Below are 56,687 nucleotides of genomic sequence, written 5' to 3' on the forward strand. Positions count from 1 at the left end.
CCCTGGCCACCCACGCCAACCACGACCTGGTCCGGGCGACGGTCGCCGGCGGGCGCCGCGACGGCCGTCCCGTCACCGTGGTCGTCATGGCCGAGCACACCGGCGTGGTCGAGGCGTCGGGCGATGCGGCCGGCTGGACGCCGCCGACCATCGACCCGGGCTCGGTGGCCTACCTGCAGTACACCTCCGGCTCGACGCGGCTGCCCGCCGGCGTCCGCATCACGCATCGCAACGTCATGGTCAACAGCGCCCAAGGGATCGTCATGGCCGAGGCGGGACCGGGGTCGACGCTGGTGAGCTGGTTGCCGCTCTTCCACGACATGGGTCTGGTCGCGGTGACCGGGACGGCGCTGGTGGCCGGGATGCCGACAGTGCTCATGGATCCGGTCGCGTTCCTGATGCGTCCGCAGCGATGGCTCGAGGAGCTGGCCAAGGCCGACCGGGGTGTCAGCGCCGCACCCAACTTCGCCTACGACTTCTGCGCGAAGCGCATCCCGGCCGCCGAGCGCGACGCCCTCGACCTGTCCGGCGTCGGGGTGCTCTTCAACGGCGCCGAGCCGGTCTCGTCCGGCACGGTGCAGCGATTCGTCGATGCCTTCGCCGGTGCGGGGCTGCCCAGCGACTGCGTCTCGCCCTCCTACGGTCTGGCCGAGGCCACGGTCTTCGTCACCACCTCGGCTCTCGGTCCGCAGGGGCCGAGGGTCAGCGCCTGCGACGCCATGGCGCTGTCGTTCGGGCGGGTGGAGCAGCCGCGGCCGGACGCGCCGCGCGCCGAGCTCGTCTCCTGCGGCATCGGCCCCGGTGTCACCGTCGCGGTCGTCGATCCTGCGCGCGGCGAGCAGCTGCCCGACGGCGAGGTCGGCGAGGTCTGGGTCCGGGGCGGGAACGTCGCCGACGGGTACTGGGGGCGGCCCGAGGAGTCGGCGGCAGTCTTCGGTCAGACGCTGGCCAGCCACGCCGGACTGCCGGCCGACGGCTGGCTGCGCACCGGCGATCTCGGCGTGGTGGTGGCGGGCACCCTCGCCATCACCGGCCGCCGCAAGGATCTGATCATCGTCGACGGGCGCAACCACTACCCGCAGGACATCGAGCGGACGGCCGAGGACGCCCACGAGGTGGTGGGGCGTCACCGCGGCGCCGCCTTCGGTGTCGTCACCGACGCCGGGGAGCGGGCCGTCCTCGTCCTGGAGGTGTCGCGGCATCACGTCGACGGCGACTGGGACCAACGCGCGGTCGTCCGGGCCGTCACCCGCGCAGTCTCGCGCGAGAACGGGCTGTCGCTGCACGAGGTCGTCCTGGTCGCGCCGGACACCGTCCCCCGGACCACCAGCGGCAAGATCGCGCGGGCAGCCTGCAAGCAGGCCTACCTCACCGGTGCGCTGGTGCCGTTCGCGCGTTCGGTCGACTCGCACGCCGCCGGAGCGCCGCGATGACGGCGGACGAGCTCGAGGTCGAGCTGGGCCGACGTGTCGCCGCCCTCGTCGACATCGACCCGGACGAGCTCGATCCGGACGCCTACCTCGACGAGCTCGGGCTCTCCTCGCGGGATGCCGTGGTCCTCGCCGGACAGCTGGAGGAGCTGCTGGGACGCAGCGTCTCGGCGACCGTGGCCTGGGAGGCGCCGAGCATCCGCGCCCTCGCGGCGCTGCTGAGCGAGTCGGAGGTGGCCGAGGGGCGCAGCGAGCTCCGGCTTGCACCGGCGGTACCCGAGCAGACGTCCGACGCGAGCCCGGACGATGTCCCCGCCGGTGACGGAGAGTCTGTCGGTGACGGGGTGCCTGCCGGTGACGGGGTGCCTGCCGGTGAGGACGGGGACCGGATCGCCATCGTGGGACTCGGCTGCCGGCTGCCCGGTGGGGTGGACGATCCGGCGACGTTCTGGGAGCTGTTGCGCGCCGGCCGCGACGTCGTCGGCGAGGTCCCCGCCGAGCGTTGGGAGCGCGCCGGCCTCCACCTCGACGACGACGTCCCGCGGCACGGCGCCTTCCTCGACGACGTCAGCGGCTTCGACGCCGAGTACTTCGGCATCACCCCCAGGGAGGCCGCGCTGATGGATCCGCAGCAGCGGCTGCTGCTCGAGACCAGTGTCGACGCGCTGCGGCACGCCCGCCTGGATCCGACCTCGCTGCGGGGCAGCCGGACCGGCGTCTTCGTCGGCATCAGTGGCACCGAGTACGGCATGCTGACCGCGACCCGGGCCGATCTCGAGTTCTGGACGGCGACCGGCGGCGCGCTCTCCATCGCGGCCAACCGGATCTCATACGCGCTCGACCTGCGCGGCCCGAGCGTGGCCCTGGACAGCGCCTGCTCGTCGTCGCTGACGGCGGTCCACACGGCGGCGACGGCGCTGCGCGCCGGGGACTGCTCGCTGGCCCTCGTCGGTGGTGTGAACGTCCTGCTGACACCCCTGGTCACCGCGGCCTTCGCCCGCGGCGGGGTGCTCGCGCCGGACGGTCGCTGCAAGAGCTTCGGGACCGGCGCCGACGGCATCGGCCGGGGAGAGGGCTGCGGCGTGCTCGTGCTGGAGCGGCTGGCCGACGCCCGCCGTCACGGTCACCGCGTCCTCGCCGTCGTGGCCGGCTCGGCGGTGAACTCCGACGGACGGAGCAACGGTCTGGCCGCCCCGAACGGCGCCGCGCAGGAGGACGTGCTGCGCCGTGCCTACGAGGCGGCCGGCATCGCCGCCGACGGGGTCGACTACGTCGAGGCTCATGGGACGGGCACCGAGCTCGGTGATCCGATCGAGGCCGCCGCGCTCGGCCGGGTGCTCGGTGCCGGCCGGCCGGTGGAACGCCCGCTGCTGCTCGGGTCGGTGAAGTCCAACCTGGGTCATCTGGAAGCCGCCGCCGGCATCGTGTCGATCATTAAGGTGGTGCTCGCCCTCCGGCACGACCAGCTGCCGGCGACGCTGCACGCCGACGTGCCCGGCGCGCACCTGGACCTCGACGGGCAGCGGCTCGCGCTCGTCACCTCGCCGCGACCCTGGCCCCGCTACTCCGGACGGGCCCGGGCAGGCGTCTCGGGCTTCGGCTTCGGCGGTACCAACGCGCACGTCATCCTCGAGCAGGCGGAGCCGGCGCCGGAGTCCCGGTCGGCGGGGGAGGCGATCCGGTCGGGAGTCGCCGGACAGCACGTCTTCGCCGTCACCGGTCGGACGGCGCCACGGGTGCGGGCGACGGCGACGCGCCTGGCCGAGTGGCTCGCCGACTCCGCGTGCGCGACCGATCCCGCCGCCGTCGCCCGGTCGCTGGCCGGAGCCGTGCCCGAGGGCAGCTACCGGATGGCGGTCGCCGCCGCCGACACCACCGTCGCGGCAGCGCAGCTGCGACGGGCCGAGCCGGCCGCACCCGCGGCACGGGTCGACCGACCGGTCTTCGTCTTCTCCGGCTACGGGCAGCAGTGGGACGGGATGGCCGCGGGGCTGCTGGCGAGCGAGCCGGCCTTCGCTGCGGCGGTGGACGAGGCCTGTGACGCCCTCGCCGAGCACGGCTGCCCCGGCATCGCCGACCTGCTCCGCGCCGGTCGCCCGGCGGCGGACATGGTGGAGACGATGGCGGCGCTCTTCGCGATCCAGCTCGGGCTGGCCGCCTGGTGGCGCTCGCGGGGCGTCGAGCCCGCGGCGGTCGTCGGGCAGTCCCTCGGCGAGGTCGCCGCGGCGGTGGTGGCGGGCGCGCTGGATCTGCACGACGGGGCTCACGTCATGGTGGCCCGGGCCCGGCTGCTCGCGGAGGTCGACGCTCGCGACGCGGGGGCGATGGCGCTGCTCGACCTCCCGGCCGACGAGGTCCGCCGCCGGATCGCGACCGAGGCCGGCTGGCAGCAGCTCGAGGTCGCCGTCATCGCGGCGCCGGATCAGTGCACCGTGGGCGGGCCCGCGGCGCAGGTGCGGCAGGTCGTCGAGCAGGTGGAGGCCGAGGGCGGCGAGGCATGGTTGCTGAAGGTCGCGACGGCGGGGCACACCTGCGCGGTGGAGCCGGTGCTCGCTCCGCTGCGCACCGAGCTGAGTGGCTTGCGGGGGCGTGCGCCGGATCTGGAGTGGTACGGCACGGTGCTGGACGATCCGCGGTCCGTGCCTCCCTGCGACGCCGAGTACTGGGCCGACAACGTCCGCCGGCCGGTTCGCTTCGCCGACGCCGTGACCGCGGCGCTCGCCGACGGCCACGACACCTTCGTCGAGCTCTCGGCCCACGCCGTCGCGGCCGGCGCGCTGCGCCGGACGGTCGCGGTGGTGCGGAAGTCCGGGAAGCTGCCCGAGAGCACGCCGATCGTCATCGTCGCCTCCATGCGACGAGACGACGAGGCCGAGCTCGCACGCGCCGTCGCCGGACTCCATGCCGCGGGTCACGCCGAGGTACTGCAGCGAGTCGAGCCGGCCGGGCCCGATGTCGACGTCCCGTTGCCACCATGGCTGCGTCGCGACTTCTGGTTCACACCCCGGCAGGGTGCCGGCGTTGCGCATGCGGGCAGTGGAGGCGCCGCTGGTGCGATCCCGGCCGGGCTCACCTTGCCCGAGGGTGCGGTGCTCGCCGACGGTGCCGTCCGGGTCTGGACCTCCGATCTCACCGAGCTGCCGGGAACGCGCAGCGCGCTCGACGTCGTCGAGGCGGCCGCGCTCGCCCTCGCCGCGGCACGCACCGCGGGCGTCACCGGTGAGGTCCGCGCGGTGACGCTGGACGACGCCCCGCGGGACGGCGCCGCCCTGCTCTTCTCCTGCACGCGCACCGACGCCGGTGCCGAGATCGAGATGCTGCACCGCGGCGCGGGGACGAGCTGGGTGCGCAGCCTGCACGCGCGGGTTGCGTCGCGGGAGCAGTCGGCAGCGCCACGCCCGTCGTCGGGTGGGTCCCTGTCGTCGAAGCAGGCGTCTGAGCAGGCGTCGGAGCCGTCGTCGGAGCGTTCGTCGGAACCACCGTCGCTGGCTGCGCTGCCAGTCGGCGGTGCGGTCGGCGCCGTACCACCCGCCGCCGAGCCCGAGTCGGTGCTGCAGCGGCTGCGGCTCCTGCTCTCGCAGGTGATGGACGGCGGCGACCCCGGTGACCAGGGCGATCCGGCCGACTGGATCGCCGACGACATCGCGCTGGTCGACCTCGGGCTGGATTCGCTGATGGCGGCTCGAGCCCGGCACGGCATCGAGACCGAATGGGGCGTGACCGTCCCGGCTCGGTTGCTGGTGCAGGGCATGACGCTGCGGGGCCTGGCCGAGCACGTCAGCCGTGAGAGCGCGGTGAGCGAAGCAGGGCCGGCCGCCGCCGGCTCGACGGCTCCGGCGGTGTCGTCCGCCTCGTCCCCGGCGTCTGTGGTGGCGCCGCGCGATCCTTCCGAGCGATTTCTCGTCACGCTCTGGTCTGAGGAGCTCGGCCGCGATCTCGGCGTCACCACCGATCTGCGGCCACTCGTCGATGCCGCCCCCGTCGGCGCCGTGGAACGGGTCCGGGCCGCGATCCTGGAGCGAGCCGGAGCCTGCCCCGACGCCGCGACCCTGCTCGCCGCGACGACGGTCGAGGCCATGGCCGACCTCCTGCGCGCCGACATCGAGGAGCACGGCAGCGCCGGCGCCGCCGGGCGCCACGAGGTGGTCCGCACGCTGCGGGCGGGTGCACCGACACGTCGTCCGCTGCTGGTCTTCCATCCCGCCGGCGGCACCTGTGCGGTGTATCGACCGTTGCTGCAGCAGCTGGACCCGGAGCTGCCGGTCATCGGCTTCGATCGCCTCGGCGACACCCCCGGCCCCTCGCTCGGTTCCGGAGCGCAGCCGGGTCTGGGCGAGCGGGTTGGCGAGCGGGTTCGCGAGCGGGACAGCATCGAGCTGCGGGCCGAGCACTACGTCGAGCTGCTGCGCCGCCGGGTGCCGCACGGTCCCTACCGGCTGCTGGGGTGGTCCTTCGGTGGGCTGTTGGCCGGTGAGTGCGCCCATCGGTTGCGGGCTGCGGGGGAGGAGGTCGAGCTGCTGGCCTCCATCGACACGGCGTTGCCGGCGCCCGATCCGACGCGGAGCGAGGAGCAGCTGCTGACCGAGCGATTCCAGCGCTTCGCCGACCATCTGGAGCGCACCTACGGTGCCTCGGTCACCGTGCCGCCGGACATCGCCCGGGCTGACGACCGCACCCAGCTCCGGCTCATGCGGGAGGCCATGCTCGCCGGCGGGGTGCGGCTCCCGGCCGGGGTGCTGCGGCACCAGCTGATGTCCTATGCCGACGCCCGGCTCGCCGAGCGGTACGTCCCCCCGCCGTGGGACGGCGAGCTGGTGCTCTACCGCGCCCGGGAGGTCGAGGAACTGACCGGCACGCTCGACCCGCGCTACCGGCGCACCGATGCGACCCTCGGCTGGGACCTGATCGCCTCGGAGCTCACCGTCGTCCCGGTGCCGGGCGATCACATCACCATGATCGACCGGCCTCACGTGGACGTCCTCGCCCGCGACCTGAGGGCACGGCTCGCGCGGCTCGACGAGGGTCGGGTACCGGTCTCCGCTGCGGCGCTGCGACACACCGCCGCCCCCGTGAAGTTGCGTGTCGAGAAGGAGAGCTCGTGACCACTGTCCGACAGTCCACACCGAGACCCGCACCGGAATCGACGCCGAGACCGGCTGGGATCCGGGCGCGGAGAGCGACACCGAGGTCGGCGCTGATCTCGTCGATGGTCGCCGCCGTGTCCGTGCTGCTCGTCGGCGGTGCCCCGGCGGCCGTCGCGGCCACACCGGGCACGCCGGTGGCGCCGCTGCCGCAGGTCAATCAGAGCGTCAACGGCGGCGACAACCCGAGCCTCGGTCTCGTCCGCGCCACGACGGTGCTGGGGCGGCCGGATGCCGGTGTCGTCCCCGTGGTGGGACGCGCCGACGCTCGTGCCGACGACGGCGCGAGCGTGGCCTACGAGAGCCGGGTCGACTCCCGCACCGTCGACCTCATGATCAACTCGCCCGCGTTGGCCGGTGCGGCGCCGGTGCGCGTCCTGCTGCCAGCGGCCTGGTCGAGCGCGCCCACGCGCACCTTCCCGGTCCTCTACCTGCTGCCGGGGGCCTCGGAGCGGGCCGACTACCAGTCCTGGTCGCTGTACTCGCACGTCGTGCCGGCGACTGCCGGGTCGAATGCGCTGGTGGTCATGCCCAGCGTGGGATCGACCGGCTTCGGCGCTGACTGGACGAGAGCGGCCCGCGGGTACCGCTACGCGACCTTCCTCGGTGACGAGCTGCCGCAGCTGCTGCAGCGCGGTTACCGAGCCTCCGGCCGCAGCGCCGTCGCCGGGGTCTCTACCGGGGGCTGGACCGCGATGTCGCTGGCGACGAACCATCCCGGCCGCTACACAGCGGTTGCGTCCTTCAGTGGGCTGCTGGCCTCTGCCACCCCCGGCATCCGTGAGCTGATCTCGGCCATCCTGTTGCGCGAAGGGCTCGACCCGTTCTCGCTCTGGGGCGACCCGTATCTGAGCTATTTCACGTGGGTGGCCAACGATCCGACGACCAAGGTCGGCCGGCTCGCGGGAACCTCGGTGTACGTCTCGAGTGGCAATGGCGCGGTCGGACCCCTCGACCCACCGGGCTCGGCGCCCGGCCCCTACGAGGCCAGTACCCTGGCCGCCTCCACCGTCTTCGTGGCGGCTGCGCGCGTCGCGGGTGTGCCGGTGACTGCCGACTTCTACGGCGCCGGTACCCACAGCTGGCCCTACTGGGATCGGCAGTTCACGTCCTGGTGGCCCGGTGTCAGGGCGGCCCTCGGGGCCTGAGAGCGAGCCACCTAGGCTCGCAGGATGTCTGGCGGAGCCCGGGGTGGTGCCACGCTCGTCGCGGCAGGACTGGCGGCCGGGTTCGGCCAGCGGGTGCTCTTCGACGACCTCGACCTCGTCGTGGCGCCCGGCGACGTGGTCGGCCTCGTCGGGGTCAACGGTGCCGGCAAGTCGACGCTGCTGCAGATGCTCGCCGGGCTCCGCACGCCCGATGCAGGCTCCGTCGCGGTGTCGCCGTCGGGCGTGGCGGTCGGTTACCTGCCGCAGGACCGCACCGGCGAGCCGGCCGAGACGGTGGCCGGATACGTCGCGCGTCGCACCGGGGTCGCGGCTGCGCAACAGGCCATGGACGCGGCGGCAGCCGCGCTGGGCGAGGGGTTGCCCGGTGCCGACGAGGCCTATGGGACGGCGCTGGAGAGGTGGCTCGACCTCGGCGGTGCGGATCTGGACGACCGGGTCGCGGAGATCGCACGCGACATCGGCTTCGACCGTCCGCCGCAGACGCCGCTCGCCGAGCTCTCCGGCGGTCAGGCAGCGCGTGCCGGGCTGCTGTCGCTGCTCGCGTCCCGTTTTGACCTGGTGCTGCTCGACGAGCCCACCAACGATCTCGATCTTCGAGGGCTGGAGCGGCTCGAGCGCTTCGTCCACGAGCTGCGGGCCGGCTGCGTGCTCGTCAGCCATGATCGCGAGTTCCTTGCGCGGACGGTGACGCGCGTGGTGGAGCTCGATCTGGCGCAGCAGACCGTGCGGCAGGTGGACGGTGGGTACCGGGCCTATCTGGCCGAGCGGGAGATCGCCCGCCGACACGAGCGGGAGGCCTACGAGCAGTATGCCCAGCGTGTCGACGAGCTCGGCGAGCGAGCGCGGATGCAACGCGCTTGGATGGACAAGGGCGTGGCGAACGCCCGACGCAAGGCGAAGGACAACGACAAGGTCGGACGCAAGTTCCGCGCCGAGACCACCGAGAAGCAGGCGGCCAAGGCGCGCCAGACCGAGCGGTTGATCGAGCGCCTCGACGAGGTCGCGGAACCTCGCAAGGAGTGGCAGCTGCGGATGAGTATCGCCGCCGCGCCTCGCTCGGGTGAGGTGGTGGCGTACGCCCGCGACGCGGTGGTCCGCCGGGGCGACTTCACGCTGGGTCCGGTGACGCTGCAGGTCGACTGGGCCGACCGCATCGCGGTCACCGGACCGAACGGTGCGGGCAAGACCACGCTGCTGGGGCTGCTGCTGGGCACGATCACGCCGGACGAGGGAGCGGCGGGTCCCGGCTCCGGGGTGGTCGTCGGCGAGATCGACCAGGCGCGGGCCACTCTCGACACTGAGCAACCGCTCGCCGCCGCCGTCGGTGCGGCGCTGCCCGAGCTGGACGACGCCGCCGTGCGGACGTTGCTGGCCAAGTTCGGCCTGCGCGCAGAGCACGTCGGACGGCCGGCAGCGTCCCTGTCGCCCGGCGAACGGACCCGAGCCGGGCTGGCGCTGCTGCAGGGCAGGGGGGTGAACCTGCTCGTCCTCGACGAGCCGACCAACCACCTGGATCTGCCGGCCATCGAGCAGCTCGAGCAGGCATTGGAGAGCTTCGCCGGCACCGTTCTGCTCGTCAGCCACGACCGGCAGCTGCTGGAGACGGCACGTCTCACCCGTCGGTGGCAGGTCGAGGCCGGCACGGTGCGCGAGGACCGCTGACCGCTGACGGCCGTCGCGCCGGTCGATCAGGTGTCGGCGTCGCTCTCGACGAAGGGATGGTCGGCGATGAAGTCGCTGGTCTGCTGGTACATCCGGGTGATGTAGTCCTCCAGGCGGGAGCGTTCCACCCGCCACTGGCCACGGCCACCGATCTTGATCGCTTGCAGCTCGCCGTTGCGCACCAGGGCGTACACCTGGGACGACGAGATGTTGAGGATCTCGGCGACATCGGTCAGCGTCAGGAATCGGGGTTCGGCGGCCATCGTGGCGCACTGCCTCCGAGCGTGGTGAGGGCGACGGCCATCGCGCGGACGACCGTCGGACGGACACGACGAGTGTGTCAGTCGAGGCGGCCCGAGGTGGCGTTGTCCACAGTGTCGCCGTCGGCCGCGTGCGCAAATCGGGCAAATCCGCCACCATCTCTGCCGTGAGCACCTCTGACACCCCGCCCGCAGCGCCGGTCGCGCCGTCGCCGGCCGGACGCCGGCTTGCTTCCCCGAGCTGGCTCGACCTCCGGCTCGTCCTCGGCATCGCACTGGTTGCAGCATCGGTCCTGCTCGGCGCGGTCGTCGTGTCGAGCGCCGATCGGACGCGTCCGGTGCTGACCGCGCGCCGTGACCTGGCAGTAGGGACGGTGCTGCGGCCCGAAGACCTGCGCGTCAGCCGCGTCCGCCTCGACGGTGCTGTCCCGGCCCGATACCTCCGTGAGCTCTCCGCAGCGGTGGGACGGACCCTCGTCCGCCCCGTCTCGAGCGACGAGCTGGTGCCGGTGGCGGCCGTGGTGCGCAGCCCCGCCCGGACGACGCTGACCGTCGCCCTCGCCGAGGGCGCGGCCCCCGACCTGCACAGCGGGCAGCGGATCCAGCTCTGGCTCTCCAGCCCGGCGTGCGCCTTCGTGGTGGTCCTGGCCGAGGTCACCGTCCAGTCGGTGCGCCGTGGCGCCGGGGGCTCGTTCGGCGGGTCCGGGGACGGCCAGCGCGTCGTCATCACCGTGGCCCCCGAGCTGGCGCCTCGAGTCGTCGCGGCGCAGTCCGTCCAGGACGCCACGCTGCGCGCCGGCATCCTCACCGGCAGCGCCGATGCGGACCGCGGCGCTGCCGATCCGTCCAACGCGGCAGCCCCGTCCAACGCGGCAGCCCCGTCCAGCAGCGGGGTCGCGCCGAACTCCGGAGTCACGCCGGGGTCCCCGGGCGCGAGCGCCGCCGGACTCCCGGCCGACCTGGCCGCCTGCGCCGGATCCGGTGGCTCGCGGTGAGGCTGCCCATCCTCTCCGTTGCCGAGGGCGCCGGGTGGGAGGAGCGACTCGTCCGCGAGCTGGACGCCGCGTCGGGAGTCGAAATCGTCCGGCGCTGCGTGGACGTGGTGGATCTGCTCGCCGTCGCGGCGTCGGGACAGGGTCGGGTGGCCCTGCTCGAATCCACGCTGCACCGACTCGATGCCGACGCAGTGGACCGGTTGCTGGCCAGCGAGGTCGTACCGATCGCGGTCGTCGCGCGCGACGACACCGCTGCCGAGGAGCGCATGCGCGCGCTCGGTATCGAGCACATCGTCCCCGCCGATGCCGAGGCTTCGGTCGTGGCGAGTGTGATCACCGAATCGGTGCGCCGTCAGGCTGCCGGACCGGGCGGGGCCGACGGATCGAGCGGCAGCGCGGGCCAGCGGGCCGCGACCACCGCACGGGCCTTCGCCGATCCCTCGACCGCCATGGCCGCGATGCCGCCCGGTGAGGGCGAGCCACCACCGGCGGCGGCGACTGCGCACGGATTCGTCGTCGCGGTCTGGGGACCGACCGGGGCTCCCGGCCGCACCACCGTGGCCACCGGCCTGGCCGATGCGGTGGCCGGACTCGGGTCGTCGGCCCTGCTCGTGGATGCCGACGTCTACGGCGGGACGATCGCACCGACGCTCGGGCTGCTCGACGAATCGCCGGGGCTGGCAGCTGCCTGCCGGCAGGCGGCGTCCCGCCGGCTCGACGCTGGCACGCTCGCGACACTCTGCTGGCAGCTCGGTCCACGACTGCGCGTGCTGACGGGACTGCCGCTGGCCTCCCGGTGGCCCGAGCTGCGGCCTGCCGCCGTCAGCGCCGTCTTGGCTGCCGCGCGATCGCTGGCGGAGGTGACGGTCGTCGACTGCGGCTTCTGCCTCGAGACGGACGAGGAGCTCTCCTTCGACACGATCGCGCCTCGGCGCAACGGCGCGACGCTCGCCGTGCTCGACGACGCCGACATCGTGGTGGTGGTCGGTTCGGCCGATCCCGTGGGCATGCAGCGACTGATCCGGGGGCTGACCGAGTTGCGCGACGCCGAGGTGGCGGCGCCAGCGTGGGTCGTCCTCAACCGGGTCCGCCCCGACGCGGTGCCCGGCGACGAGGCCGTGGAGCTGCGAGCGGCCCTGGACCGGTTCGCCGGTCGCGCGCCGAACGCGCTGCTGCCCGCCGATCAGCGCGCGCTCGACAGCGCTCTCGCCGCCGGTCGCATGCTCTCCGAGGCCGCTCCGAACAGCCCCTTGTACGTCGAGCTCGTCGGGCTCGCTGCCCGCCTGATCGGCAGACCGGCACCCACGGGGGGAGCGGGCCGACGTCGCGCGTTCCGGCGCCGGGGTTTGCGCTTGGCGCGTGCCGGCGGTGTCGGCGCTGCCGCCCCGGGCGAGGGTGGCTCGGGGCAACGCGGCGCCGGGCCGAGTGGCTCCGCGGCGCGTAGCGCGGGACGGCGCGGCCGTCGCCGTCGGTGAGTGCGAAGGTCGTCTGGGACACTCTTCTTCGGGGTCGGTGTGGAGCGCGGGGGCTGAAGTCGGTGGCTGCCCCGGCGCAGGGGAGTCGAGGGCTTCTCGGCGTCGGAACGGGTGGACGAACGAATGAGCAGGGCAGGAGGGCGGCACGCGATGACGGAGCGGATGTCGGGCGCCGACGTCTCCTTCCTGCACCGCGAGACCCGTTCCTCGCCCCAGCACGTCGGCGGGGTGGCGATCTTCGAGCCACCTGCCGGTGGCTTCGACTACGACCGCCTGGTCCGCCTCATCGAAGAGCGCATCACGTTGGCGCCGCGGTATCGGCAGAAGGTCCGCGCCGTCCCCGGCCACATCGCCAACCCGGTCTGGGTAGATGACCCGACCTTCGACATCACGTATCACGTCCGGCGCTCGGCGTTGCCCCGTCCGGGCACCGAGCAGCAGCTGTTGGACTTCTGCGCGCGCATCCTGGCGCGTCGGCTCGACCGCTCCCGGCCGCTGTGGGAGATCTACCTGGTCGAGGGATTGGCCGGGGGACGCGTCGGCATCGTCACCAAGACCCACGAGGCGATGGTGGGAGAGGACGGCGGGATCGATCTGACGCAGGTCATCCTGGACGCCGCGCCCACTCCCCGGCGCACGGTGGAGGCCCTGTGGTTTCCGGGGCCCGAGCCCTCCTCGGTCGCCATCGTCCGCGAGGCCGTCACCGACATCGTGCGACGGCCGGTCGCGTTGGCCGACACCGCTCGGCTGGCGAGGCGGGACATCGCCGGCGTCGTGCGGCGCGTCTCCTCTGTCGCCGACGGAGCGCTGTCGATCGGGCGGGCATTGCTGCGACGTCGGCCGACGACCGCGCTCTCCGTGGAGCTCTGTGACCATCGGCGCCTTGCCGTCGCCCGCACCCGGCTGGCCGACTACCGGCTGGTGCGCGACACCTTCGGCGGCTCGGTGAACGACGTGGTGCTCGCGGTCGTCTCCGGCGCCCTGCGAGGCTGGCTGCTGGCTCGCGCCGAGCCGTTGCGCCCGGCCACCACCATCCGTGCCCTGGTCCCGATGAGCGTCACTGAGACCCCCCTCCAGACCGGCGCTGCCTCGCCGCACCGCGGTGTGCAGGGCTCGGTAGACGAGGCCGACAGCCTCCCCGCCGGGGAGCCGAGCGAGCTGTCCCGCGGCGAGGCGCGCCACCCGGCCGCTCTGCGGAGCGCCGGCAGCGGCCCGGCAGCGGCACGTGAAGCGACGCCACAGGTCAGTGTGGTGCGGCCGCTGCTCGTGGACCTGCCGGTCGGCGAACCTGACCCCGTGCTGCGGCTCGCCCAACTGCGCTACGCGATGGCGTCGCACAAGGCATCCGGCCGTGCGGTCGGCGCCGACCGCATCGCGACGCTCGGCGGTTATGCGCCGCCCACGCTGCACGCCCTCGGGGCCCGGGCCGCCACCGGGTTGACGCGTCGCATGTTCAGCCTCGTGGTGACGAACGTGCCGGGCCCGCAGCTGCCGCTCTACGCGGCGGGCGCGCAGATGGTCGAGACCTTCCCGGTGCAGCCGCTCTCGGAGGGGCAGGCGCTGTCGGTGGCGCTGTCGTCCTACGACCATGGCGTGTACTTCGGCATCAACGGCGACCGCGACGCCGTTCCCGACATCGCGCTCATCGCCACCCTCATCGAGGAGTCGCTCGCCGAGCTCGTGGCTGCGGCAGCCTCGGGCGCCGCCGCGACGGCCGCCGGCGGGTACGACGGTCGGGCGCAGACGACCGTGGCGGGTTCCCGACGCGCCGGCCGCAATCGGGCCACGACAAGCCGGGTGCGCCGCGATTCGGCACCGTCCCGCGCCGCGAGCAACCGCCGATCGTCGGCTCCCCGCGCCAAGCCCAGCGAACCCGGAGAGGCAGGAGACAACCGTTGAGGATCTACCTCCCGGCCACGGCGAAGCATCTGCGTGAGCTGGTCAGTGACGGAGTGCTCGCCGTCGCAAGCGAGGAAGCTCCCGCCGCCTTCGCCGTCACACCCGGGCTGCGCTCCGTCGTTGATGCCGATCTCCACTCGGACGACGAGGGTGACATCGAGGAATGGGAGTACGCCGCGATGCTGGCGGCCGGTCGAGAGTCGCTGCGGTTGCTCGCCGCGGACGCGGGAGTCGCCCGCCGCCGCGTCGTCGTCGCGGCGGACGTCGCCGACAGCGCAGTGGAGGTCCGCGACGATCTGTCCCCCGGCGCGGTTCGGGTCGCTGGTTCGGTGCCACTGGCAGCCGTGGCCTCGGTCCACGTGGACGACGCCGACGCCGTGGCAAGCGTTGCCGCTGCAGCCGAGGCGGTCGTCGCTGCCGATGGCGGGGACGCCGACGCGCTGGAGCGGGTCGACGATGCCGACGACTTCGAGCTCTCGTGGTACGCCAACCAGGAGATCGCCAGCCTGCTCGACGAGCTCTGACGCCCGCAGCCACGGCATGAGGCGCCCGTTCATGCGGCAGCCCCCGACTCGGTGGCGGCGATCTGTATCGGCAGCACGCCATCCCCGGTGGCCAGCGGGCACCAACGCGGATCGGCGATCAGCAGACCACGGCCGGGCGGGGCGGTGGGTGGCACGCCGGGGTGACGCAGCCCGAAGACGTCGGAGTCACGCGGCCCCGGCCTGAGCAACACCCCGAAGCGTTCGCGTCGTAACGCAGCCGGTAGTGGCAGGTATCCGCCGCCGATGTCGTCCGAGCGACCGGCGGCCACCACGGCGACCGGCGCGCTGCCCTCTCGCAGCCAACCCAGAACCTTGTCGGCCACGAGGTCGTCGCAGCGTTCGAGGTCGTCGATCACCACCAGAGTGGGCTGCCGGGGTGTAGGTGTGTCCCCGTCGAGTCGCCGGGCCTTCGGCGGGCTGTCGGCGTCGTGGTGCAGCGGTGAGCGGACGGGCGCCCAGACGACGATATCGCCGCCGACGCGGCGTGCCTCCGCCGCGAGGGTGAGGAGCACCGTGGAGCGTCCCGAGCGGGGCGGGCCTGCGACCAGGAATGGCACGCGCGCACGCAGCAGATCAACCGGACACGGCCGCGCCCGCTCGCCGGCGATGCCGAGGAGTAGGGCGGTGGATGACCCTGGCGTCGGTGCGACGCGGGTTCGGAGCTCGCCGAGGCTGATCGTCGCCGGCAGCGCGCGGAGCCGAAGCTTGCCGGTCGACGGCGTCCCGACCAGCTCGGCAATCTCGGCGAGCTCAGCGACAGCCTCGCGGACGGCTGCCGCCTCCGGGCGGGACCCCGGATGTGCCAACTGGACGACCGCACCGTCCGGAACCAGGACGCCGCGACCGGGTAGAGCCCGGGCAGTGAGCTCGGGGACGGCGGCGGCAGGGACGCCTGCGAGGGTGTAGTCGGCCGCGTCGTTGAGTGGGAGCAGCAGGCGCACCCCGAACTGCGACGCCACCCGCGGGGCCAGGAGGTCGCGCCCGCCGGTGACGACCACGCGCAACTCCGGCCCGCTCGACGCGACGACTGCGCTCATCAGGTTCGACCACCGGGCCGCAGTCGTCTCGTCGACGGTCGCGAGCATCTGGTCCCACGCGTCGATCAGCAGCAGGGTGGACTGCTGGCGTTCGCCCGTCGGCTCGGCGAGTCGGCGTAGCAGCGCAGCGACGAGCTCGTGATCGACGGAGCCTGCCGCGGTGGCGAGGTGGGGCAGCTGCGCGAGCAGGGCGATCAGCGTTCCTGACCCGTCGATGAGATGGATGTCGAGTGTCGAGGCATCGTGACCGGCGGCAGCGGCGAGGGCAATGGTGGCGAGTGCCGTCGTTCGACCCGACCGTGGCCGTCCCACCACCAGGACCGAGCTGTCGTCCGGTTCGAGAGCCAGGGTCGGCTGTGCCTGCATGTCAGGAAGATCGATCCTGCCGAGGGCCAGCGCCCCGGCGACCGGGGTCGGGGCCCTCACCTCGGCGAGCGGTATCGAGGCGGGTAGCGGCGGCAGCCACGCCGGGTGCGGACGGCCGTCATCCTGCCCGGCCGCCGTGGCGTTGAGCAGGTCGACGAGACGCTCGAGCTCCCTGGCTGCGGCGTCTTGCTCCGTCTGGTTCGTGAAGCGGGTAGGCGACTGTTGCCGCCAGGACTGCAGTGCCTCGACCACAGGACGGTCAGCTGAACCGGTGCCGGCGGCGACACGGGTGGCCTGAAAGGGGACGACGTGATCTCCGGTGCGGACGAATCCGCGGCCGGGCAGGCTCGAGCCGATGCGCGCGGCGTCGGGGACGCCGATCATGTCCAGGGATTCGGCCGGCTCCGTGACCCTCAGCGTGATGCGGAGCGAGGCGTTGGCGCGGATCTCCGGCGTCACAGCCGTTCCCGGCCGCTGCGTGGCGAGAATGAGATGAACACCCAGCGACCGTCCACGCCGGGCCACCCCCACCAAACCGGTGAGGAAGTCAGGCTGGTCGGCTGCCAGTTCGGCGAACTCGTCGACGACGATGACGAGGCGCGCGACGGGGTCGCCGACCGAAGCGGCGCGATAGGCCGTGAGGTCGGCCGCACCCGCCCCGGCAAAGATCCGTTCCCGCCGGCGAAGTTCAGCACCCAGCGATCGCAGCGCTCGGCGGGTCAGGGCCGGATCCAGATCGGTCAGCACGCCGGTGCAATGGCGCAGCCGGGTGAGATCGGTGAAGGTGGCCCCGCCCTTGTAGTCGATCAGCAAGAAGGAGGTGTCGGCCGGAGACGCCGCGACGGCCAGGCCCAGCACCAGGCTCCGCAGCAGCTCTGACTTGCCCGCTCCCGTGGTTCCCGTGATCAGCGCGTGCGGGCCGTCGACGTCGAGATCGATCCGCAGTGGCCCATCCCGGCTGACGCCTATCGGGGTGCTGATCGCGCCGGCGTTCGACCGCCAGTGGTCTCGAACCGCCTCCGGTGTTCCACCGGCGCCACCACCGGGACCGAGACGTGAGTCGAGACAGGGGAGCAGGTCGACGAGTTGACAGGCGCTCGGGAGCTCGTGACCGTCGCTCGGGTCGCGATAGGCCGCGAGACAGCGAGCGATGGAGTCGGCGAGCTGCAGTGGTAGGCCTTCCAGGGCTGCGTCCGTTCGGGTGATGCCTCCCGGAGCCGCCGCGCGATCCTCGCCGGACGTGGCCACGTCCGCCGGTTGCGACACCAGGAGGCGGCCTCCCGTGCTGACCACCTCGACCGTCGTGGCGCAGTCCGGTGGGAGCGCCGCCGCGGTATCGGCCAGACAGACTGCGGTGACCCGTCCGGCATCGGCTCGCAGCAGCTGGGCAAGCTCGTCTGCTGCCTCCGCCCCGAGCCGATCAGCGATCACCACGATGCGACGCGGGCCGCCGTCTCCGGGCGATGGCCACGTGTGATTCAGATGCTCGGCAAGCGTCGGTAGTCCCGGCAGCGAAGCATGATCGTCGGCCGGGCATGTGAGAAGCCGCAGGTGAGGTAGCCATCGCAGCCAGTGCCACCGGGCGTCCTCTTCAGGGTTGTGGAGGAGTGCGATGCAGAGGTCGGCCGGGCGATGCAGCACCGCCAGTTGCGCCACGAGCCAGCGCGCCACGGCATCGCCGACGCAGACAGCGCCGATGATTCCCACCGGCCCCGTCCGCAGATCCAGGAGCAACGGGACGGCGTGCAAGGTGCCGGCCGAGCCGGCTCCACTGTCATCGATGATCCGGGTCTCGGCGGCGGCGTCGCACGTGCCGACGCGGAGCAGCAGGGTGTCGTGACCGTCGCGCTCGCGGGACCACAGCGCCGTGCCGGGCAGCCTCGCGATCGCCGTCAGCGCGGCACTGTCGGGGACGGCACTGCGACGAAGCCGGGTCTCGTCCCGGAGCGCCTCGGAAACCCGATTGGAGAAGCCGGCCGCCTCACGTCGAGCTGCCGCAGCAGCTCGGCGCCGTTGCCGTCGCCAGTGCAGTCGGTCGCCGAGCGCGCTGGTCAGCAGCATGAACGGGGAGAGGAGCACCATCAGCAGGAACATCGGTGATGCCAGGGTCAACGCCAGTGCCCCACCCAGCGCACCCGTCATGACGGCGGCCAGCCAGTGCACTCGACCCGGACGGGTCACGGCAGCACCCTCCGGCCGACGGAGTGTCACCGGTGTCGGTCGCGCCGGCCTGGCCCCGAGGCTGCGCTCGACCCGTAAACCGCCGCCTCGACCGCTCACGACCGAAGCCGGGGACAGCTCGACTCCGCTGCGCACGGACAGCACCGCGTCACCGACGACTATCAGCTCGGCGCCGGTCACGAGCTTGGGATGGTCAGAGAGGGCCGCACCGTCGACACGGGTTCCGTTGGTGGACCCGAGATCGCGTACCCGCGGCCCGGATCGTGTGACCTCGAGGCGCGCGTGCCTGCGTGAGACCCGATCGTCCTCGATCACCAGATCGCACCCCTCGTCGCGCCCCATCGTCAGGCCGGCGCGGCTCAAGGGAATCGACGAACCGGCCGCTGCTCCGGCGATGACGTGCACAACATGGGTGGCCGGCTGCCGGAGGGATTCGAACTTTGGGGCGAAGACGAGCATCGCCCCGTTCCGCAGCCCGCAGTCGGAGAGAGCAAGGCCGATGGCCAGCGGCCTGCCGTCCAGCCAGGCCAGGTCCCCGGCCGCCGCTCCGGCCAGCCGCCCCAGCTCGGCGAGAAGAAAGCCGACGACCGTTGCCGCCGGGGCATCGACGGCGACATCGACGGCACCATCGACGGCAATGTCGGGGGACAGCAGCGTGGCGGCAGCAACGGGGACCGCGGTGGTGCCGTGATCGCGGCGGCAGACGGAGAACTCGATTCGCACCCGGCGAGTCTGCGAGCAACTCCCGACAACTCTGCTCGACATCGACGCCGCCTGTGGATAACTGCACGTTATCCACAGGCGGCCGCTCGACGGTCCCGTGCGAGGTCCCGCCGTCGTACGGTCGCCACTCCCACCAGCACCCCTCTCAGGAGAGCAGCGATGTCCACCCTCACCGTCACTCCGGCCCAACTCACGACGCTCGGCGGCGCGACGACCCGAACCGCGGCCGACGTCCGCAGCCGGCATCAGCAGCTGCGCGCGCAGCTCACCCCGCTCTTCGGCGCGGAGTGGGCAGGTGTCGCCGCAACCCAGTTCGCCGCGTTGTACGAGGATTTCGATCGGCACGCACGCGGATTGGTCGACGCGCTCGACGGCGTCGGCGCGCTGCTGCAACGCGCCGGGGCCAGCTACGCCGATGCCGAGGCCACCATCGCGTCGAGCTTCCGATGACGTGCCGCTGTGTCGCGAAGGTCCCGCCGTGACTAGCGTCGACAGGCGTGAGCCAGCCAGGACAGCCGGTGTTGACTGCGGTCGAAGCCGCCTTCAGCGACCACTTCGGACATCAGCCGCAGCGGGCCTCCGTCTCCTTCCTCGGAGTCGATCCGATCGAGGTCTTGCGTTACGAGCCGATCCCCGGCGAGCGCGCCTATCTCTCTCTCGGTATGTCACGGCACCCGATGACCGGCGGCAACGAAAGCGTGGTCTCACTCGACGGGCCCCGTGCCGAACTGATGCTGCATCTGCGGGATCCCGGCGACCGGTACACCGACGTGTGGCGGCGCCTGGCGCTGCTGTCGGCTGCTCCCGCGGTCGAGTCTGTCGTCTATGCCCCCGGAATGACCCTGGACCTGGGCGAAGCGCTCGTGCCTGGCTCGTCCTGCACGGGGGTCGTGGTCACCGAGTCACCGCTGTCCGCGGTGGCGACCACAGCCGGCGAGGTGACGGTCTTTCAGGTCGTGCCGGTGACCGCCAACGAGCTGGCGTGGGCCCGGGTCCACGGCGGCGACGACCTGTCGACCCGGCTCCGCGATCACGCCGTCGACGAGCTGGACATCGCCCGTGCTCAGGTCACGCTCGACTGAGCTGTTCGCCACCCCGACCCCGCCCCGGCTGGGAGACGGCTGCTCGACACGACAGACTGGCCCCGACATCGATTGGTTCAGCGCAGGAGGCGACGCATCGTGCAGTTCGGTCGGATCTACGAGGAGTTCGAGGTCGGAGCGGTATACAAGCACTGGCCCGGCAAGACGGTGACCGAGTACGACGACCACCTCTTCTGTCTGCTCACCATGAACCACCACCCGCTGCACCTGGACGTCAACTACGCCGAGAACACCACCGACTTCGGCAAGAACGTGGTCGTCGGCAACTACATCTACTCATTGCTGCTGGGCATGTCCGTCCCGGACGTCAGCGGCAAGGCCATCGCGAACCTCGAGATCGAGTCGCTGCGGCACGTCGCCCCGACCTTCCACGGCGACACCATCTACGGCGAGACGACCGTGCTGGACAAGCAGCCGTCGAAGTCGAAATCCGACCGGGGGATCGTTCACGTCGAGACGATCGGTTACAAGCAGGACGGCACCATCGTCTGCATCTTCCGACGCAAGGTCATGGTCCCGACGCAGGAATACATCGACGCCCGCGGTGGCGAGCAGCCCGGCCGCCCCACGCCGATCCCGCGCGAGAAGAAGTAGCGCGCCTCGGCGTCGGTTCAACCCGGCAGCATCGACCACGAGGTGAGCGCGTCGAGCACTCCCGGAGCGAGCTCCAGATCTGCGAGCTCGGCGCGACTCACCCACCGGGCGTCGGTGGCATCGTCGCCGGCGCGAACGATGCCACGAACGGGCCGGCAGAGGTAGTCGTCGATCACGTACACGCCTCCGGCCGGGGCGTCGCGCTCGACGCGGCCGATCCATCGGACGACCTCGACCGTCATGCCGGTCTCCTCAGCCACTTCGCGGACGCAGGCGGCGTCCGGTCGCTCGCCGGGACGACACCGTCCGCCGGGCAGCGACCACGAACCTTCGGCCGGTGGCTGACCGCGGCGGATGACGAGCAGGCGCCGTCGGTCGTCGAAGACGAGACCGCCCGCGCAGGGCCGGCGCGGGCCGGAACCCACCGGGTCGACCACGTCGGCCCCACTGATGACCTGCATCACCGAACTCTCCTCGCGGCGCGGCGTCACGATCGGGGGACTGACCTGCGGTAGGAACGAGCTGCACACTACTGCCGCGCGCCCGCGCGACCATCCGACGGAGGACGCATGATCAAGCTCGTCGTCGTCGGTGCTGTCGTGGCACTTGTCCTCTTCTACGTCATCACGTCGCCGGACAACGCCGCCGAGATCGCCAACGGCGCCTGGGATGCGATCGTCAACATCGCGCACGGCATCGGCAAGTTCGTCGACAAGCTGGCGTCGTAGTCACCGTGCCGGACTTCCTCGCATCCGAGAAGGCGGCACCGCGCTACCACGCGCATCAGCACCCGATCCAGCTGCTCCTGCGCAAGCCGGCGAAAGAGTGGGTGATCGTGCTCGGCGTCCTCTGCGTCGCCGGGTACGTCTGGCCGTGGCCGATGGGCCTCGTCCTGCTCGCGGTGGTGGTCATGCTCGGCTTTCTGCGCTGGCGCCTCTGGTCGTCCGAGCAGCTCTGGCTCACGAACAAGCGGATCATCCACGTCCAAGGCGTGCTGGAGACCTCGCGCACCGAGGCGTGGTTGCGGCTCGACCGGGTCTCGGGCATGCGCGTCACCGAGAGCCTGGTGGGTTCCTGGCTGAACTACGCGACGATCCACGTCGATGCCCCTGGCGATCATCCGGGCACGCACAAGCTGTTCCGGATCGGCAAGGCGCTGCCCTTCTACGACCGCTTCCGTCAGCTGGTCATCGACGGGTCGCAGCAAGGCAGCGACCCTGACTTCGGTAGCCGGGACTACGAGCAAGCCGACTACGTGACCGCGGATCTGCCCGAGCTGCCGGACGCCGGCCACCGCTACCGTCGCTACCGCTGAGCGGCGGCCGCGGCGGTGGCTGCAACGCCGCCGACTAGCGTGGAGGGCACATGCGCATCGACCTCCACACCCACAGCACTGCCTCCGACGGCACCGACAGTCCGGCCTCGCTCGTCCGAGCCGCGGCGGCCGCAGGGTTGGATGTCGTCGCGCTCACCGACCACGACACGACCGCGGGCTGGGACGAGGCGGTCGCCGCCAAGCCCGCCGGGCTCACGCTGCTGCGCGGTGTGGAGTTCTCCTGTGTCAGCCACGGTCGGGACGGCCGCCGCGTCAGCCTGCACCTGCTCGCCTATCTCGCCGACCCGACGGAACCCGCCCTGGCGACCGAGTGGGCCCGCCTCCGGGACGCACGCCTGCGCCGGGGCCGGACCATGGTGGAGCGCCTCGTCGCCGATGGTGTGCCGATCAGCTGGCCGCAGGTGGAGCGACTCGCCGCGGGGGGTTCGGTCGGGCGCCCCCACATCGGCCGCGCTCTGGTCGAGAGCGGGGTGGTCGCCGACGTCGACACCGCGTTCCGTGACGTGCTGAGCTCGCGGCAGCCCTACTACGTCCGCAAGGCCGACACCGATGTCTTCGATGCCATTGCCCTGGTCAGAGGCGCCGGAGGACTGCCGGTCTTCGCGCATCCGCTGGCGCGCCGCCGCGGTCCGGTGGTCAGTGACGAGGTCGTCGCCGAGATGGCGGCAGCGGGAATGGTGGGGCTGGAGGTCCATCACCCGGACCACGACGCCGCCGACACCGCACACGCGGCGGGTCTCGCCGCCGACCTCGGTCTGCTCGGTACCGGCTCGTCGGACTATCACGGCACGAACAAGCAGACGCCGATCGGGATGCGGCTGACCGACCCGACCGTCTACGAACAGCTGCTGGCGCTGCCCGCGGCTCTGGCCCCCGTCACATGAACGAGCCCGAGCAGCTCTCCTTCGACGCCATGCCGCGGCGCCTCTTCTCCTGCACGCCGTCACGGCTCGCCGCCTTCGGCTGCCCGCGCTATTACCGCTATACCTACGTCGACCGACAGCCCCGCGGCGCGCCTTGGGCGCGCAGCACGGTCGGGGCGGTCGCGCACGTGGCGCTGCATCGCTGGTGGCTGCTGCCCCGCTCGCAGCGGGTGCCGGAGCAGGGCATCGAGCTCGTCGAGCGCTCGTGGTCGACCTACGGCTTCCGGGACGAGCGGCAGTCGGCGCGTGCCTGCGAGATCGTCGCCGACTGGGTAGCGGCCTACCTTCGCACCCACGTCCGACCCGCCGACGAGCCGGTCGGGGTCGAACGGACCGTCGCGGCGCGGACCGAGCGGCTCAGCCTCTCCGGTCGCGTCGACCGGATCGACGAACGTGATGTCGACGGCGGGGCCGAGCTCGTCGTCGTCGACTACAAGACCGGACGGCGCCCGCCGACGCCGGCCGACGCCGCAGCGTCCGCTGCGCTGGCGCTCTACGTGGTCGGTGTCCGGCAGACGCTGCGCCGGCCGTGCCGCCGCGTCGAGCTGCATCACCTCCCGACCGGGACCGTCGCTGCGTTCGAACACTCCGAGGAGAGCCTGGCCGCTCACGTGGCGCGCGCCGAGAGGACCGCCGACGGGATCGAACGGGCGCTGGACCGCGCCGCTGCGGACCCGGAGGCGGCCTTCCCGCCGGTGCCGGGTCCGTCGTGCAGCTGGTGCGACTTCCGTCGCCTCTGCCCCGAAGGGCGCGCCGCCTCGGAACGCCTCGACTCGTGGGCCGGACTTCCGGAGGCCGCCGGCTGACCTCGGCCGGCTGATGCCGACCGCACGACGCCCGACCGCACGACGCCCGAACGTGCGACCTCGGCCGCCCGACCTCGGCCGCCCAACCCCGGCCGCCCTCAGCTACCCCAGAAGTCGAGCAGCACGGCGAGCAGCGCGGCCGGGTTCTCGACGGCGGCCGAGTGCACGGCGTCCGGGATGATCTCGTACCGCGCGCCGAGTCGGGTTGCCATCTCCCGTTGCTCCGCCGGGGGCCAGGCATCGTCGTCGGCGCCGTGGACGACGAGGGCCCGCACCCCGGTGGCGGCGAGGTCGGCGACGCGATCGGGCTCGGTGCGCAGTGCGAGCCCCATCCCGGCGAGCATGGCCGGCGAGCCGGCGAGGAAGCGCCGCTCCAGGAACTCCGTCAGGTCAGCACCGACGGCAGGATCCCGAGGCGTGATCGCCTGCAGTGCCGCGTACACGCCGGGTACGCCGCCCTCGGTGAGGATCGGCTCGGCGAGCTCGATCAGCTGGCGCCGCGTGCCGCCGAGCGCCGCCGGGCCGGAGGAGAGCAGCACGAGCGAGTCCACGGCGCTCGGGTCCGCGAGGACGGCGGCGCGGCTCACCAGGCCACCGAAGGAGTGGCCCAGCAGCCGCACGCCGGGACCGAGGGCACGGCACGCCGCCAGCACCACCTCGCCCAGCCAGGGCACCGTGTAAGCCGACGCCTCGCTCGGCCCCGCCGACTCGAACTGTCCCGGCAGGTCGACCGCCACCACGTGGAAGCCGGCGTCCGCCAGCGGGGTGATGAGGGGCGCGAAGTCCTCCTTGGTGCCGGTGTAGCCGGGCACGAGGAGCACGGGGGCGGCCTCCGGGTCGCCGCAGCTCAGCGTGGCCAACCGCGTTCCCGCGGCGTCCAGGCTGCCGACACGGGCCCGGCCACGATCGAGCGGACTGCCGGCGACGGCGCGGCGGGACTGCCCGTCCCGTTCGGGGTCGGCGGCGCTCATGCGTATGCCGCGAGAGCGTCCGACCCCGTCACGAGGAAGCCCTGTCCCAGCGGCAGTGCGACGGCGTCGGTGGGGGCGCCGGGCAGCGAGAAGCGGGCGGTGGGACGTCCGGTCGAGCCGTTGACGGCAGCGACCCCGTCGGCGGTGCGCAGGGTGATGCGTGCCGTACCCAGCGTCGGCGTCTCGGTGGGCGAGGCGGCGACGACCGTGGCGCGGCCGGTCAGCGACCAGAGCGGCTGCGGGTCGCCGGAGCGGATCGCGTAGGTACGGGAACCGATGGTGACGATCTCGGTACCGCTGGCGTCGGTGGCGCTCACCGCGGTGCCGCGGTCGGCCGGGCTCGCCAGCGTGGTCCGGGTCAGCGTCTTGCCCGAGTCGGAGTCCAGGTGGAGCAGCTCGCCGGCTGCGTCGATGGCCGACACCAGCCCGTCCGCGGAGACCGGAGCGGCGTCGAGGCCGAAACGGTTCCAGGTGATGTGGTCGGGATTGGTGTCCTTCATGCTGTCGTTGCGATCGAAGCCGTTGGGGAGCAGGAACAGCTGGGGTCCGGTCCGGCAGAACTTCAGGCTGCCGCAGACGACGCGGGAGCTGCAGGTCTGGCTGATCAGCGCGCTGGCCGACCCGACGACTGCGCCGGTGATGCGGCAGCCGTAGCGGGTGTAGGTCCAGCGGTTGTAGCCACTGGCGGGGTCCAGCGCGTAGACGACAGACGAGGTGCGGACGAGCAGCGTGGCGAACCCGCCCTGGACCGACGTGCTGAAAACCGGCGTCCCCGAGACCGGCATGCCGTCCATGTCGAGCGTGCGCGTCCAGCGTCTCGCCCCGGTCGAGGCGTCCAGGGCCGTCACCTCGTCGCAGTTGCCCCGCAGCCGGTAGATCGCGATCGCGATGCCGTTGAGCTGGGCCGTGGTGCAGAGCGTGCGATCCGAGCGGCTGTAGGACCACGTCTGGCTGCCCGTGCGGGCGTCCAGACCGCGCATCGTGTGACCCTGGCCGACCACGACGGTGCCGCGCCACTGTGGCTGCCCGAGCGCCGCCCGGCCCTGCGCGCGCCAGCTGGCGGTGGGAGCAGTCACCGGCGTCGCCAGGGCGAGGTCACCCGGCGCCCTCGCCACCGTGCGCAGCGTCGTGTTGTTGGTCTCGCCGGACGACCAGGCCGCGATCGTGACGACACCGAGCGCGATCACGATCGCGGTGACCACGGCGGCATAGACGATGCGGGGCCGGCGCTGCCGCTGCCGGTAGCGATCCATGGCCGCCCGGGTTTCGGGATCGGGCTGCCGGGCCTGCTCGCGGTCGACGGGTGTCGCCTCGCCGGGACCTGCCGCGGGATCGGTCATGGCCTCGGCTCAGTCGGAGGAGGCGGGAGCCGACTCGTTCGCCGCGCCGGAGCCACCTCGGCCGCGGCCACCGCGCCGGCGACGCCGGGTCCGCGGGGCGCCGTCGGCGGTTGCCGCTCCGGCGCCGGCCGGCGCCTCGGTGCTCGCCGCGGATCCTGCGCCGGAGGTCTCTCCGGTCCCCTCCGCGGTGCCGTCGACCGGCTTGCCGCCACGGGTGCGGGTGCGGTTGCGGTTCCGCGCCGGGCGTTCCGTCCGCTCGCTGCGCTCACGGGTGGGGGAGCGTCGCTCACCGGAGCGCTCACCGCGACCGGACTCCCGGCGCCGTGAGGAGTCCCGGCCGCCGAGGTCCTCGATCTCCTCGGCGTCGAGCCCCTCGCGCGTGCGCTCCGCGCGGGGCAGCGTGCCCTTGACCCCGTCGGGGATGTCGAGCTCGAGGTAGAGATGCGGCGAGGTCGAGTAGGTCTCGACCGGGTCGTGGAACGGTAGATCCAGGGTGTCGCAGGTGAGCTTCCACCGCGGGACGTCGTCCCAGTCGACGAAGGTGACCGACGTGCCCTTCCTGCCGGCGCGGGCGGTACGTCCGATGCGGTGTACGTAGGTCATCGCGTCCTCGGGCGCCTGGTAGTTCACCACGTGGGTGATTCCCTCGACGTCCAGGCCGCGGGCGGCGACGTCGGTGGCCACCAGGGTGTCGACCTTGCCGGAGCGGAACGCGCGCAGCGCCTGCTCGCGCGCGCCCTGACCGAGGTCACCGTGGATCGCCGCGGCCGCGAAGCCGCGGTCCTCGAGATCGTCGGCCACCTTCTGCGCCGTGCGCTTGGTTCGGGTGAAGATAAGAGCCAGGCCGCGATCACGAGCCTGCAGCACCCGGGCCAGCATCTCGGCCTTGTCCATCGCGTGCGCGCGGTAGACGAACTGGTCCACGTGCGACGTACTCGGGATGTTGGTGTCCTGCTCGGCCCGGATCTGGATGGGCTGGATGAGGAACTGCCGCGCCAGCGCCACGATCGGTCCCGGCATCGTCGCGGAGAAGAGCATCGTCTGCCGCCCCGCCGGGACCATGGCCAGCAGCTTCTCGATGTCGGGCAGGAAGCCGAGGTCGAGCATCTCGTCGGCCTCGTCCAGGACGAGGATGCGGGCGCTGCCGAGCTTGAGGTGACCCTGCTGGGCGAGGTCCAGCAGCCGGCCCGGCGTGCCGACGACGACGTCGACGCCCTTGGTCAGCGCCTCGATCTGCGGCTCGTAGGCGCGGCCGCCGTAGATGGTCAGCACGCGTGCGCCGATGTGCTTGCCGGCCTCGGCGAGGTCGGCCGAGACCTGGACGGCGAGCTCACGGGTCGGCGCGACGACCAGCGCCTGCGGCAGCGCGCCCTTGCCGCCGGGCAGCTGAAGCCGGTTCAGCAGCGGGACGCCGAAGCCGAGGGTCTTGCCCGAACCGGTGCGGGCCTGCCCGATGAGGTCGTTGCCAGCGAGCGCGATTGGAAGTGTGAGCTCCTGGATCGCGAAGGTGTGGGTGATCCCCACGTCGGCCAGCGCCCGCACGATCTCGGGGTTGATGTCGAAGCTGTCGAACGCCGGGCTCTCGGGCTTCACGGGCGCCTTGGCGGCGAGCGGTTCGGCCTCCGCCGGCTCGACGGCCTCGGCGGGGAGGTCGGTGCGGTGGTCCGCCTCCGCGGCGGACAACGCGGCGGACAGGTCGGTGGTGGTCTCTTCGTCGGTCACAGCGCAGCCTTCGTGTCGGTGCGTCGACCGTTCGGGTGGGTGCGGCGCCCTGCGTCCCCGGCGAAAGTCTCGCGGGGGCGGCGCTGCAGCGGGTGGTCCAAGCTGCGGTCAACGCGCAGATTCGGTGGTAATCCACCGCCAGTCTAGGCGCATGCGCCCGGTGACCGGCGGATAGCCTGATTCGGTGTCCGCCTCCGACGCCGTCGTCGACCTCCTCGGCGCGCTCGCGTACGGCGAGTTGTCCGCCTTCGACCACCTCGCCGACGACGCCCGACTCGCTCCGGATCTGCGCAGCCGCGCGAAGATGTCGGCGCTGGCTGCCGTCGAGTTCGGCCACTACCGCGCGCTGGCCGACCGGCTGACCGCCCTCGGCACCGAGCCGGACGTGGCGATGGCGCCGTTCACGGCGGCGCTGGAGACCTATCACTCGTTGACGGCCCCCTCGACCTGGCTCGAGGGCGTGGTGAAGGCGTACGTCGGCGACGGCATGGCCGCCGACTTCTACCGCGAGGCCGCCAACTTCGTCGACGACGACACCGCCGCGCTCATCCGGGACGTCATGAGCCAAGGCGGCCGCGCCGAGTTCGCGGTGCAGGAGGTGCAGGCCGCGATCGCCGACCAGCCGTCGGTGGCTGGTCGGCTTGCGCTGTGGGCGCGCCGCCTCGTGGGAGAGGCGATCAGCCAGACGCAGCACGTGCTGGCCGACCGCGACTCGCTGATGCTGCTGCTGGTCGAGGGCACCGGCGATCTCGCCGGGGTGTCGGAGCTCATCTCCCACATCACCGACCGGCACGAGGAGCGGATGGCGGCGCTGGGCCTCTCCAGCTGACCGCTCGGCCGGCTTGGCTCAGTCGGTGACGAAGCCGACTCGACGGGTGTCGGCCTGCGCGATGTCGACGTAGGCGACGAGGTTGGCCGGCACGATGACCTTGCGGCCCTTCTCCTCGGTCAGGACGAGCTGTCCGTCCACGCCCTTGAGCGCCTGGGCGACCGCCTCTTGGACCTCGTCCGGGGTCTGCGGGCTCTCCAGGACGATCTCGCGCGCGGTGTGCAGCACGCCGATCTTGACCTCCACGGACGTTCCTCCAAGCAGTCGTCGGGTGTTGCCCGCAACGCTAGTCGAGGGCGGGGGCGCCGTCCGCCTCGCCCGGTCAGCCGTGAGCGAACAGCGACGGCGACGCCGCTCAGGACTGCCGCGGGAAGTTCGAGATGCCCCGCCACAGCAGCGACTCCAGCAGCTGGACCGCGTCGTCCTGCGCGACCGGACGGTCGCTGGCCAGCCACCACTGCGCCACGACCTGGGCCGAGCCGGTCAGTGCGGTGGCCAGGAGCTCGGCGGCCGGCCGCCCCAGGCCGGTGTCGGCGGCGACGGTGTCGGCGACGGCGGCCATCGTCCGGCGGCTCACCGACTCGACGCGGGCACGGACCTCGGGATCGTTGACCAGGTCGGACTCGAAGATGAGCCGGAAGGCGCCGTCGTGGTCGTCGCGGTCGACGAAGTCGAAGTAGGCCGAGAGGACGGCGTGGATGCGGGCGCGGTTGTCGTCGGTCGTCGCCAGCGCCGCGACGACGGCGTCGGCGAGCGCGGCGGCCTGGGTGTCAAGCAGGGCCAGGTACAGCTCCCGCTTGCCCGGAAAGTGCTGGTAGAGGACGGGCTTGGAGACCCCCGCGCGCTCGGCGATGTCGTCCATGGCGGCGTTGTGGTAGCCGTTGGCGACGAAGACCGCCTGCGCCGCGGCGAGGAGCTGCTTGCGACGTGCCGAACGGGGCAGCCGCGCCCCGCGGCCGACGTCCGGTTCGGCCGTACTCGACATGGTTGGCAAGCCTACCTGGCGCTTCGTCAGCCTCCGGCGGCCTCGACCATGGCCGGGGTCAGCCGCACCCGGTTCGCGTCGTCGAGGACGGGGGCGTAGAGGTCGCCGTACTGCTCGACGCGGTCCAGGACCTCGCCGGCGGTGAAGGAGATCTGGCCGCCGGCAGCCACCTCGTCCCAGGTCAGCGGGGTCGAGACCGTCGGCGTCGGGCGCGCGCGCAGTGAGTAGGGGGCGACGGTCGTCTTCGCCGGGTTGTTCTGGCTCCAGTCGACGAGGATCTTGCTCGGTCGCAGCGACTTCAGCATCCGGGAGACGACGAGGTCAGGGCGCTCGCCCTCGAGGCGACGGGCGAGCGCGTGGGCATACGCCGACGTCGTCTCCGGGTCGGCGACCTCGACCGGTGCGCTCAGCTGCATGCCCTTGGAGCCGGAGGTCTTGGCGACGGCGGTGAGGCCGTCGGCCGCCAGCAGGTCCCGCAGCAGCAGTGCCACCTCGCAGCACTCGGCGATGGTCGCGGGCGGACCGGGGTCGAGGTCGAAGACGACGAGGTCGGTGCGGGGTTTGCGGGCTCGCCGGGGCACGCGCCACTGCGGGACGTGCAGCTCCAGTGCGGCGAGGTTGGCCAGGAAGACCAGCGTCGGCAGCTCCTCGACGACGACGTAGTCGATGGTCTCCCGGTCCTTGGTCGAGCCGGGGACGGGCAGCGTCACCGTCCGCACCCACGACGGCGTGGAGCGCGAGGCGTTCTTCTCGAAGAAGAACGTGCCGTCGACGCCGTTGGGGTAGCGCTTGACGGTCAGCGGCCGGTCGGCCAGGTGCGGCAGCAGCGTCGGTGCGATGCGGGAGTAGTAGTCGATCACCTCGCCCTTGGCGAAGCCGGCCGCCGGATAGAGCACCTTCGTCAGGTTCGACAGCGTCAGCCGGTGACCGTCCACCTCGACGGTGATCTTCTCGCTGCTAGGCATCGCCGTGGGCCTCCTCGGGGCGCTTGTCGGTTCGGATACCCCGGAAGACGGGTTGGCGCAGCACGCCGTCCGAGGTCCACATGCTGAAGCCGACGTCCACCACGACCGTGGGCTCGACCCAGTGCGCGATCCGGCCACGAGGCGTCGGCGGGACGGCGACGGCCGGTGCGTCCGCCGGGACGAAGGCCTTGCGCAGCGCGGTCACGATCCGTCCCGACAGCCCGCTGCCGACCCGGCCGGCGAAGCGGAACGAGCCGCCGTCGGTGGCGATGCCGAGGACGAGCGAGGACGGGGTACGAGGGTGCTCGGCGGCGGCGTCCCAGCCCAGCACGACGAACTCCCCGGCGCGCAGGAAGCGCAGCTTGCGCCAGTCGTCGTGGCGCTTGCCGGGGCGGTAGGGGGAGTCGGCGCGCTTGGCCACGACCCCCTCCAGGCCGTGCTGCCGGGCTACCTGCTCGGTGGCCGGGCCGTCGTCGAAGGACGGGCTCACGGTCCAGCCCGGGTGCTCGGCGACGAGGCGCTCCAGCGTCGCCCGGCGCTCGTCGTAGGGCCGGGGGGTGAGGTCCACGCCGTAGCGGCGCAGGACGTCGAACACGACAAAGGTGACCGGCACCTGCTCGGTGAGCCGCCGCAGCTCCGTCGTACCGCGCACATGCATGCGCTGCTGCAGTCGGCCGAAGGACGGTCGACCGTCGAGGAAGGCGACGATCTCGCCGTCGAGCAGGACGTCGCCGATCCCGGACGCCTGCGCCACCAGCTCCGGGTAACCCCCCGACACGTCGTTGCCGTTGCGACTGCGCAGCCGGACCCGCTCGCCGTCGGCAGCGTCGGTGACGTCCAGCAACGCGCGGACGCCGTCCCACTTGAACTCGTACGCCCAGCCCGGTCCGGTCGGCAGCACCGTCACGGTGCTGGCCAGCATCGGCTCCATCCGTCGACCGTAGTGCGAGGTTGGCCCCATCGCCGCGCGGTCGCCGGCAGCGATCCACCGCGCCCGCGTGGGGCCAACCGGGACGGGCGAGGGCCGGCGACCCGTCGACGGACGGCAGTGGCTCGACGAGAGGCCGCCGGGGTGGGACGCTGCAAACTCCTCGGGAGGGAGCGTCATGACCGAACACCCCGAACGCCCGGCACCACCGGCCGCTGGCGATGCCGTCTCGGACGCCGATCGGCAGGCCAGCGGCGCCGGCTTCTCCGACTCGGTGAAGGTGGTGGGCGTCGCCGCCGGGTATCACGCTCCGGTGCTGTCGTCGATCGCGGCGACGGCGCTGTTGCGCGACGAGACCGACCCGGTGAAGCGCAGCCAGCTGGAGCGGTTCCGTTCGGGCGCGCTGCTCTGGTGGGGCATCAGCGCTTTGATCGGACTTGTTGCGCTCCTGGTCGTCCTGGCGATCGCGAATCAGGCCGGTGTCGGTCCCGGATCGGCCGGTGCTTGCCGTGGCGGTGCCGACACAACGGATGTCATGAACATCAGCTACGAGAGCACGGACGGCGTCCACTGGACGGGGACGTTCCCCTGCGTCGACGGCGGCCAGACGACGATGCCCGTCCCTCGCGGGGAGGTGCCGGGCGGCGGGAGCTGACCGTCCAGCGCCACGACTTGCGCAGTGGCAGTGATCGTCGCGACGATCACTGCGGCTGTTGTACCCGTGCCAGGACTGCGTCGACGGTGGTGACGCGCAGGCCCCACTCCAGCTTCGCGCCGGAGCGTGTGTGCACCACCACGACGACCATGTCCGGGTCCAGTGACAGGCGCTCGGTAGGTAGCGGCCGGCGGGCTGCCCGGGCGTCCACGCGCTCGACCCACACAGAGTTCCGCCCGACCCAGAGATGGCCGGCGTCGACAGTCGTCACGAAGCCAGCCCAACGCGGACCGACGCCGGGCTGAGAGCCGGCAGCCACCCGGAAGACGCTGGTCAGCGTGCCGGAGCGAGAGAGGCTCTTGCCGTCCCACCGCCGCGGGAGCCGTGGCCGCCACGACGGATCGAATAGATCGCCGAACACGCGGTGAGCCTAGTGGCCGCCCGGTGGCACTGTTCCTGTTCTGGTCGACCGGATGACTCGGCTCCGCGAGCCCCCACCATCGGGCCACAGCTGCTGCTAATTTTCCGGCAACAGGAGGGGGCGTCGATGACGTCAGGGAATGGTCGGGCACGCAGCTTCGTGGCCGGCGCGGTCGTACTCATGCTGGCGGCGGGGGTGTCGGCCCCGGCGTCCGCGGCGCCGTCCCGGCCGGTGGCGGAACAGGCTGCGGCCCTGCCGAGCGGGACGCCGCGGGGGAGCTGGCACATCGACCGGCTCGACACCGGCCGTTGGCAGGTCAGCTGGACCTCGCCGACGCGGCTGCCGATCACCTCCGACCGACCGCAACTCGTCACCGGTGCCGGTGCGCCGGCAGGGGTCACCACGCTGGCCGGCGACGGGCGCACCGTGCGCACCGTCGTGGTCTCGGGGTCCCGGCCGACGCCCGCACGTCTCGGGGTCGTCCTCTCCGGCGAGCGCCTCGACCGCAGCCGAACCACCGCGGCACGCCCGGACCGCCGGCGCGGGAGCGCCGACCTCGGCCGCACGACCAGGACACCTGCCGCGTCGGGTCCCGTACTGGACGTGGACCCCGGCGTCCGGGGTCCATACGCGGTGACGACGAGCGACTACGTTCGGCCGTCCGTCCGCATCGCCGGGATGCCGCAGCCGATCGAGATGGTGGGTCACGTCGTCGAGCCGGTGGCGAGCGCCGCCACCGGACCCCGTCCGCTGGTGCTCTTCCTGCACGGTCGACACGAGTACTGCTACGTCGGCGCGAGAGGCACGCCGAACGACGCCTGGCCTTGTCGCGGAGTCATGCGCGAGGTGCCCGGCCAGCTCGGTTACGACTATCTCCAGCGGCTGCTCGCCTCGCAGGGCTTCACCACGGTCTCGATCCGCGCCAACGGGATCAACGCGCAGGACTACCTCCTCGCCGACGGCGGTGCCTCCGCCCGCGCCACTCTCGTGCAGCGACACCTCGACTACTGGACCACCATCGCCGCACAGCACCAGGTGGATCTGCGTCGCGTCGTCCTCGTCGGACACAGCCGCGGGGGCGAAGGGGTGGACCGCGCCTCGATCCGCATCCCCGTCGGTGCCCTGTACACGATCGTCGGCCAGGTGCTCATCGCCCCCACCGACTTCGGCGTCGAGACGGCACCGGGCATCCCGACGGTGACCCTGCTGCCGTACTGCGACGGTGACGTGAGCGACCTGGAGGGGCAGCGCTACACCGACGTCGCCCGTGACGTCACCGGTGGCGACACGGCGCTGAAGAGCTCGGTGTTGATCATGGGCGCCAACCACAACTTCTTCAACACGCAGTGGACCCCGGGCCTGTCCACCGCACCGTCGGCGGACGACTGGTCCGGCGAGCCCAAGCAGCTCTGCGGTGACGAGACTTCCGCCCGGCTCACCCCGGCCCGGCAGCGCGCCGTCGGGCAGGCCTACGTCGCCGGCGCCGCCGCCCTCTTCACCAGGTACGCGACCGGTGCGACCGCGGCGCCGTCACTGCTGCGCATGTTCGACGGCTCGCGGGTCCGGGTTGCCTCCGCCGGCTCGGCCGTGACGTACAGCCACTCGCTCGGCGGTGACCGGGACCTCCGGCGGCCGGGCCGCGACACCACGCTCACGCTCGCCGACGGCGCGGAGAGCAGTTTCTGCATCGGTGCCACCTCGTGGGACTACCGGCCTGGGCTCTGCGGCTCGGAGTCCGACGCCGTCACCCCGCACTGGCCGCAGCGCGAGGAGCACCCGATCCGGAGCCGGACCTTCTGGCAGCTGAGCTGGACGGCCCGGGGACAGTCCGGGGGACTTCGGCTGAACCGCCCGCTCGACCTCCGGTCGCGCCACCTCGACCTGCGCACCATCGTCGACTACGTCACCGGCCCGGCCGCGATCCGCGTGCGGCTGGGCGACACCTCGGGGCGGAGCGCCGTCGTCGCACCGGACGGCGGGGGTGCCCTCGTCCCGCTGCCCGCGTCGCCGCCGTCGGCCTACGAGCAGGCTGCCAAGCAGTGGGCGCAGGACGTCCGCGTCGATCCTGCCGGCGTCGCCGGCGAGGTGGATCTCTCGCGCATCGCCACCGTCGAACTGGTGGCGGCGAGCCCTCGCGGCCGACTCTGGCTCGCCGATCTCTCTGCCTCGGCGGGTGCGGTCGTCCCCGTCTCCGGGACGCGACCGCCGACGCTGTCGATCGGGACGGCGACGGTGACGGAGGGCAACGCCGCGGGCACCACCGTGGCGCGTGTCCCGTTCCGGCTCTCCCGGCCGATGGACCGGCCGGGCTCCTTCAGAGTCTTCACCGACGGCGAGCAGTCGGACTCCGCCCGACTCTTCACCGTCGACCTGGCGCCGGGACAGCGGTCGGGCACCATCCCGGTCGGCTACCGCGCCGATCGCGTGGACAGCTCCGGACGCATGGTCACCTCCGTCGTGGCCGGCGCGACCACGAACGTGATGACCGACCAGTACGTCGGCAGCCTCACGGTGCTGGACGACGACCCGGCGCCGAAGATCACCTTCAGCCGGGTGCATCGGACGGTGGGGGAGGGGGCGTCCGCGCAGTGGCGCGTCACGCTGAACCGTCCGGCCGGGTACGAGATCGCCGTCCTCGGCCGGGTGGTCCGAGGTCCCGGCCGCGACCTCACCGGTGCCGACGTCCCCGCCCGCTGGCTCGCCGAGCACGCGATGCGAACCTCGCCGAAGAAGACGCTCGCGGCCCTCGGCGTCTCGGTCTTCGCGGTGGTGGCCGCCGGGTCGCGCAGTGCGGTCGTGGCGATCCCGACCCGACGCGACGGCCGGCGCGAACCGGTCGAGGCCGTCACGCTGCGGCTCCGGTCGTTCGTCGCGGAGCAGCTCGCGAAGCAGACCGCGTCGGCCACGCTGACCGTACGAGTGGCCGCCTCCCGCTGAGCCTGCTGGCGCGGTCGGTGGTGCTGCCGCCAGACTGAGCCGATGAGGTCCATCTGGAAGGGCAGCGTCTCCTTCGGCCTGGTGAGCATTGGGGTCAAGCTGTACTCGGCGACCGAGGAGAAGTCGGTCAGCTTCAATCAGGTGCGCCGCGAGGACGGGTCGCGCATCCGCTACAAGCGCGTGGCCGAGGCCGACGGCGAGGAGGTGCCCTACGGCGACATCGCCAAGGGTTATCAACTGCCGAGCGGCGAGACGGTCGTCCTCACCGACGACGACTTCAAGGACCTGCCGCTGCCGAGCACGCGCGTGGTGGACGTGGTGCAGTTCGTCCCCGCCGAGCAGATCGACCCGATCTACTACAACAAGAGCTACTACCTCGAACCCGAGAACAGCGCGGTCAAGCCCTACGTCCTGCTCCGCGAGGCGCTGCGCGACAGCGAGATGGTGGCCATCGTCAAGGTGGCGATCCGCAATCGCGAGCAGCTCGCGACGCTGCGGGTGCGCGACGACGTGATCGTCCTCAACACCATGATCTGGCCGGACGAGGTCCGCGCTGCCGACTTCGGCTTCCTCGACGAGGACATCGAGCTGCGCCCGCAGGAGGAGCAGATGGCGCGCTCCCTGGTCGAGAGCATGGCCGGTGACTTCGACCCCGAGGAGTTCACCGACGACTACCGCGAGGCGCTCGAGGCGGTCATCGAGGCCAAGGCCGAGGGGCGTGAGGTGGTCGAACCGGAGGCGCAGCAGCCCACCGCCGACAACGTCGTGGACCTGATGTCGGCGTTGCGTGCGTCGGTGGACGCGGCGAAGAAGGGGCGGGGGGAGTCGACGGCCGCTCCGACCAAGGCCTCGACGGCGACGAAGGCGGCAGCGAAGAAGGCACCAACGAAGAAGGCGGCAGCCAAGAAGGCACCGGCGAAGAAGGCGGTGGCGAAGAAGGCACCGGCGAAGAAGGCGGTGGCGAAGAAGGCGGTGGCGAAGAAGGCCGTCGCGAAGAAGACGACCACGAAGGCTGCTGCCAAGAAGGCCGCCCGCAAGAGCGCCTGAGGTCAGCGGACGGGCGTGCGCTCGGTGCTGCCGCGCCCGCTGACCATGAGGTGGACCTGGGCGGGCAGCTTGTCGGAGTCGAGGGCGGTGCGAGCCGAGCGGACGGCGTCGCGGACCACTCGCTCGTGCACCTCGGCGAGGTTCGCCCCCGGCGTCGCGGCGACCCGCACCACGATCTCGGGCGCGGAGGCGGCGCCGATGACGATGACCCTGACGCGTGCCACGCCGGGCAGCTGCTCGATCTCTTCCTCCACGGCCTCGGCCAGGACATCGCCCGCCATCGAGGTGTAGCCGCGCTGATCCGAATCGTCGTCGAGGCGCAGCGTCCGCAGCCGATCGACGCGGGGCTGCACCAGCAGCCAGCCCAGGGCCAGCAGGCCGACGACCACGGCGCCCGCGACGACGGCGTACCAGACCCAGTGGTGGTCGTGGATCCAGCGAGCCTCCGGACGGCTGTAGATCCGTTCGGTCGACGGCAGTGAGGAAAACCAGCCGAAGTGCCGGCCGACGAGGAAGCCGCCGGCGCCCAGCAGGACGAGACCGAGCAGCGCGAAGACGATGCGGTTCAGACGGGTGGTGCGGCGGTGCATGTCAGCCTCCCGATGCCCGCAGGCGAGTCGTCACGGAGAGCGGCCGTTCCGGGCGCAGCGCGGCGAGCCGGTCAGCGACAGCGGCCTCCACGGCCTCGCGGACACCGGTGCCGTCGCGTAGTGCGCAGCGCGCCTCGATCCGAACTCGCGAGCGCTGGATGCGCACGCGAGCGGTGGCGACACCGTCCACGCCCTCGGCCACCGCTCCCAGCTCGCGGGCCAGCCCGGCGCGGGTGACACCGGCGATGGTGTGCGGCTCCGGGTCCACGAGGCGGACGAACGGGCGCCGCGCCGGGAAGACCCCGGCGAGTAGCAGGATCAGCCCCACTGCCGCCAGTGCGATGCCGGCGACGAGGACGCCGATGTCCCGCCAGGTCCTGGTGCGCAGCCGCTCGGCCACCCACGAGACCGAACCGAGCACCGTGCGGTCGTGACCCTGCGCGACCTGGACGGCGGCGATCGCCGCGAGGACGCAGCCGACCACCACGATCAGCGCGAGGAGGGAGGCGAGCCCACTGCGCCGCCGCCGCGGTAATTGCGCACGCCTGCTCATATGACCCGCCGCCCGTCCGGCGCAGCCGACCGGCGCAGCTTCGTCACCTCGACATCGACGTCGCGGACCTCCAGGTCGCACAACCGTCCGACGGTCTCGCTCACGTGTGTCCGCACCGCACGGGTCACGCTCACGATCGAGGTCGGGTACGCGACGCCGACGGCGACCCGGAACTGAACGAGCCGGCCGCTGATCAGCGCGTCGGCGCGGGCGTGTCGGCCGCCGCGGCCGGGGAGCCGGTCGCTGAGGCGGCGGCCGAGCTCGGCGGTGTGGGTCACCTCGGCGGCCGCCTGCGCGGCGATCTTCTCGATCACCCGGTCGGCCACGGTCGTCGCGCCGCGTTCGGCGACCGGACGGAGTGCGGGGCGCGCCTCCGCCTGGCCCGGGGTGGTCTCGGGCGTGCTCACAGGTCCCGGTCGCGGCGTCCGCCGCCGAGGTACTCGGTGAGGTCGAGTTGGCCGTCGGCGACCCGACCCACGACCACGCCGAGCGCACCGAAGATCGCGATGACGACGAAGCCGACGAAGCCGCCGAAGACGAGGCCGAAGCCGAGCGCCAAGCCCACGGCCAGGCCGATCAGAGTTCCCGAGTTGCGCATGATCTTCCTTCTCGATGCCGGTGGCCGCCCGATCGCGGCCGACCTCACTGCAGGTTGCGAGGGGGCTTACCCGTCAGCCGCCGGTGGAGCTCGCGGACCTTCTGCCGGACGATCCGGTCGGGCCGTCGGCTCCGGCGCACCCGCGGCCTGGTGTCGCGCTCGGCGCGGGCCGCGGAGCCGTCGAAACGCGCCAGCCCTGCCATGAAGGCGTCCGGGTCGCCGCCGACGTCCGGGTGACTGGCGCGGATGAACGCCCGGCGCTCGGCCCGGCGCTGGGCGTCGGTGTCACGTGCCGCCGGTCGGTCGTGCGCTGGCTCGGTCATCGGGTCCCCGGGTCTGTGGGTGGGTCTCCGAGTCTGCCGGATCGACCTCGACGGCGAGGACCGTCGCCGCGCGGGCGGCGGCCCCGCCGTCGTGACGCACGAGGCTCACTGGACGCGCGGGTCCTCGGGCTCCTCCTCGTCACCGGGGACGAAGACGTCGTTGATGTTGATGTTGACCTCGGTGACCTCGAGGGCGGTCATCCGCTCGACGCTGTTGATCACGTTGCGGCGGACGGCCTTGGTCACCTCGGCGAGCTCCACGCCGTACTCCACGACCAGCTCGAGGTCGACGGCCGCCTGCCGCTCGCCCACCTCCACCGACACGCCCTGGCCCAGTGAGGCGCGGCTGCCGGGGATGCGCTCGCGGACCGCGCCGAAGGCACGCGCGGCGCCCTTGCCCAGGGCGTGCACGCCGCGGACCTCGCGCGCGGCGAGGCCGGCGATCTTCTCGACCACGGTGTCGGCGATCGTGGTGCGGCCCTCGGAGGTGATGAGGGCGGTCTCGGCGGGGGCGGCCACCGCGGTGGAGGCCGGAGCGGTCTGGGTCTCGGCGGGGGTGCCGTTCTTGGCCGTGCTCGTCATCGTCGACGTCTCCTTCTGTCTCGGGTGCGATGCGACGGGTTCGTACCCGTCACCGATTGCGGACAACCGAACCGGTTAGTGTCGGTTCGGCTCGTTCGTAGGACGAGCCGCATGACAGCGATGTCATTTGCAAAGTTTGTGATGTGGGTCACGCGAGGGAGGATGGTCCGGGTGGCCGGCCGCGGCGATCTCGACGCGCAGCCCGACGACGTCCTCACCGACCGCGCGCGAGACGGCGACAGCCGGGCCTTCGAGGTGCTGCTGCGTCGCTACCAGCACTCGATGTTCGCACTCGCGGCCCGCATCACCGGCTCCGAGAGTGACGCCGAGGACGTCCTGCAGATCGCCTTCACCACCGCGTGGCGCAAGCTGCGTGACTTCCGCGGTGACGCCAAGTTCTCGACCTGGCTCTACCGCATCGTGACGAACCAGGCGCTGACCCTGCTACGTCGCCGACGCGCGAGCGCCGAGCTGCCGGCAGCCGACGAGGCGCAGCCGGCGGTGTCGCCGGAACGCGGTCCCGAGGCGACGGCCGAGCGGACCGCGATGGCGGACGCCCTCGCCGCCGCGCTGGCCCGGCTTCCCGACGAGCTGCGGGTGGTATGGCTGCTGCGGGAGGTCGACGGTTGCAGCTACGACGAGGTCGCGGCCATCGTGGGGATCGGGCTGAGCACCGTGCGGGGTCGGCTGGCACGAGCCCGCCGCGGCCTGGCAGAGGAGATGGCGGAGTGGAGATGACGCGATGAGCCACCCGGTGACGGGACGGCCCGACGGCGAGCCCGATGACGACCCCGATGACGACCCCGACGAGGCAGACCGGCCCGAACCACCCGTCCTCGCGGCGGCCCGCCGGGCCTACGCCGGCCGGGCCGTGCTGGCGCCCGGCGTGCTCCTCGACCGGACGATGGAGACCGTCGGGCGGGAGCTCCGGCCGGCGCGCCGCCTGCCGATCGCCCCGCTGCCGGGGAGCGCGACGCGCGGCATCGTCACCGATGTCGCCGCCGGGAACGCGATCCGCCAGGCCCTCGACGGCGATCCCGCGGTGATCGTCCGACGCTGCCGGATCGAGAGCCCGGGACGGCGCGATCCCGGCTGGCGGGTCTGGGTCAGCGTGGCGGTGAGTTATGCGCACTACGACCGGCACGGTGATCGCGAGCTCCGCCGCCGGGTGGTCGCGGCGGCGCAGCGGCTCTTCGGGGCCACCGTCACCGCCGTCGACATCGACATCGTCGACGTCACCCCGGGCGCCGTCTCGGGCGCTGTCTCGGACGCCGTACGGGGCGCCGTATCGGACGCTGTGTCGAACGCTGGCTCGGACGCCCACGGGGACGGGGGAGCGGCGTGACCGGGGTCGAGCGAGAGGTCGCCTCCCGCCGCGACGACGCCGAGCTGACGGAGCTGGTGGTCGCTGCCGTGCGGGACGTTCCCGGCGTGGTGCGCCTGCAGCGACGGCCGCTGACGGCACTGCGACGGGTGTCGGCCCCCGGCCGCTCCGGTGCGGACGGCGATGCGACGGCGGTGACGCTGCTCCGCGGCGCCGGCGGCGAGCTGACGATCGCCATCGAGCTCGTCAGCGCCAGCGAGCCGCCCCCGCGCGAGGTGGTGGCCGCCGTCGGACGGGCCGTCGACCGGGCGCTGGCCGCCGTCGAGGAGCACCGTGTGGATCTCGAGGTCGTCGTCACCGATGTGGAACCCTGAACCCGTGCCCACCCGCCGGAACCCGCTGCTGACCGTCGTCCTCGTGCTGGTGATCGCGTGGCTGGTGATCGCGCTCATCGGCGTGCTGCTGAAGGGGCTCTTCTACCTCTTCGTCATCGCGATCGTGGCCATCGTGGCGACGCTGGCCTGGGGTGCCTTCACAGCGGGGCGTCGCACCGGACGCAGGTGACACGCGGTGCGGTAGCGCCCAACCGTAAGCTGCGCGTGTGCCCCGTCAACCCTCTCGGACCGCGCCGCAGGCCACCCTCGCCGACGCCCCGCTCGGGGAGTTCGTCGAGCTGGACGGACCGTGGCCCGGTCGTCATGTCGACGTCTCGCTGCCGGCAGGCAGCGTGCACCTGCACGTGCGGACCACCCCGTCGCCGGACGGCGCCGAGCCGGCGCTCTTCGTCCACGGTCTCGGTGGCTCGGCGCTGAACTGGACGCAGCTGGCAGGCGCGCTGCGTGACGAGCTCGCGATCGAGGCGCTGGACCTCGCGGGGCACGGGCTGTCGGGTCCCTCGCCCAGCGGCAAGTACCCGCCACAGCTGCACGCCGACACCGTGATCGCCTACCTGGAGCAGTCCGGCCGCGGTCCGGTCCACCTCGTCGGCAACTCGATGGGCGGTGCGGTGAGCATCCTCGTCGCCGCGCAACGACCGGACCTGGTCCGGACGCTGACGCTCGTCTCGCCCGCCGTCCCGGACAACCGGGTGCGGAACTATCCGCTGCGGCACAACCCGCGCTTCGCGCTGGTCGTGGTCCCGGTGCTGGGGGAGTTCCTGACCAAGCAGTTCAACCGTCGCTACGCGCCGGAGGTCCGGGCCAAGGGCACCATCGCCCTCTGCTTCGCCGACCGGTCCCGCTTCCCGCAGCAGCGGATGGCCGACCTCGTGGCCGAGCTGCGCGAGCGCGAGTCGCTGCCCCACGGTGACAAGGCGGTCCTCGGCTCGCTGCGCGGCCTGGCGTCGTCGCAGCTGCTGCGCGGGCGTCGTGGGTGGCGCACGATGCGCGGCATCTCCGCGCCGACGCTGGTCGTCTGGGGAGACACGGACCGTCTCGTCGCCCCCGATCTCGCCCCCTATGTCGCCGCTGCGGTGCCGGACTCGCGGCTGCTCGTCCTCGACGGGGTCGGTCACACCGCGATGATGGAGGACCCCGAGACCACGGCCCGTGCCGTGCTGGGCCTGCTGGCCGACTCCCGGACCGACGCCGCGTCCTGACGCGGACAAGCTGAGAATGCGGAACGTCGTCCCGAGATCCGGCTGTCGCTGTGCCACCCTGGTGGCGTGTCGAGGCCGAGCCGGGACCGCGGGGAGTGGGGCGCGACGATGACCGTCGAACGCTCCCGCTCGACCGACCCGTCCCGCGACGTGGACCTCGTCCGGGAGCGGGCGGGCAACGCCCGGCCCACCTACGGTCCGCCCGGTCGCGACCGGCCACCGACGGCGGCCGATCGGCTGCGGACCTTCGTCCGACGCTACGGCTGGCGGGCCTACGCGCTGCCCATCCTCGCCGTCCTCACCGTCGCAGCGCTGATGACGACCACCACCACCGCCTCCGGGCCGAAGGCCGACGCCGCGGGCGACCAGGCCACCGGCGCAAGCGCCCCGCCCACCGCTGGCGGCCACATCCCGCTCAAGGGTGACAACGCCGGGGAGTTCTCGCAGACGGTGCTGAAGGCGGCGTCGCTGCCGCCGGGGCCGCAGTACACGAGGGTCGGCAAGGGCACGTTCCGCGTCCTGCCCGGTTCGACCAAGGTCGTCGGTAAGTCCGGTCGACTCTTCCGGTACTCCGTCGACGTCGAGAACGGCGTCACCGGCGTCGACCTCGCGCAGTACTCCTCGATGGTGGACAAGGTCATGGACGACCCGCGCAGCTGGGCCGGCCACGGTGTGCGGGTGCAGCGGGTGGACTCGGGCCCGATCGACTTCCACGTGACGCTGACCTCGACGATGACGGTGCGGAAGTTCTGCGGCTTCGACATCCCGGTCGAGACGTCCTGTTACGCAGCCTCGGGTTCGGTGCCCGGCCTCACCGCCAACCGGGTCTTCTACAACGTGGCGCGCTGGGTACGCGGCGCGCCGGCGTACCTCGGCGACATCGACGCCTACCGCACCTACATGATCAACCACGAGAACGGCCACGCGCTGGGCCACAACCACGCGCACCAGTGCCTGCCCGGCGGCCTCGCGCCGCTGATGATGCAGCAGACCTTCGGGCTGCGGGAGACCCGCGGCGGCAACCAGCTCTGCCAGGCCAATCCCTGGCCGTACCCGCCGGGCGTCAAGGGCGCGCCCGGCGCCGAGCAGCTCGACACGGCCCAGAACAACGAGTACGGCCGCGGCGACTGACCGTCCGCCCGAGCCCAGCGCCACGGAACAACGGCGACCGCCGTACGGTTGGAGACTGCGAACCTGCCCGAATACGTGAGGAACCGCCGTGTCCCTGCCGCCGCTGGTCGAACCCGCTGACGAACTGACGATCGACGAGGTCCGTCGCTACAGCCGTCACCTGATCATCCCCGACGTGGCGATGGTCGGGCAGAAGCGGTTGAAGAACGCCAAGGTGCTCTGCGTGGGCGCCGGCGGCCTCGGCTCGCCCGCTCTGCTGTACCTGGCCGCAGCGGGGGTCGGCACGCTCGGCATCGTCGAGTTCGACACCGTGGACGAGTCGAACCTGCAGCGGCAGATCATCCACGGCCAGAGCGACATCGGCCGTCCCAAGGCGGAGTCCGCCGCCGAATCGGTGCGGGAGATCAACCCCTTCGTCAACGTCATCGTCCACAACGAGCGCCTGGACAACGACAACGTCCTGGAGATCTTCGGCGGCTACGACCTCATCGTCGACGGCACCGACAACTTCGCGACGCGCTACATGGTCAACGACGCCTGCGTGCTGCTCGGCAAGCCCTACGTCTGGGGCTCGATCTACCGCTTCGACGGTCAGGTCAGCGTCTTCTGGGACGAGCACGGCCCCAACTACCGCGACCTCTACCCGGACCCGCCGCCGCCCGGCATGGTCCCGTCCTGCGCCGAGGGCGGCGTGCTCGGTGTCATCTGCGCCTCCATCGGCTCGGCCATGGTCAACGAGGCGATCAAGCTCATCACCGGCATCGGCGAGCCGCTGCTCGGCCGGCTGCTGGTCTTCGACGCCCTCGAGATGACCTGGCGCGAGCTGAAGATCCGCAAGGACCCGAACGGCTTCAAGATCACCGAGCTCATCGACTACGACGCCTTCTGCGGCGTGGTGTCGGAGGAGGCCCAGCAGGCCGCCGCGGGCTCGACCATCACCGCCCACGAGCTCAAGGAGCTCCTGGACTCGGACAAGCCGACCTACCTCGTCGACGTCCGCGAGCCGGCCGAGTGGGAGATCGTGAAGATCCCCGGCGCCACGCTCATCCCCAAGGACGAGATCCTGCGCGGCGACGCGCTCTCCTCGTTGCCGCACGACAAGCAGATCGTCATGTATTGCAAGACCGGCATCCGGTCCGCCGAGACGCTCGCCGCCGTGAAGAACGCCGGCTTCAAGGACGCCGTGCACGTCCAGGGCGGCGTGACGGCGTGGGTGAACCAGGTCGACAAGTCACTGCCGGTCTACTGACCGGCGCCGCGGCGCGCATGACGACGGAACGGCCCGCCGAGCCCGGTGATCTCACCGAGTTCGGTGAGGCCGTTCTGCGCGTGGTGGACCAGATCCCGCCGGGACGGGTGATGACCTACGGCGCGATCGCCGAGGTGGTCGGCCGCGGCGGTCCGCGCGGGGTCGGTGCGGTGATGGCGCGGGACGGCATGGGCGTGACCTGGTGGCGGGTGGTCCGGGCCAACGGGACGCTGCCGTCCCACCTCATGCCCGAGGCCCAGGAGCACTGGTTCGCCGAGGGGACGGCGCTGCGGCGCGGCATCGTCGACATCGGGCAGGCGCACTGGTTCCCCGACGCATGAGCCCGTCGCCGGAATTGTCACACCTGCGTGCTCTGATGTCCGCGTGACCGAGACCGCCTACCGCCTGGTGCGCCCGGCCGCGGCTGTTCCGGCCCCGCCGCCGGTGCTGGACGCCGCGCAGCGGGCGGTGCTCGAGCACGGTGGCGGTCCGCTGCTGGTGCTGGCGGGGCCCGGTACCGGCAAGACCACGACGCTCGTCGAGACCGTCGCGGCGCGGGTGGCTGCCGGCGTCCGGCTCGAGAACATCCTCATGCTCACCTTCAGCCGCCGCGCTGCCAACGAGATGCGCGACCGGGTCGCTGCCCGGCTCGGCCGCACCGTCCGCGAGCCGATCGCCCGCACGCTGCACTCCTACGCCTTCGGCCTGCTCCGGATCGCCAACCGCCGCAGCCAGGGCGGGGACGATCCGCTGCCGCCGCCGCGGCTGCTCACCGGAGCCGAGCAGGACGTCATCGTCCGTGACCTGCTCGCCGGCCGGGGCGAGTCGGCCTGGCCGGATCAGCTGCGACCGGCCTTCCACACCAGCGCCTTCGCCGGCGAGCTGCGTGACCTCGTGCTGCGGGCAGTCGAGCGCGGCCTGCTCGGTGACGATCTCGTCGCCCTCGGGCGGCGCCACCGGCGCGACGACTGGCAGGCAGCGGGCCGCTTCCTCACCGAGTACGAGGACGTGACGTCGCTGGCCAAGCCCGGCGCCTACGACCCGGCCGAGCTCATCCGCTCCGCCGTCAACGCGCTGCGGGCTGATCCCGACCTGCTCGCGGCCGAGCGTGCCCGCCGGCGGCATGTCTTCGTCGACGAGTACCAGGACACCGACCCCGCGCAGGCCGAGCTCCTGGCGCTGCTGACCCCCACCGCGGACGAGCTGGTCCTCGTCGGCGACCCGGATCAGTCCATCTACGCCTTCCGCGGTGCCGACGAGTCCGCACTGCGCGATGTCGACACGCGCTTCGGCCGCGGCGCGCCCGTCCCGGTGGTGGCGCTCGTGACGTCGCGGCGCAGCGGTCCCGCCCTGGTGGCGGCTGCGCGGCGGGTGGCGGTCCGGTTGCCCGGACGCGGTGATCATCGGCGGTTGCAGGCCGCCGGTGCCGACCCGGTCGACGGGCCGGCGGTCGAGGTCGCGCTCTTCGCCTCCGCCAGTGCCGAGGCCAACCACGTCGCCGGGGTATTGCGACGCGCGCATCTGGACGGCATGCCCTGGTCGCGGATGGCGGTGCTGGTCCGATCGACGGCGGCTGTGCTGGGGACGCTGCGCCGCGCCCTGTCGACGGCCGGGGTCCCGGTCCGGGTCCGGGGCGACGACCTGCCGTTGGCCGAGCAACCCGCGGTGGCGATGTTGCTGGAGCTGCTGCGCTGCTGTCTGCAGCCGTCCCTCGTGGACGAGGAGGTGGCCGAGCGGTTGCTCCTCGGGCCGGTGGGACGGGCCGACGTCGTGTCGCTGCAGCGACTACGGCGGGCGGTGAGCAGGCTCGTGGGCCCCGACGAACCGGTGCGGGTGGCGCCGACGCTGTTGGAGGAGAAGGAGGCGCGGATCCTGCCCGAGTCGGTGCGGTGGCCGGTGACGCGCGTCGCGACGACGCTCGCGGCCGGTCGAGCGGCAGCCGCGGCGGGGGGCAGTGCCGAGGAGGTGCTGTGGGCGCTGTGGGACACGACCGGCCTGGCACGACGCTGGTCGGCGCAGTCTGCAGCCGGTGGCGCCGGCGCTGCGGCGGCAGACCGGGATCTCGACGCCGTCCTCGCCCTCTTCGACGCCGCGGCGCGCTTCACCGACCGGCTGCCCCGCGCCGGTGTGGCCCAGTTCGTCGATCACGTCGCCGCGCAGCAGGTGCCGGGCGACGGGTACGGCGGCGAGGGCGCCGACGGTGGCCCCGGCGCGGTCACGATCCTCACCGCGCATGCCGCCAAGGGACTGGAATGGGAGCTGGTCTGCGTCGCCGGCGTGCAGGAGGGGCGCTGGCCGGATCTGCGAGTGCGGGGCTCACTGCTGGGAACCGAACAGCTGGTGGACGTGGTCGCCGGCCTCGACCCGGCAGCCGGCTCAGCCGGCGGCGCGGCGACCCGTATCGCCGAGGAGCGACGACTCTTCTACGTGGCGGTGACGCGGGCACGATCCCGGTTGCTGGTGACCGCGGTCCGTGGCGAGGACGAGCAGCCCTCGCGCTTCCTCGACGAACTCGACCCGGTCGAGGAGGAGCGCCCCGTCGCCCGCCCGCAGCGCCCGGCGCACCTTGCCGGACTGGTGGCATTCCTGCGCGCCGTCGTCTGCGACGATGCCGCGCCGGCGGCCGAACGCAATGCGGCCGCAGGCGAGCTGGCTCGGCTCGCCGCGGCCGGTGTGCCGGGGGCCGACCCCGACGAGTGGTGGGGCCTGGCGCCGCTCTCGGACACCGGCCCCGTCGCCGACCCGGATCGTCCCGTGCCGGTGAGCCCGTCGCGCATCGACTCCTTCCTGCACTGCGAGCTCCGTACGCTGCTGCAGGACCTCGGCGCCAAGGACGGTCAGGAGCTCTCCGCCTCGCTCGGCACGCTGGTGCACGAGGTGGCGGCCACCGCGGCGCCCGACGCCTCGGTGGAGACCCTGCAGCAGATGGTGGACGACCGCTGGCGATCACTGGACTTCGGCGCGACCTGGTTCGGCGTGAACGAGCGGGTCCGGGCAGGGGCCATTCTCACCCGGCTGGTCAGTTGGCTTCGCGCCAGTCGTGACTCGCTGCAGCTCGTGGCCATCGAGGAGCCGTTTCGCGTCGAGATCGGTGACGCCGTGCTCACCGGCCGCGTCGACCGCGTCGAACGCGACGTCGACGGCCGCCTGGTCGTCGTCGACCTCAAGACGGGCAAGTCCAAGGTGCGCGGCGACGACCTGCCGCAGCATCCGCAGCTCGGTGCCTACCAGCTCGCCGTCGACGAGGGTGGCTTCGGCGATGGCGAGCAGCCGGGTGGTGCGGTGTTGGTGCAGCTCGCCGCCCCCGGCAAGGACCCCGAGCAGTGGCAGCCGCCGCTGGCCGAGCGCGAATGGATCGAGCAGTCCGTCGCCCACGTCGCCTCCCGGCTCCGGGGGTCGCAGTTCACGGCACAGATCAACAGCTACTGCGGCAACTGCGACCTCGTCACCGTCTGTCCGCTGCAGAACGGCCGGCAGGTGACCTCGTGACCGCGGTGGTCGACGCCGTCCCCGCCGTCGTGCGACCACGTCAGCCGCGGCTGGGAGCCGTCGAGCTGAGTCGGCTGCTGGGTCTGGCGCATCCGCCGACCCCCGAGCAGGCCGCCGTCATCGAGGCCGGTCCGGGACCCTCGGTGGTCATCGCCGGTGCCGGGTCGGGCAAGACCGAGACGATGGCCGCCCGCGTCGTCTGGCTCATCGCCAACCGGCTCGTCGCCCCGGACGCCGTCCTCGGCCTCACCTTCACCCGCAAGGCGGCCGGCGAGCTCTCCAAGCGGGTGCGGCAGCGGCTCGCGCAGTGGCGTCGCGTGGTCGAGGGCGAGGTGTCGCGCGGACCCGCCGACGCCGACCCGGAGCTGCGCCAGCACCTGGCGCAGCTGCTCGCCGGCGAGCCGACGGTCCTCACCTACGCCGCCTACGCCGGCCGGCTCGTGGCCGACCATGCGCCGCGCGTCGGCGCCGAACCCGGCGCCCGGCTGCTGTCGCCGGCAGTGGCGTGGCAGCTCGCGGAGACCGTCTCGCGACGCCACCCCGAACTGCCGGCTGACATCGGGGCGGCCAGCAGCGTGCCGCGGTACGTGCTGCAGCTCAGCGGCCAGCTCGCCGATCACCTCGTCGCGGCGGACGACGTCCGACGCTTCTGCGACGAGACCCTGGCGTGGTTCGAGACGCTGCCCCCCGGCGACCGGATCAAGGCCGCATACCCTGGCTCGACGGCGGCGTTCGTCAAGGCGTTGGAGCATCGGCGAGCCCTGGTCCCCATGCTCGAGGCCTTCGCGGCTGCCAAGCGGGCGCTGCCGGCCGTGGACTTTGCCGACCAGATGACGGTGGCGGCACAGGTGGCCCGCCTCGACGAGGTTCGCGCGGTGGAGCGCAGTCGGTACGCGGCGGTCCTGCTCGACGAGTACCAGGACACCGGCCACGCCCAGGTCGAGACGCTGGTCCAGCTCTTCGGCGACGGCCACTCGGTGACCGCCGTCGGCGACCCGTTCCAGTCCATCTATGGCTGGCGTGGGGCGAGCTCGGGCACGATGCGCGCCTTCGCCGGACGGTTCCGGGATGAGTCGGGCGCACCCGCCTCGCTCTTCCACCTGGCCACCAGCTTCCGCAACGACGCGGTCGTCCTCGACGCCGCCAACACGATCGCCGATCCGCTGGGCGAACCCGACACGGTGCACCTGCGTCCGTCGCCGCGGGCGAGCACCGGCGCGATCGGGATGGTGCGGACCGAGACCGTCGCGGGTGAGGCTGCCTGGGTGGCGAACCGGCTGGCCGGGGCCTGGCGTGAGCTGCCCGGTGGGGAGCGGACGGCGGCCGTGCTGGTGCGACGGCGGTCCCAGATCCCCCTGCTGGCCGACGCGCTGCTCGCCGAAGGGCTTCCCGTCGAGGTCGTCGGCCTCGGCGGGCTGCTCACCACCCCGGAGATCGTGGACGTGGTGGCGACGCTGCGAGTGCTGGTGCAGCCGGATGCCGGCACCGCCCTGGTGCGGCTGCTCACCGGGGCACGCTGGCGGATCGGTCCGAGTGACCTGGCGGCACTGCATCGGCGGGCCCGCGAGCTCGGTCGGTTCGAGCCGGTGACAGGGGTCCAGACGGCGCTCTTCGCGCCGATCGGCGAGGGCGGTGCGCCGGGTGCGGAGAGTGCCGGGGCGGGCGTCGACACCGACGTGGCGGCGGTTGACGACTCACCGCCGGTGCCGAGTGTGGCGCCGGTCGGGCTCGTCGAGGCCCTCGACGACCTCGGCGCGCCCGAGCAGTACTCCGAGACCGGTTACGCCCGGTTGCACGCGCTCGCCGGCGAGCTCCGCCGGCTGCGCCGTCGCATCGCCGGTCCGCTGCCCGAGCTGGTGGCCGATGTCGAGCGGACCATCGGCGTCGACGTCGAGGTGGCGGCCCGGCCTGACCGGCGCCGGGTGCTCCGCGCCCACCTCGACCGGTTCCTCGACGAGGCGGCCACCTTCGCCAACGAGGCCGACGACGCCACGCTCACCGCCTTCCTCGCGTACCTCGCCGCCGCCGAGGACGAGGAGAATGGCCTGGAGGCCGGCGAGGTCGTGGTCGAGGCCGAGCGGGTGCAGATCCTGACGGTGCACGGTGCCAAGGGCCTGGAGTGGGATCTGGTCGCCGTCCCCGGCCTCTGCGAATCGATCTTCCCCGCCGACCCCAAGCAGATCGACTGGACCAAGACCCGACAGGAGCTGCCCATCCCGCTGCGCGGCGACCGCCACGACCTGCCGAGTCTGGATCTCGCCGGTGCCGGCAGCCGCAAGGACGTGCGCGATCTGGTCGACGAGCACAACCGGGGCCTGAAGGAGCGGCACGGGCTCGAGGAGCGACGACTCGCCTACGTCGCGGTGACGCGGGCCAGACACCTGCTGCTGATGTCGACCTACGCGTGGGATCAGACCCAGTCCGAACGGGTCCCGTCCCGCTTCCTCGCCGAGGTCAGGGACGGCCTCGCCGACACCGCCGGCGTCGAGATCGACGGCTGGTTCGAGGTGGAGCCCGGCGCCTCCAATCCACTGGTGGCCGATCCTCGGCGCGGCGAGTGGCCGGTCGACCCCTTCGGTCCGTTCCCGGGCGACCGGGGGGAGGGGCGTCGCGGGCAGGTCGAGGCGGGGGCGGCGCTGGTCCGGGCGGCCCGCGCCGGCGAGTTGCCGGCTGCTGCCGAGCCGGTCGGGGCCGCCGCCGAGTGGCGTCGCGACGTCGATCTTCTGCTGCGCGAGCGGGCGTCGGCCCGCCCCGGCGCGACGATCGACGTGCCGCTGCCGGCGCGGCTGTCGGTCTCGCAGCTGGTTGAGCTCCGCACCGATGAGCAAGGGCTGGCCCGATCGCTGCGCCGACCGCTGCCGCGTCGGCCGGCACCCGCGACCCGGCGCGGCACCACGTTCCACACCTGGTTGGAGCAGCGGTGGTCCGGTGAGGCGCTGCTCGACATCGACGAGCTGCCCGGCGCGGCCGACGCCGAGCGCGGCGAGGACGACTTCGACCGGCTGCGCACCGCCTTCGAGGCGAGTGCCTGGGCGATGCGGACGCCCAGCGAGGTCGAGGTCCCGTTCGAGATGCGGATCGGCTCCCGGGTGATTCGCGGCCGGATGGACGCCGTCTTCCGCGACCCCGACCGTCCCGACGGCTGGATGGTGGTGGACTGGAAGACGGGCTCGCCCCCGGCCGGCGCGGCCGCCGACGCGGCGGCGGTGCAGCTGGCTGCCTACCGATTGGCGTGGGCGCGGCTCTCCGGGATCGGTGACGCCGAGGTGAGCCTGGTCAGGGCCGCGTTCCACTACGTGCGCGACGACGTCACCGTCGAGCCTGCCGCCCTGCTCGACGCTGATGGACTGCGCCGCCTGGTGGAGGGCGATTGAGGGTGGTTGCTTGGGCCGCTGCGGGCGGCGGCCGGGCGGTCGAGCGAGTGCCTCAGATCGGCTTGAGCTCGCTGATCCGCCAGCCGTTGTCGATGAGCTGTGCGGTGATCTCCACCTGTGCGGCTGCGACAGAACTCTGTCCGTCGCTGGCGCGGGTGCTCTGCTGATCGAGGAAGACCAGCAGCCGCGCGGTGTCGCCGCGCAGGAAGGTGACGCCAGCGGTGGAGACCTTGGCGACCAGCGTGAGCTTCTGGCCGGGTGCCAGCTTCTGCAGCTGCGCGAACAGCTCGCGGTACTGCGCCGGGGCGTCACCGGTGAGCCACCGCTTGGCTGCGGCTTGCGCCACCTGCGGCTTGCGGTAGTCGTAGCTCAGCACCTGGTTCAGGCCGGTGCTGACCTGGGCGATCACCTGGGAGGTGGTGCGACTGTCGACGAGCGCCCGGTTGCGCCCGGCGCTGCTGTCACCGAGCTGGTCGGCCCGCACGAGCAGGACGATGCCGGTGGCCACCAAGGCGGCTGCCAGCACGAGGAGGGCGATGGGGAGCAGGACGCGCCGGGGAGGCGAGGCGGTGCCCGCCGTCGGGACGGCAGCGCTGGTGTCGGCGCCGGTCTCGGTGTTGGCGCCGGTCTCGGTCGAAGCCTCGGCGTCGGCCTTGCTCTCGGTGGGAGCGTCGGCGTCGGCCTTGCTCTCGGTGGGAGCGTCGGCGTCGGACTGGGCGGTCGGGTCGGTCACGGTCTCCTCGGAGCGCTCGGATGTCGCGGTCACGTCAGGGCCACCGGGACGAGCGTGAGATCGGCCAGCTTCCAGTCGCCGCCGACCTTGCTGAGGGTCGCACGGAACCGGTTGCGGGTCGTGGTGGCCGCGCCGGTCACCGGCTGTCGCTTCACGTTGACGGAAGCGATCACGGTGGCGCTGCCCTTGGCGGTGTCGAGACGAGTGACGGCGGCATCCAGGACCACGGCGGAGGTGACGACCTTGGCCTGCTTGAGCAGCGTTGTCGCCGACGACCGGGAATCGCTGAACTCCGACTTGAGCGTCCCGGTCGAGACCTCCAACCAGTTGGCGAGGGCCGCCGCTGGCTTGCGGTAGTCCGACGTGTTGACGGTGGCGATGGCCAGCCGTGCGTCGACAGCGACCTCGTCCCGCGCGACTGCGGTGGTGCGGCCGTCGTCGTGTCCGGCCCGCCACCACACGACGCCGCTCACGACTCCGAAGACCAGCGCGGCCACGGCGACCGCGGCGCTGACGAGGGTGAGACGCCCGACCCGGCGGCGGGGCCGATCTGCAGCGGCGGCGGCGGTCACGACGGCCCCCGGTCGCCCGGCGCGGCGCGGCCGGCTGACCGGGACCGACGGTGGTTCGTGGTCCGTCGCGCGCTCGTCGGTGTCGTCGGTGTCGTCGGTGTCGTCAGCGGCGGGGGCCGGGGCGGGGGCGCTCGCCACGGACTGAGGCAGGCCTGCTGTTGCGGTGGCCGCGGCTGAGGGTGACCCGGCCGTGGCGGCCCCGCCGGTGGGCGCGGTGGTCTCGGCGCCGGTTGCCTCCGCGGTCTGGGTTGCGTCCGCGGTGTGGGTTGCGTCCGGGGTGTGGGTTGCGTCCGGGGTGTGGGTTGCGTCCGGGGTGTGGGTTGCGTCCGGGGTGTGGGTGGCGTCTGTGGCGGTCTCGGTCGCGTCTGCGGTGGTGTCGGTCGTGTCCGTGACGGTGAGGGTGTCGGTCGTGTCTGTCGTGTCTGCGGGGTCGGTCACGTCCACGGCGTCGGCAGTCGCGGCCTCCGCGGCAGAGCTGGTGGTCTGCGTCGCGGCCGTCCTATTGCCGGCCGGCGCGACGTCGCCCGGCTGTGCCGGCTCCTTACCGTGACCCGTCTCAGCGGCCGGAACACCCTCCGCGGTGCGGGGACCAGGCTCGGCGAGCGCGGCCCGGAGGGCGCGCAGGCTGCTGGCGGCCATGCCCGGCGCCGCCGACGCCGCTGCCGGTGGCGCTGCCGACGGGGTGGTGTCGTCCGGCTCGGCGGCTTCAGTCGTCTGGTCGGTCATCGCGATCCCGGCGCGTTCTGGCTGCCCCGCACGTCGATGCCCGACGAGAGCGGCGCACTGCACGACGCAGCCGTGTTGAGGGCGGGGTTGCCGCCGGTGGCGAGCCCGCTACGCACCTTGGTGCCGCCGTACCCAGCGGTGCAGGGGAGCGGATCGAAGAAGGTCGGCACCAGACCCACGTTGATGCCACGCGGCGTCACGACGGCGCCGCCCGCGGTGACCGCGACGGGGAGCTTGACCAGGATCTCGCGCAGCCCGTCCTTACCGGCGAGGAAGACCCGGCTGGTGGTGAGCAGATTGGTGAGCAGTCCGTTCGCCGAGCCCTTGATCCCGTCGATGAGTCGGTTGGCCTCGCTGAGGGCCGGCGTCGCGGTGTTCAGGACACGGCGGATGTCACCGTCGGAGCTGCGCAGCTGCTCGCCGATGCGAGCGAGGTTGGCGCTGAAGTCCCGGATCGCCCCCGAGGTCTGCTGCTGGGTGCGCAGCACTGTCTGCGAGGTGTCGATGAGGTCCAGCGTCTGCGGCAGCGACGTCTCAGCCGCGCTGAAGAACGACTTGGTGGTGGTGAGCAGCGACTGCAGATCCTGCCCGGCACCTCGGGTCGCGTCGTAGAGCTCGTCGACCACCGTCCGCAGCGAACCCAGCGGAACCGAGCGCGCGAACCGGTCGGTACTGAGCAGCACGTCCTGGACCGGCAGCGGCAGCTCGGTGTTCCGCGAGCGGATCACGCTGCCGTCGTGCAGGTACGGACCGCGGTCGGTACGCGGCCGCAGGTCGACGTACTGCTCGCCGATCACCGACCGGTTGGCGACGACCGCCTCGAGATCGGAGGGGATCTTCCGGTCCGACGTGATGTCGAGCTGCACCCGGATGCCGGTGCGGGTGAGGTCCATGTCGCCGACCCGGCCGACCGAGACGCCGCGATAGGTGACCTCGGCGTTGGTGAAGATCCCACCGCTCTGCGGCAGATCGACCCTGACCGAGTAGCCCGAGGCGCCGACCCATCGGGCGACGCCGACGTAGCGGACGGCCAGGTAGGTGACACCCACGATCGCCACGATGACGAAGGCGAGCACCTGCAGACGCGTGGTGCGAGTCAGCATCAGCGATCCCCTTCGGCGGTGGCGGAGGCGGCCGACGCCGAGCCCGAGGCGGACCCCGAACCAGACCCCGGTGCCGAGCCTGATCCCGACGCCGATCCCGACCCGGACGCCGAACCCGACCCGGACGCCGAGCCCGACCCGGATGCCGAGCCCGACGACGACCCCGAGCCCGACGACGACCCCGAGCCCGACGACGACCCCGAGCCCGACTGCGACGCCGATCCCGACCCGGACGCCGAACCCGAATCCGACCGGGCGGCCGACGAGCCGGGGACAGTCGGCGAGAGCGTCAGCGTGCTCGGCAACCCGGTTGCCGCGGAGCTGGTGGGCGGCAGCAGGCCGGCGGGGGTGGCGACGACCGGCGGGCCCGAGGCCGGCAAGCGGGAGGAGGCAGGCACGCGCGCGGAGGCCACGGGATAGAGCGCGCCGGTCTTGGTCCGGAGCACGAGGGTGGCGAAGCCGTTGAGATAGTCGCCCTTGATCCCGGCCATGGCGCCGTCGCTGAACGGATAGGTGAGCAGCACCTGCAGTGACTTCGGCAGCGCGGCTCCGGCGGCGGCGAGCTGCCGGAGGATCGGTGCCAGCGACTTGAGGTCGGCGACGATGTCGTCCTTGCTCGCGTCGAGGGTGCGGGTGGTGACGCCGGCGAGGCGATTGAGGGCATTGAGCGCGCCCGTCAGCTCGGTGCGCTGGCCCGCCAGCACGTCGAGACCGGGGGCGAGAGAGCTGAGGACGGTCTTGATGCGGCCGTTCTCGTTCTGCAGCGAGGCCGACAGCGTGTCCAACGCGTCCAGGGCACGGGTAATCGAACCGCGACGCTTGTTGAGGTCGGTGACGACGGTGTCGACGCTGCCGAAGAAAGTACGGATCTGCTGCTCGTTGCCGGTGGCGAACTTGTTCAGCTCGCGATTGATGTCGTTGAGCTGACCGACGCCGCCGCCGTTGAGGAGCAGCGACAGGGCGCCGAAGACCTGTTCGACCTCGACGCCGTTGGTCGTGCGGGACAGCGGGATCACGTCTCCGGTCCGCAGTCGGCCGACGGCGGCGCTGCCGAGTGGCGCCGACAGCGAGACGTACTTCTCGCCCAGCAGCGAGGTTTGCTGGATCGAGGCGACCGCATTCGCCGGCAGCTTCACCGAGCCGTTCACCTCGACCGTCACCTCGGCGACGCGGCCGCTGCGGTCCAGATCGATGGAGTCGACCTGACCGACCGGGACGTCGTTGACGCGGACCCCGGCCTGCGGCACCAGGTCGCGCGCGTCCCGGAACTGAGCGGTGATCTTGTAGGGATGGCCGCCGAGGTCGGCGCCGCCGGGCAGCGGAGCGTTGTAGAGGCCGTCGCCCAGGCCGCAGCCGGAGAGCAGGGTCGCAGCGGCCGTCGTCAGCACCGCGACGCGCACGGTACGGCGCCGCCGCAGTCCGGTTGGCGCGTTCATCGGGCTCCGCTCGCGGCGTTGTCGGTCACCGGCAGCAGCAGCGGCGGCGAACTCGTGCCGTCACCTGCCGTGTCACCTGCCGTGTCGCCGGCGGTGCCACCGGCGGGTGTCGAGTCCGCGCTGGAGACCGACGCCGAGTCGGTCGTCGCACTGCGCGCCCACACCGTGAGCTCGTTGAGGTTGGCGCGACCACGCAGGAGGTTGGTCTTGGGGTCGTAGGCGTTGAGGAAGTTCTGCAGCAGCAGCGGCGCCGTGCGCAACGTCTGGGCCAGCGACCCGCGCTGCTTGGCCAGCGTCGCGGCCACGGTCTCCAACTTGTCGACGTTGCGGGTGAGCGCGCCGCGATTGGTGCGGACGAAGTCCTGCACCAGCCCGAGGGCGGTGCCGAGCTCGCGCAGCGCCTCACCGAAGGTCTCACGGTCGTTGGAGAGCGTCTGGCTTACCGCAGCCAGGTTGCGGTTAACGCTGCTCAGCGCGGTGTCGTGCTGCTGCAGCGTCCGGGTGAAGGTGGAGAGCTGGTCGATGGTGCCGAAGATGTCGTCCTTTGAGGCGTCCAGGGTGCGGCCCGAGGAGCTGAGGCGGGAGATGGTGTCCCTGATCTTTTTGCCGTTGCCGTCGAGGTTCGCCGCGCCCACCTTGAGCAGCCGGGACAGCGCGCCTGTGGCGTTGGCGCCGTTGGGGCCGAGGGCGTCGGTGAGCGAGGTCAGGTTGCGGGTCAGCTCGTCGAGCTCCACCGGGGTGCGGGTGCGAGCGGTGCCGATGACGGCGCCGTCACGCAGCTTGGGACCACCGTCGTAGGCGCCGGTGAGCTGCACGTAGCGGTCGCTGACCAGGTTGGGCGAGATGATGACGGCGTAGGTGT

The 56,687-nt window shown here is 72.5% G+C and carries 51 protein-coding genes (2 of these 51 cut by a window edge); 29 read left to right on the top strand and 22 right to left on the bottom strand.

From position 1 onward, the window contains the following. The 4 genes from AC0NZQ_RS08075 to AC0NZQ_RS08090 all read left to right on the top strand — a co-directional run. Positions 1-1,433 carry the 3' portion of a fatty acyl-AMP ligase gene (locus tag AC0NZQ_RS08075; protein ID WP_474529188.1) on the top strand. It extends 394 nt beyond the left edge of the window, so the window shows 1,433 of its 1,827 coding nt (coding positions 395-1,827); its start codon lies off the left edge, out of view; the stop codon is at positions 1,431-1,433. Then, positions 1,430-6,532 (top strand): beta-ketoacyl synthase N-terminal-like domain-containing protein, encoded by a 5,103-nt coding sequence (locus AC0NZQ_RS08080; protein WP_474529189.1) that lies wholly within the window; start codon positions 1,430-1,432, stop codon positions 6,530-6,532. Before AC0NZQ_RS08075 ends, AC0NZQ_RS08080 begins: the two co-directional genes overlap by 4 nt. 116 nt (positions 6,533-6,648) lie before the next feature. After that, positions 6,649-7,719 carry an alpha/beta hydrolase gene (locus tag AC0NZQ_RS08085; protein ID WP_474529190.1) on the top strand — a complete coding sequence of 357 codons (1,071 nt, stop codon included), beginning with the start codon at positions 6,649-6,651 and terminating at the stop codon, positions 7,717-7,719. 24 nt (positions 7,720-7,743) lie between these two features. After that, complete coding sequence (locus AC0NZQ_RS08090) at positions 7,744-9,402, top strand: ABC-F family ATP-binding cassette domain-containing protein (protein ID WP_474529192.1); 1,659 nt, start codon at positions 7,744-7,746, stop codon at positions 9,400-9,402. Positions 9,403-9,428: 26 nt separating this feature from the next. Here AC0NZQ_RS08090 and AC0NZQ_RS08095 read toward each other — a convergent pair whose 3' ends face one another. Continuing rightward, positions 9,429-9,665: a helix-turn-helix domain-containing protein gene (locus AC0NZQ_RS08095; RefSeq protein WP_474529193.1), complete on the bottom strand. Its 237-nt coding sequence runs from the start codon at positions 9,663-9,665 to the stop codon at positions 9,429-9,431. A 164-nt stretch (positions 9,666-9,829) separates the two neighbouring features. Here AC0NZQ_RS08095 and AC0NZQ_RS08100 point away from each other — a divergent pair, with 164 nt between their 5' ends. The 4 genes from AC0NZQ_RS08100 (at position 9,830) to AC0NZQ_RS08115 (ending at position 14,555) form a co-directional block, all read left to right on the top strand. Continuing rightward, a complete protein-coding gene (locus AC0NZQ_RS08100) occupies positions 9,830-10,657 on the top strand; it encodes an SAF domain-containing protein (protein ID WP_474529194.1) in 828 nt (275 codons plus the stop codon). Next, on the top strand, positions 10,654-12,132 hold the full coding sequence (locus tag AC0NZQ_RS08105; RefSeq protein ID WP_474529195.1) for a CpaE/TadZ family protein: 1,479 nt from the start codon (positions 10,654-10,656) through the stop codon (positions 12,130-12,132). Before AC0NZQ_RS08100 ends, AC0NZQ_RS08105 begins: the two co-directional genes overlap by 4 nt. A 123-nt stretch (positions 12,133-12,255) precedes the next feature. Then, a complete protein-coding gene (locus AC0NZQ_RS08110; RefSeq protein ID WP_474529196.1) occupies positions 12,256-14,031 on the top strand; it encodes a WS/DGAT/MGAT family O-acyltransferase in 1,776 nt (591 codons plus the stop codon). Further along, the gene (locus AC0NZQ_RS08115) at positions 14,028-14,555 is read left to right on the top strand and encodes a DUF6912 family protein (protein ID WP_474529197.1); all 528 of its coding nucleotides are present in this window, start codon (positions 14,028-14,030) and stop codon (positions 14,553-14,555) included. The genes AC0NZQ_RS08110 and AC0NZQ_RS08115 overlap by 4 nt, the downstream gene beginning before the upstream one ends. 29 nt (positions 14,556-14,584) lie before the next feature. Here the strand turns inward: AC0NZQ_RS08115 and AC0NZQ_RS08120 are convergent, their stop codons facing one another. Beyond that, entirely contained in the window at positions 14,585-18,883 is a 4,299-nt protein-coding gene (locus AC0NZQ_RS08120; protein WP_474529198.1) for an FtsK/SpoIIIE domain-containing protein, read from the bottom strand. A 159-nt stretch (positions 18,884-19,042) separates the two neighbouring features. On the opposite strand from AC0NZQ_RS08120, the gene AC0NZQ_RS08125 reads away from it, so the two are divergent. From AC0NZQ_RS08125 to AC0NZQ_RS08135, 3 genes are all read left to right on the top strand, one after another. Then, positions 19,043-19,333 (top strand): WXG100 family type VII secretion target, encoded by a 291-nt coding sequence (locus AC0NZQ_RS08125; RefSeq protein WP_474529199.1) that lies wholly within the window; start codon positions 19,043-19,045, stop codon positions 19,331-19,333. A gap of 47 nt (positions 19,334-19,380) precedes the next feature. Beyond that, a complete protein-coding gene (locus AC0NZQ_RS08130) occupies positions 19,381-19,965 on the top strand; it encodes a suppressor of fused domain protein (RefSeq protein ID WP_474529200.1) in 585 nt (194 codons plus the stop codon). Between the two features lie 99 nt (positions 19,966-20,064). Continuing rightward, on the top strand, positions 20,065-20,580 hold the full coding sequence (locus AC0NZQ_RS08135) for a MaoC family dehydratase (RefSeq protein ID WP_474529201.1): 516 nt from the start codon (positions 20,065-20,067) through the stop codon (positions 20,578-20,580). A gap of 17 nt (positions 20,581-20,597) precedes the next feature. On the opposite strand, the gene AC0NZQ_RS08140 is transcribed toward AC0NZQ_RS08135, so the two are convergent. Beyond that, positions 20,598-21,041 carry an NUDIX hydrolase gene (locus AC0NZQ_RS08140; protein WP_474529202.1) on the bottom strand — a complete coding sequence of 148 codons (444 nt, stop codon included), beginning with the start codon at positions 21,039-21,041 and terminating at the stop codon, positions 20,598-20,600. 108 nt (positions 21,042-21,149) lie between these two features. On the opposite strand from AC0NZQ_RS08140, the gene AC0NZQ_RS08145 reads away from it, so the two are divergent. From AC0NZQ_RS08145 to AC0NZQ_RS08160, 4 genes are read left to right on the top strand one after another with little or no spacing between them, the layout of a single operon-like run. Next, positions 21,150-21,308, top strand: coding sequence for a hypothetical protein (locus AC0NZQ_RS08145; RefSeq protein WP_474529203.1), 159 nt, complete (start codon positions 21,150-21,152; stop codon positions 21,306-21,308). Positions 21,309-21,313: 5 nt separating this feature from the next. Beyond that, on the top strand, positions 21,314-21,895 hold the full coding sequence (locus tag AC0NZQ_RS08150; RefSeq protein ID WP_474529204.1) for a PH domain-containing protein: 582 nt from the start codon (positions 21,314-21,316) through the stop codon (positions 21,893-21,895). Positions 21,896-21,945: 50 nt separating this feature from the next. Continuing rightward, positions 21,946-22,800 (top strand): PHP domain-containing protein, encoded by an 855-nt coding sequence (locus AC0NZQ_RS08155; RefSeq protein ID WP_474529205.1) that lies wholly within the window; start codon positions 21,946-21,948, stop codon positions 22,798-22,800. Continuing rightward, a complete protein-coding gene (locus tag AC0NZQ_RS08160) occupies positions 22,797-23,645 on the top strand; it encodes a RecB family exonuclease (RefSeq protein ID WP_474529206.1) in 849 nt (282 codons plus the stop codon). The genes AC0NZQ_RS08155 and AC0NZQ_RS08160 overlap by 4 nt, the downstream gene beginning before the upstream one ends. A gap of 98 nt (positions 23,646-23,743) precedes the next feature. Here the strand turns inward: AC0NZQ_RS08160 and AC0NZQ_RS08165 are convergent, their stop codons facing one another. From AC0NZQ_RS08165 to AC0NZQ_RS08175, 3 genes are read right to left on the bottom strand one after another with little or no spacing between them, the layout of a single operon-like run. Continuing rightward, positions 23,744-24,616, bottom strand: a complete 873-nt coding sequence (locus AC0NZQ_RS08165; RefSeq protein WP_474529207.1) for an alpha/beta fold hydrolase — start codon at positions 24,614-24,616, stop codon at positions 23,744-23,746. Beyond that, on the bottom strand, positions 24,613-25,956 hold the full coding sequence (locus AC0NZQ_RS08170; RefSeq protein WP_474529208.1) for an outer membrane protein assembly factor BamB family protein: 1,344 nt from the start codon (positions 25,954-25,956) through the stop codon (positions 24,613-24,615). Before AC0NZQ_RS08170 ends, AC0NZQ_RS08165 begins: the two co-directional genes overlap by 4 nt. A gap of 9 nt (positions 25,957-25,965) precedes the next feature. Further along, complete coding sequence (locus AC0NZQ_RS08175) at positions 25,966-27,678, bottom strand: DEAD/DEAH box helicase (protein WP_474529209.1); 1,713 nt, start codon at positions 27,676-27,678, stop codon at positions 25,966-25,968. A gap of 184 nt (positions 27,679-27,862) precedes the next feature. Here AC0NZQ_RS08175 and AC0NZQ_RS08180 point away from each other — a divergent pair, with 184 nt between their 5' ends. After that, positions 27,863-28,507, top strand: a complete 645-nt coding sequence (locus AC0NZQ_RS08180) for a ferritin-like fold-containing protein (RefSeq protein ID WP_474529210.1) — start codon at positions 27,863-27,865, stop codon at positions 28,505-28,507. Between the two features lie 18 nt (positions 28,508-28,525). Here AC0NZQ_RS08180 and AC0NZQ_RS08185 read toward each other — a convergent pair whose 3' ends face one another. The 4 genes from AC0NZQ_RS08185 to ligD (AC0NZQ_RS08200) form a co-directional block, all read right to left on the bottom strand. Next, on the bottom strand, positions 28,526-28,753 hold the full coding sequence (locus tag AC0NZQ_RS08185) for a DUF3107 domain-containing protein (protein ID WP_474529211.1): 228 nt from the start codon (positions 28,751-28,753) through the stop codon (positions 28,526-28,528). Positions 28,754-28,862: 109 nt separating this feature from the next. Continuing rightward, positions 28,863-29,492: a TetR/AcrR family transcriptional regulator gene (locus AC0NZQ_RS08190; protein ID WP_474529212.1), complete on the bottom strand. Its 630-nt coding sequence runs from the start codon at positions 29,490-29,492 to the stop codon at positions 28,863-28,865. Positions 29,493-29,518: 26 nt separating this feature from the next. Then, positions 29,519-30,457, bottom strand: a complete 939-nt coding sequence (gene ligD, locus AC0NZQ_RS08195) for a non-homologous end-joining DNA ligase (protein WP_474529213.1) — start codon at positions 30,455-30,457, stop codon at positions 29,519-29,521. Then, a complete protein-coding gene (gene ligD, locus AC0NZQ_RS08200; RefSeq protein ID WP_474529214.1) occupies positions 30,450-31,388 on the bottom strand; it encodes a non-homologous end-joining DNA ligase in 939 nt (312 codons plus the stop codon). The genes ligD (AC0NZQ_RS08195) and ligD (AC0NZQ_RS08200) overlap by 8 nt, the downstream gene beginning before the upstream one ends. A 175-nt stretch (positions 31,389-31,563) precedes the next feature. Here ligD (AC0NZQ_RS08200) and AC0NZQ_RS08205 point away from each other — a divergent pair, with 175 nt between their 5' ends. Then, entirely contained in the window at positions 31,564-32,040 is a 477-nt protein-coding gene (locus AC0NZQ_RS08205; protein ID WP_474529215.1) for a hypothetical protein, read from the top strand. A 46-nt stretch (positions 32,041-32,086) separates the two neighbouring features. On the opposite strand, the gene AC0NZQ_RS08210 is transcribed toward AC0NZQ_RS08205, so the two are convergent. Beyond that, the gene (locus AC0NZQ_RS08210; RefSeq protein WP_474529216.1) at positions 32,087-32,311 is read right to left on the bottom strand and encodes a hypothetical protein; all 225 of its coding nucleotides are present in this window, start codon (positions 32,309-32,311) and stop codon (positions 32,087-32,089) included. Between the two features lie 276 nt (positions 32,312-32,587). Between AC0NZQ_RS08210 and AC0NZQ_RS08215 the strand changes: the two genes are divergently transcribed. Both AC0NZQ_RS08215 and ku read left to right on the top strand, forming a co-directional pair. Continuing rightward, positions 32,588-35,398: a hypothetical protein gene (locus AC0NZQ_RS08215; RefSeq protein WP_474529217.1), complete on the top strand. Its 2,811-nt coding sequence runs from the start codon at positions 32,588-32,590 to the stop codon at positions 35,396-35,398. 42 nt (positions 35,399-35,440) lie between these two features. Beyond that, positions 35,441-36,445 (top strand): non-homologous end joining protein Ku, encoded by a 1,005-nt coding sequence (gene ku, locus AC0NZQ_RS08220; RefSeq protein ID WP_474529218.1) that lies wholly within the window; start codon positions 35,441-35,443, stop codon positions 36,443-36,445. A 2-nt stretch (positions 36,446-36,447) separates the two neighbouring features. Here ku and amaP read toward each other — a convergent pair whose 3' ends face one another. The 6 genes from amaP to AC0NZQ_RS08250 all read right to left on the bottom strand — a co-directional run bounded on the left by amaP (position 36,448) and on the right by AC0NZQ_RS08250 (position 39,091). After that, entirely contained in the window at positions 36,448-37,035 is a 588-nt protein-coding gene (gene amaP, locus AC0NZQ_RS08225; RefSeq protein ID WP_474529219.1) for an alkaline shock response membrane anchor protein AmaP, read from the bottom strand. A gap of 1 nt (position 37,036) precedes the next feature. Then, on the bottom strand, positions 37,037-37,588 hold the full coding sequence (locus AC0NZQ_RS08230; RefSeq protein WP_474529220.1) for a DUF6286 domain-containing protein: 552 nt from the start codon (positions 37,586-37,588) through the stop codon (positions 37,037-37,039). Next, entirely contained in the window at positions 37,585-37,995 is a 411-nt protein-coding gene (locus tag AC0NZQ_RS08235) for an Asp23/Gls24 family envelope stress response protein (RefSeq protein ID WP_474529221.1), read from the bottom strand. The genes AC0NZQ_RS08230 and AC0NZQ_RS08235 overlap by 4 nt, the downstream gene beginning before the upstream one ends. Further along, on the bottom strand, positions 37,992-38,186 hold the full coding sequence (locus AC0NZQ_RS08240; RefSeq protein ID WP_474529222.1) for a hypothetical protein: 195 nt from the start codon (positions 38,184-38,186) through the stop codon (positions 37,992-37,994). Before AC0NZQ_RS08240 ends, AC0NZQ_RS08235 begins: the two co-directional genes overlap by 4 nt. 44 nt (positions 38,187-38,230) lie before the next feature. Further along, positions 38,231-38,509, bottom strand: a complete 279-nt coding sequence (locus AC0NZQ_RS08245; RefSeq protein ID WP_474529223.1) for a hypothetical protein — start codon at positions 38,507-38,509, stop codon at positions 38,231-38,233. Positions 38,510-38,614: 105 nt separating this feature from the next. Continuing rightward, positions 38,615-39,091 carry an Asp23/Gls24 family envelope stress response protein gene (locus tag AC0NZQ_RS08250; protein WP_474529224.1) on the bottom strand — a complete coding sequence of 159 codons (477 nt, stop codon included), beginning with the start codon at positions 39,089-39,091 and terminating at the stop codon, positions 38,615-38,617. Positions 39,092-39,262: 171 nt separating this feature from the next. Here AC0NZQ_RS08250 and AC0NZQ_RS08255 point away from each other — a divergent pair, with 171 nt between their 5' ends. From AC0NZQ_RS08255 to AC0NZQ_RS08300, 10 genes are all read left to right on the top strand, one after another. Further along, entirely contained in the window at positions 39,263-39,829 is a 567-nt protein-coding gene (locus AC0NZQ_RS08255) for an RNA polymerase sigma factor (protein WP_474529225.1), read from the top strand. 4 nt (positions 39,830-39,833) lie between these two features. Next, the gene (locus AC0NZQ_RS08260; protein WP_474529226.1) at positions 39,834-40,436 is read left to right on the top strand and encodes a hypothetical protein; all 603 of its coding nucleotides are present in this window, start codon (positions 39,834-39,836) and stop codon (positions 40,434-40,436) included. Then, on the top strand, positions 40,433-40,789 hold the full coding sequence (locus tag AC0NZQ_RS08265; RefSeq protein WP_474529228.1) for a hypothetical protein: 357 nt from the start codon (positions 40,433-40,435) through the stop codon (positions 40,787-40,789). Before AC0NZQ_RS08260 ends, AC0NZQ_RS08265 begins: the two co-directional genes overlap by 4 nt. A 4-nt stretch (positions 40,790-40,793) precedes the next feature. Then, entirely contained in the window at positions 40,794-40,979 is a 186-nt protein-coding gene (locus AC0NZQ_RS08270; protein WP_474529230.1) for a hypothetical protein, read from the top strand. A gap of 37 nt (positions 40,980-41,016) precedes the next feature. Then, complete coding sequence (locus AC0NZQ_RS08275) at positions 41,017-42,012, top strand: alpha/beta fold hydrolase (protein WP_474529231.1); 996 nt, start codon at positions 41,017-41,019, stop codon at positions 42,010-42,012. A gap of 66 nt (positions 42,013-42,078) precedes the next feature. Beyond that, positions 42,079-43,143 carry a DUF3152 domain-containing protein gene (locus AC0NZQ_RS08280; RefSeq protein ID WP_474529232.1) on the top strand — a complete coding sequence of 355 codons (1,065 nt, stop codon included), beginning with the start codon at positions 42,079-42,081 and terminating at the stop codon, positions 43,141-43,143. Positions 43,144-43,231: 88 nt separating this feature from the next. Next, positions 43,232-44,392 (top strand): adenylyltransferase/sulfurtransferase MoeZ, encoded by a 1,161-nt coding sequence (moeZ, locus tag AC0NZQ_RS08285; protein WP_474529233.1) that lies wholly within the window; start codon positions 43,232-43,234, stop codon positions 44,390-44,392. Between the two features lie 17 nt (positions 44,393-44,409). Next, positions 44,410-44,733: an MGMT family protein gene (locus AC0NZQ_RS08290; RefSeq protein ID WP_474529234.1), complete on the top strand. Its 324-nt coding sequence runs from the start codon at positions 44,410-44,412 to the stop codon at positions 44,731-44,733. A 43-nt stretch (positions 44,734-44,776) separates the two neighbouring features. Then, entirely contained in the window at positions 44,777-47,881 is a 3,105-nt protein-coding gene (locus AC0NZQ_RS08295; protein ID WP_474529236.1) for an ATP-dependent helicase, read from the top strand. Continuing rightward, positions 47,878-51,255 carry a UvrD-helicase domain-containing protein gene (locus AC0NZQ_RS08300; RefSeq protein ID WP_474529237.1) on the top strand — a complete coding sequence of 1,126 codons (3,378 nt, stop codon included), beginning with the start codon at positions 47,878-47,880 and terminating at the stop codon, positions 51,253-51,255. Before AC0NZQ_RS08295 ends, AC0NZQ_RS08300 begins: the two co-directional genes overlap by 4 nt. Before the next feature lie 52 nt (positions 51,256-51,307). Here AC0NZQ_RS08300 and AC0NZQ_RS08305 read toward each other — a convergent pair whose 3' ends face one another. The 5 genes in view from AC0NZQ_RS08305 to AC0NZQ_RS08325 are tightly spaced (each overlapping or abutting the next) and all read right to left on the bottom strand, a layout consistent with a single transcriptional unit that may run on beyond the window. Continuing rightward, complete coding sequence (locus AC0NZQ_RS08305; RefSeq protein ID WP_474529238.1) at positions 51,308-52,021, bottom strand: hypothetical protein; 714 nt, start codon at positions 52,019-52,021, stop codon at positions 51,308-51,310. Beyond that, positions 52,018-53,286: a hypothetical protein gene (locus AC0NZQ_RS08310; RefSeq protein ID WP_474529239.1), complete on the bottom strand. Its 1,269-nt coding sequence runs from the start codon at positions 53,284-53,286 to the stop codon at positions 52,018-52,020. The genes AC0NZQ_RS08305 and AC0NZQ_RS08310 overlap by 4 nt, the downstream gene beginning before the upstream one ends. After that, positions 53,283-54,389, bottom strand: coding sequence for an MlaD family protein (locus tag AC0NZQ_RS08315; protein ID WP_474529240.1), 1,107 nt, complete (start codon positions 54,387-54,389; stop codon positions 53,283-53,285). The genes AC0NZQ_RS08310 and AC0NZQ_RS08315 overlap by 4 nt, the downstream gene beginning before the upstream one ends. Next, complete coding sequence (locus tag AC0NZQ_RS08320; RefSeq protein WP_474529242.1) at positions 54,389-55,825, bottom strand: MCE family protein; 1,437 nt, start codon at positions 55,823-55,825, stop codon at positions 54,389-54,391. Before AC0NZQ_RS08320 ends, AC0NZQ_RS08315 begins: the two co-directional genes overlap by 1 nt. Next, a protein-coding gene (locus tag AC0NZQ_RS08325; RefSeq protein ID WP_474529243.1) for an MCE family protein crosses the window boundary here: on the bottom strand, positions 55,822-56,687 show its 3' portion. It continues 283 nt past the right edge of the window; only the last 866 of its 1,149 coding nucleotides appear in the window; the start codon falls outside the window, past its right edge; it ends in the stop codon at positions 55,822-55,824. The genes AC0NZQ_RS08320 and AC0NZQ_RS08325 overlap by 4 nt, the downstream gene beginning before the upstream one ends.

This window comes from Jatrophihabitans sp. sgz311053, assembly GCF_056135305.1.

What these genes read in the sequence shown, in the direction of transcription:
- AC0NZQ_RS08215 (WP_474529217.1), top strand. Translation starts at nt 32,588, where the DNA reads ATGACGTCAGGGAATGGTCGGGCACGCAGCTTCGTGGCCGGCGCGGTC.
- AC0NZQ_RS08145 (WP_474529203.1), top strand. Translation starts at nt 21,150, where the DNA reads ATGATCAAGCTCGTCGTCGTCGGTGCTGTCGTGGCACTTGTCCTCTTC.
- AC0NZQ_RS08165 (WP_474529207.1), bottom strand. Translation starts at nt 24,616, where the DNA reads ATGAGCGCCGCCGACCCCGAACGGGACGGGCAGTCCCGCCGCGCCGTC.
- AC0NZQ_RS08230 (WP_474529220.1), bottom strand. Translation starts at nt 37,588, where the DNA reads ATGAGCAGGCGTGCGCAATTACCGCGGCGGCGGCGCAGTGGGCTCGCC.
- AC0NZQ_RS08245 (WP_474529223.1), bottom strand. Translation starts at nt 38,509, where the DNA reads ATGACCGAGCCAGCGCACGACCGACCGGCGGCACGTGACACCGACGCC.
- AC0NZQ_RS08160 (WP_474529206.1), top strand. Translation starts at nt 22,797, where the DNA reads ATGAACGAGCCCGAGCAGCTCTCCTTCGACGCCATGCCGCGGCGCCTC.
- AC0NZQ_RS08110 (WP_474529196.1), top strand. Translation starts at nt 12,256, where the DNA reads ATGAGCAGGGCAGGAGGGCGGCACGCGATGACGGAGCGGATGTCGGGC.
- AC0NZQ_RS08080 (WP_474529189.1), top strand. Translation starts at nt 1,430, where the DNA reads ATGACGGCGGACGAGCTCGAGGTCGAGCTGGGCCGACGTGTCGCCGCC.
- AC0NZQ_RS08170 (WP_474529208.1), bottom strand. Translation starts at nt 25,956, where the DNA reads ATGACCGATCCCGCGGCAGGTCCCGGCGAGGCGACACCCGTCGACCGC.
- AC0NZQ_RS08315 (WP_474529240.1), bottom strand. Translation starts at nt 54,389, where the DNA reads ATGCTGACTCGCACCACGCGTCTGCAGGTGCTCGCCTTCGTCATCGTG.
- AC0NZQ_RS08125 (WP_474529199.1), top strand. Translation starts at nt 19,043, where the DNA reads ATGTCCACCCTCACCGTCACTCCGGCCCAACTCACGACGCTCGGCGGC.
- AC0NZQ_RS08090 (WP_474529192.1), top strand. Translation starts at nt 7,744, where the DNA reads ATGTCTGGCGGAGCCCGGGGTGGTGCCACGCTCGTCGCGGCAGGACTG.
- AC0NZQ_RS08260 (WP_474529226.1), top strand. Translation starts at nt 39,834, where the DNA reads ATGAGCCACCCGGTGACGGGACGGCCCGACGGCGAGCCCGATGACGAC.
- ligD (WP_474529214.1), bottom strand. Translation starts at nt 31,388, where the DNA reads ATGGAGCCGATGCTGGCCAGCACCGTGACGGTGCTGCCGACCGGACCG.
- amaP (WP_474529219.1), bottom strand. Translation starts at nt 37,035, where the DNA reads ATGCACCGCCGCACCACCCGTCTGAACCGCATCGTCTTCGCGCTGCTC.
- AC0NZQ_RS08310 (WP_474529239.1), bottom strand. Translation starts at nt 53,286, where the DNA reads ATGACCGACCAGACGACTGAAGCCGCCGAGCCGGACGACACCACCCCG.
- AC0NZQ_RS08095 (WP_474529193.1), bottom strand. Translation starts at nt 9,665, where the DNA reads ATGGCCGCCGAACCCCGATTCCTGACGCTGACCGATGTCGCCGAGATC.
- AC0NZQ_RS08320 (WP_474529242.1), bottom strand. Translation starts at nt 55,825, where the DNA reads ATGAACGCGCCAACCGGACTGCGGCGGCGCCGTACCGTGCGCGTCGCG.
- ligD (WP_474529213.1), bottom strand. Translation starts at nt 30,457, where the DNA reads ATGCCTAGCAGCGAGAAGATCACCGTCGAGGTGGACGGTCACCGGCTG.
- AC0NZQ_RS08240 (WP_474529222.1), bottom strand. Translation starts at nt 38,186, where the DNA reads ATGCGCAACTCGGGAACTCTGATCGGCCTGGCCGTGGGCTTGGCGCTC.
- AC0NZQ_RS08140 (WP_474529202.1), bottom strand. Translation starts at nt 21,041, where the DNA reads ATGCAGGTCATCAGTGGGGCCGACGTGGTCGACCCGGTGGGTTCCGGC.
- AC0NZQ_RS08250 (WP_474529224.1), bottom strand. Translation starts at nt 39,091, where the DNA reads ATGACGAGCACGGCCAAGAACGGCACCCCCGCCGAGACCCAGACCGCT.
- ku (WP_474529218.1), top strand. Translation starts at nt 35,441, where the DNA reads ATGAGGTCCATCTGGAAGGGCAGCGTCTCCTTCGGCCTGGTGAGCATT.
- AC0NZQ_RS08290 (WP_474529234.1), top strand. Translation starts at nt 44,410, where the DNA reads ATGACGACGGAACGGCCCGCCGAGCCCGGTGATCTCACCGAGTTCGGT.
- AC0NZQ_RS08190 (WP_474529212.1), bottom strand. Translation starts at nt 29,492, where the DNA reads ATGTCGAGTACGGCCGAACCGGACGTCGGCCGCGGGGCGCGGCTGCCC.
- AC0NZQ_RS08155 (WP_474529205.1), top strand. Translation starts at nt 21,946, where the DNA reads ATGCGCATCGACCTCCACACCCACAGCACTGCCTCCGACGGCACCGAC.
- AC0NZQ_RS08205 (WP_474529215.1), top strand. Translation starts at nt 31,564, where the DNA reads ATGACCGAACACCCCGAACGCCCGGCACCACCGGCCGCTGGCGATGCC.